At 63.5% G+C, this 57,671-nt stretch carries 32 protein-coding genes and 1 pseudogene (2 of these 33 running past the window's edge); 14 read left to right on the top strand and 19 right to left on the bottom strand.

The genetic code is table 11. From position 1 onward, the window contains the following. The 18 genes from KOR34_RS18585 to KOR34_RS18505 all read right to left on the bottom strand — a co-directional run. A protein-coding gene (locus tag KOR34_RS18585; protein ID WP_197531573.1) for a reverse transcriptase family protein crosses the window boundary here: on the bottom strand, positions 1-866 show its 5' portion. 571 nt of this gene lie to the left of the window's left edge; the window shows 866 of its 1,437 coding nt (coding positions 1-866); its start codon is at positions 864-866; the stop codon falls past the left edge of the window. Between the two features lie 443 nt (positions 867-1,309). Beyond that, positions 1,310-3,016 carry a metal-binding protein gene (locus tag KOR34_RS18580; protein ID WP_197531572.1) on the bottom strand — a complete coding sequence of 569 codons (1,707 nt, stop codon included), beginning with the start codon at positions 3,014-3,016 and terminating at the stop codon, positions 1,310-1,312. Then, a complete protein-coding gene (locus KOR34_RS18575; RefSeq protein WP_146566952.1) occupies positions 3,013-4,791 on the bottom strand; it encodes a hypothetical protein in 1,779 nt (592 codons plus the stop codon). Before KOR34_RS18575 ends, KOR34_RS18580 begins: the two co-directional genes overlap by 4 nt. Positions 4,792-4,855: 64 nt before the next feature. Then, positions 4,856-7,651, bottom strand: a complete 2,796-nt coding sequence (locus tag KOR34_RS18570) for a hypothetical protein (protein ID WP_146566950.1) — start codon at positions 7,649-7,651, stop codon at positions 4,856-4,858. Continuing rightward, positions 7,638-10,445, bottom strand: coding sequence for a hypothetical protein (locus KOR34_RS18565; RefSeq protein WP_146566948.1), 2,808 nt, complete (start codon positions 10,443-10,445; stop codon positions 7,638-7,640). The genes KOR34_RS18570 and KOR34_RS18565 overlap by 14 nt, the downstream gene beginning before the upstream one ends. Then, a complete protein-coding gene (locus tag KOR34_RS18560; protein ID WP_146566946.1) occupies positions 10,432-11,175 on the bottom strand; it encodes a hypothetical protein in 744 nt (247 codons plus the stop codon). The genes KOR34_RS18565 and KOR34_RS18560 overlap by 14 nt, the downstream gene beginning before the upstream one ends. Further along, positions 11,148-12,317, bottom strand: coding sequence for an AAA family ATPase (locus tag KOR34_RS18555; protein ID WP_197531571.1), 1,170 nt, complete (start codon positions 12,315-12,317; stop codon positions 11,148-11,150). The genes KOR34_RS18560 and KOR34_RS18555 overlap by 28 nt, the downstream gene beginning before the upstream one ends. Next, positions 12,310-12,972, bottom strand: coding sequence for a hypothetical protein (locus tag KOR34_RS26835; RefSeq protein ID WP_197531570.1), 663 nt, complete (start codon positions 12,970-12,972; stop codon positions 12,310-12,312). The genes KOR34_RS18555 and KOR34_RS26835 overlap by 8 nt, the downstream gene beginning before the upstream one ends. Positions 12,973-13,150: 178 nt before the next feature. Beyond that, complete coding sequence (locus KOR34_RS18550; protein WP_146566942.1) at positions 13,151-14,146, bottom strand: hypothetical protein; 996 nt, start codon at positions 14,144-14,146, stop codon at positions 13,151-13,153. A 1-nt stretch (position 14,147) separates the two neighbouring features. Continuing rightward, positions 14,148-16,508, bottom strand: a complete 2,361-nt coding sequence (locus KOR34_RS18545) for a glutamine amidotransferase (RefSeq protein WP_146566940.1) — start codon at positions 16,506-16,508, stop codon at positions 14,148-14,150. Then, complete coding sequence (locus tag KOR34_RS18540; protein WP_146566939.1) at positions 16,505-20,263, bottom strand: DUF4175 family protein; 3,759 nt, start codon at positions 20,261-20,263, stop codon at positions 16,505-16,507. Before KOR34_RS18540 ends, KOR34_RS18545 begins: the two co-directional genes overlap by 4 nt. A 21-nt stretch (positions 20,264-20,284) precedes the next feature. Continuing rightward, positions 20,285-22,387 (bottom strand): BatA domain-containing protein, encoded by a 2,103-nt coding sequence (locus tag KOR34_RS18535; RefSeq protein ID WP_146566937.1) that lies wholly within the window; start codon positions 22,385-22,387, stop codon positions 20,285-20,287. Further along, on the bottom strand, positions 22,384-23,280 hold the full coding sequence (locus KOR34_RS18530; protein WP_228714695.1) for a DUF58 domain-containing protein: 897 nt from the start codon (positions 23,278-23,280) through the stop codon (positions 22,384-22,386). Before KOR34_RS18530 ends, KOR34_RS18535 begins: the two co-directional genes overlap by 4 nt. A gap of 163 nt (positions 23,281-23,443) precedes the next feature. Next, positions 23,444-24,457 carry an AAA family ATPase gene (locus tag KOR34_RS18525; protein ID WP_146566935.1) on the bottom strand — a complete coding sequence of 338 codons (1,014 nt, stop codon included), beginning with the start codon at positions 24,455-24,457 and terminating at the stop codon, positions 23,444-23,446. A gap of 81 nt (positions 24,458-24,538) precedes the next feature. Then, complete coding sequence (locus tag KOR34_RS18520; protein WP_146566932.1) at positions 24,539-25,399, bottom strand: DUF4159 domain-containing protein; 861 nt, start codon at positions 25,397-25,399, stop codon at positions 24,539-24,541. After that, positions 25,396-28,014, bottom strand: a complete 2,619-nt coding sequence (locus KOR34_RS18515; RefSeq protein WP_146566930.1) for a peptidase MA family metallohydrolase — start codon at positions 28,012-28,014, stop codon at positions 25,396-25,398. The genes KOR34_RS18520 and KOR34_RS18515 overlap by 4 nt, the downstream gene beginning before the upstream one ends. A 448-nt stretch (positions 28,015-28,462) precedes the next feature. Beyond that, positions 28,463-31,153, bottom strand: a complete 2,691-nt coding sequence (locus tag KOR34_RS18510) for a FecR family protein (RefSeq protein ID WP_146566928.1) — start codon at positions 31,151-31,153, stop codon at positions 28,463-28,465. Between the two features lie 39 nt (positions 31,154-31,192). Further along, entirely contained in the window at positions 31,193-31,735 is a 543-nt protein-coding gene (locus tag KOR34_RS18505) for a sigma-70 family RNA polymerase sigma factor (protein ID WP_146566926.1), read from the bottom strand. Between the two features lie 582 nt (positions 31,736-32,317). Here KOR34_RS18505 and KOR34_RS18500 point away from each other — a divergent pair. The 3 genes from KOR34_RS18500 (at position 32,318) to KOR34_RS18490 (ending at position 39,885) form a co-directional block, all read left to right on the top strand. Further along, positions 32,318-35,026 (top strand): PEP-CTERM sorting domain-containing protein, encoded by a 2,709-nt coding sequence (locus KOR34_RS18500; protein WP_197531569.1) that lies wholly within the window; start codon positions 32,318-32,320, stop codon positions 35,024-35,026. 120 nt (positions 35,027-35,146) lie between these two features. Next, the gene (locus tag KOR34_RS18495; RefSeq protein ID WP_197531595.1) at positions 35,147-36,202 is read left to right on the top strand and encodes a DUF1559 domain-containing protein; all 1,056 of its coding nucleotides are present in this window, start codon (positions 35,147-35,149) and stop codon (positions 36,200-36,202) included. Between the two features lie 113 nt (positions 36,203-36,315). Further along, positions 36,316-39,885: a PQQ-dependent sugar dehydrogenase gene (locus KOR34_RS18490; protein WP_146566922.1), complete on the top strand. Its 3,570-nt coding sequence runs from the start codon at positions 36,316-36,318 to the stop codon at positions 39,883-39,885. A gap of 751 nt (positions 39,886-40,636) precedes the next feature. Here KOR34_RS18490 and KOR34_RS18485 read toward each other — a convergent pair. Continuing rightward, positions 40,637-45,310 (bottom strand): DEAD/DEAH box helicase, encoded by a 4,674-nt coding sequence (locus KOR34_RS18485; RefSeq protein WP_146566920.1) that lies wholly within the window; start codon positions 45,308-45,310, stop codon positions 40,637-40,639. A 314-nt stretch (positions 45,311-45,624) separates the two neighbouring features. On the opposite strand from KOR34_RS18485, the gene hsdR reads away from it, so the two are divergent. The 11 genes and pseudogenes from hsdR to KOR34_RS18435 all read left to right on the top strand — a co-directional run. After that, on the top strand, positions 45,625-48,045 hold the full coding sequence (hsdR, locus tag KOR34_RS18480; RefSeq protein WP_197531568.1) for an EcoAI/FtnUII family type I restriction enzme subunit R: 2,421 nt from the start codon (positions 45,625-45,627) through the stop codon (positions 48,043-48,045). A gap of 493 nt (positions 48,046-48,538) precedes the next feature. Beyond that, positions 48,539-49,126, top strand: coding sequence for a hypothetical protein (locus KOR34_RS18475; protein WP_146566918.1), 588 nt, complete (start codon positions 48,539-48,541; stop codon positions 49,124-49,126). 3 nt (positions 49,127-49,129) lie between these two features. Then, positions 49,130-50,176 carry a hypothetical protein gene (locus tag KOR34_RS18470; RefSeq protein WP_146566916.1) on the top strand — a complete coding sequence of 349 codons (1,047 nt, stop codon included), beginning with the start codon at positions 49,130-49,132 and terminating at the stop codon, positions 50,174-50,176. An 8-nt stretch (positions 50,177-50,184) separates the two neighbouring features. After that, positions 50,185-51,675 carry a type I restriction-modification system subunit M gene (locus tag KOR34_RS18465; RefSeq protein ID WP_146566914.1) on the top strand — a complete coding sequence of 497 codons (1,491 nt, stop codon included), beginning with the start codon at positions 50,185-50,187 and terminating at the stop codon, positions 51,673-51,675. Then, positions 51,672-53,426 carry a restriction endonuclease subunit S gene (locus tag KOR34_RS18460; protein ID WP_146566912.1) on the top strand — a complete coding sequence of 585 codons (1,755 nt, stop codon included), beginning with the start codon at positions 51,672-51,674 and terminating at the stop codon, positions 53,424-53,426. The genes KOR34_RS18465 and KOR34_RS18460 overlap by 4 nt, the downstream gene beginning before the upstream one ends. Next, on the top strand, positions 53,423-54,253 hold the full coding sequence (locus KOR34_RS18455) for a DUF3800 domain-containing protein (RefSeq protein WP_146566910.1): 831 nt from the start codon (positions 53,423-53,425) through the stop codon (positions 54,251-54,253). Before KOR34_RS18460 ends, KOR34_RS18455 begins: the two co-directional genes overlap by 4 nt. Positions 54,254-54,491: 238 nt before the next feature. Then, entirely contained in the window at positions 54,492-55,538 is a 1,047-nt protein-coding gene (locus tag KOR34_RS18450) for a PD-(D/E)XK nuclease family protein (RefSeq protein WP_197531567.1), read from the top strand. Next, a complete protein-coding gene (locus tag KOR34_RS18445) occupies positions 55,535-56,065 on the top strand; it encodes a hypothetical protein (protein ID WP_146566906.1) in 531 nt (176 codons plus the stop codon). Before KOR34_RS18450 ends, KOR34_RS18445 begins: the two co-directional genes overlap by 4 nt. Positions 56,066-56,179: 114 nt before the next feature. Then, positions 56,180-56,386 (top strand): annotated as a pseudogene (locus tag KOR34_RS27640) (DUF7669 domain-containing protein); the annotation flags it as partial. Positions 56,387-56,436: 50 nt separating this feature from the next. After that, the gene (locus tag KOR34_RS18440; protein WP_146566904.1) at positions 56,437-56,919 is read left to right on the top strand and encodes an endonuclease NucS domain-containing protein; all 483 of its coding nucleotides are present in this window, start codon (positions 56,437-56,439) and stop codon (positions 56,917-56,919) included. A 33-nt stretch (positions 56,920-56,952) separates the two neighbouring features. Further along, positions 56,953-57,671, top strand: the 5' portion of a protein-coding gene (locus KOR34_RS18435; RefSeq protein ID WP_146566902.1) for an endonuclease NucS domain-containing protein. 361 nt of this gene lie beyond the right edge of the window; the window shows 719 of its 1,080 coding nt (coding positions 1-719); the start codon lies at positions 56,953-56,955; its stop codon lies off the right edge, out of view.

Here is a 57,671-nt window from a genome sequence, read left to right as displayed (position 1 = left end):
ACGGCGCCCGAGTAGCCTAGTCGGCGGAAGAAACCCTCCACGCGGTAAAAGGTGATCGATGGGAAGAAGTCCTTCAGGTCAGCATTCACCACCACCTGCTGACCGACGTGGGGCGTCGCGTTGCTGACCGTGCTGCGGCCGGCGACGAAGCCGTGCGCGGCGTCATCTACCCGGATCTTCGCGATGATGTTCTCCAGCACCCAACCCTGGGCGCGGCGGAGCTTCTGGTGCGGGGAGGCCAGTACGCGTACGCCGCCGCTCTTCTTGCGCGTGGTGAACTGCACGTAGTGGGTCCGCGTGGCCGCTTCAGTGTGGAACGCAAGCCAGCGCAGTTCGGCGATGTCCAGGAACCCCATCGCTTTAACCACGTCGGCGGGCGTGGCCATGACCGGCAGGCCGAACGAGCCGAGCAGGTCGGGGTAGGACTGGCGATCGGCCAGCCCGCGGGACACGCCCCTACCCAAGAACACGATGTCCGAGCGGCGGCGTTCCGCGATCTGTTCGGCACGCTCACGCTTGCGTTCGGCGGCGGCCGCTTTCTTCTCCGCCTTGCGTTGTTCGCGTTCCTGGCGGCTGCTGGCGGCCGCCTGCTCGGCGGCCTTGGCGCCGGCGCGGTGCGCGGCGTCGTAGTCGGGCCGCAGCCGGTCCATCTCGGCGCCGACGCGGTGGATGTCCGCCAGCTCCTCGGGCGTGACCAGCCCCTCGGCGACCATCATGCGGTCGATCAGCAGCGTGCGGGCGTCGTTGGCCGGGGGGATCCGGTCGGTCCGGTTTCCCCACACGAGTCGGCCGAACGAGCGGCTGAGCCGCTTGGCCTGCCCACGGGCGTCGTCGATCTCGAGCGGGGCGAACTGGCTGGCGTCCAACCCCTCGAGCCGCTTTGGGCCGCTCTGCCTCGGACGCGGTTGTTGTTCGGGCGCCGAGGATCTGACGGGCGGCGGGGCTGGGCTGGCGGCGCCGGCGGCGGGCGCGGTGGGTCGTCCCGACGATGCCCGGCCGAAGAGACCCGATAGCCAGTCGAACATGCCCATAGATGCAAGGCGCCCCTACGGGCGTTGACGATGAAAGTGGCGGGGCGGCCGGCTTCCCAACTTCACGGCTGCGGACCAAGGTCGTTCACTCAGGCCGGCAACGTTACCCCGTTCGCCGGTGAGCTGTGGCTCGTCTTGGCCGGCGCACGGGGTAACGTTGCCGGCTAACGAACAACGGCCTTGGGGAAGCAATGGTTACCAATCTCACCCGCGGCGTATCGCCGCAGAAAAGTCTTGGAAAGCCGGTCGCGCCCCACCGTTTGGATTGAATGTGCTGTTTAGTTGTCTGACCAGTTGACTAGGCGGTTGTACCATTGTGTCGTTGAGGCATCTTCTGACGAGTGCCTCGTCATCGCTAGGCTACGCAATGCTAGCAGGTGACGGCATGGCCCGCGACGGACCCCGCCGCGATGGTGGTGGCTGCACGAGCACTTGCCCCGTCGTACCACGCCGTCGCGATCGATGACCAGCTCCAACTCGGTTCGACGGTGCTTGCCGATCAGCACCTCCGCCCCGTCTTGACTCGGAGTACGGCTGACCAGCTCAACCTCTCCTGCACGTAGCAAGAGTTTCGACTCGGTCGCCTCTTGTGATGCCTCGCCTAGCTCCGCTGCGCCGAGCGGCATGTCCATCACCTGCCGCCAGCGGAACACGCCGGCCTGCAGGTCGTGGATCACCTGGCCCGCGAGGGCAAGCTGATTGAGCGTCGCGGCGCAGTCGCCCGGGTCGCAGAGCATGGCGGCCCGCAGCGCGTCGAACGACAACGCCCGCTCCCGCTGCAAGGCGGACACAGCCGACTCCAGCCGGTGTTGCTTCGCCTCCCCAGGGGGGGCGAGCAGGTCGAGCGACGACCCCCCGCTCCACTCGTTGGCGGTCCAGCCGCTCAGGCCAAGCGTCAGCCGCATCTCGCCCATCCGCGCGACCCAGAAGCTCGGCAGCCCGGTCCCCAGGAGGTAGACGTCAAACGCCTCGGCCAGCGGCAGCACCCGCGCCAGCGACAGCAATCGCCGCACGCCCCAGATGCGGACTGGTTCGGTTGCGCGTCCCTCGTAGGGGCCCGCGTGCGAGGTGATCCGCTCTTCCCAGGGCTCCAATGCAATGACTGGCGGGCGGCCCGGCGAGAGCTCGAACCGCATCGCTCGGGGGCTCGTCCGCGCCTTGTGGCGCCGCAGCCAGGCGAGCAGCGAGTAGACCGCGTCACGGGACAACGTGACCCGCCGCATCGGCAGCGTCATCGCCGCCTGGACCTGCATAAAGCCACGCAGCCATCCGTCGGGGAGGTCGATCTTCTCTTCCCGCCGCTCGCCGCCGCCCGCGGTCGTGGATTCGAAGCCCTCCGGGTCGACCTTCAACCGCGTCTCGCGGTAGCTGCGGAGTGTCTGAAAGTGGTCGTACAGGGCCCACGAATAGTCGACGTTGGTCGTGCCGAGTTGCGTTTGGGCGCTGGCGCCGAGCGCGTCGTCGCGGTCGAGCGTCAGGCAGCCGTAGCTGCTCTGATCCGCCGAGAAGCACTCGAAGAACGCCACGTCCGGGGCGACCGTCACCACGGGGTCGAGCGGCATCAGCATCCGCCACATCTCGCGATCGCGGGTCATCAGACGTTGGGTGAATTGTGTCCGCGCCCGCCAGTAGCGGCTCCGCTTCTGGTTGAACTCGGCCTCGAATTCGGGCGACAGGCTGTTGTTGGCGGCGAGCGCTTCCTGACGGGCCTGCTGGAAGGCGGTGGCCCTGACCTGCATCTCGCGTCGGCGCTGCTCCCGCCGCCAGGCTTCGTAGGCCTCGCGGTCTCGCGGCTTGTAGCGGAGGTCGTTGATGACGATGTCGTGCAGGGCGGAAACGGCTTCGCGGAACCTAATGGGGTGACGCAGCGCTGCGTCGAACGCAACCGCCTCGCGGTTGAGGTTGGGCGCCAGGCGGAGCGCCTGCGCGCCGCCGGCCGGGCGGCTCAGGACGCTGCGTCCGTGGTAGGCGACGGCGATGCTCATGCGGTCGCCTCCGCGGGGACGATCCGCAGTTCGGGGAGTAGTCGCTGGACCGCGTCCGCCAGAGCCGGTTCGGCGAGCGTCGAGCCTACCACCGCCGCGAGGGCGGCGCGCGACTCCGGCTTGCGGATGGACCGCGCCGCAACCGCCAGCACCGGCACAAGGTCGTCCGCCCGCTGGGGCGACTGCCTTAGGGCCGCCGCGAGCTGACGGACGGCGGCGAGTTTCTGGCGGCCACCGCGGTGGACGCCCAGCAGCACGGCGGTCCACACCGCGGTCAACCCGCCGCGGGCCTCGCCCGGCAGGTTCCGCTGCTCGAGCAGGTCGATCACCCGCAGCTTCAGCTCGTCGTACGGCGTTTCCAGCAGGCGGCAGAACAGCACCGGGTCGTCGCGCCCGGGGCAGTCGTCGGATTCGAGCCACGCCCACGCGCTGCGCCGAGCTGCGGGCCTGAGGCTGTCGAAGAACCTTGAGACGTGGTCGCGGTCGTACTCTTGCCGCGACCCGACGTAGCTTAATGCCCAGTCGGCTGCTTCCCCCGCCAAGGCGTCGCACGCGGTGTCCGCGAGGCGCGCGACCTGGTCGAGTTCGTATTCCGAGGCCGGGATTCTGGTCTTGAGTTCATTGAGGCCAAGCCTGGCGGCGGCGGACGGCTCGCGCACCGCCAGATCGACGCACTCTGAGAGGTTGAGGTCGCGGGTCGTTCCGCGTTCGCTCATCGCTGTACAGATGGCGGGCAAGGCGTTGGGGCCCGCCTCGTCGATCAGCCGCAGCCAGGTTTCGATGGGCAGCCGATCGATAGCCGGGTTGTCTTCGAGCAGCGTCTCGGCGAACCGCTGGACGTCGGGGTCCTCGCTGAGAATGAGCTCCAGCAGCACTTCGACTGGCAGGTTCGCGACACGCTCGGCGTGGTGTCGCTCGGTGAGCTGCATCGCCCAGACACGCACCAGTCGGCTACGCGAGCGCCGGGCTAGGTCTATGAGCACGTCGAACGCGGCCGGTGCCTGCCAGTGCTCTGGGCGCCGGGGCGCCGCGGTCAACTGCGACAGGCTGCCGCCTTCGGCGAGCGTGACGCGGTCGCGTCCAAACCGCAGCGCGGGGTGCTCGCCGAACGCGGCTTGCAGCAGCGTGCGGCTGTCGAGTATCCGCGGGCCGGTGTCGAGGTCGTCGTCGGTGTAGGCGAGGAGCAGCTCACGGCAGGCGGTGAGGTAACGCTCGGCGCCCTGCCTTGCGAGCCGCTTGTAGTAACGCCACGCCCGCCGCTGCAGGTAGTAGCGGGTTGCGTACGAGAAGTAGATCGCGTCCACGGGTGGCGGGGGGAGGTGGAAGGTCACCGGCTGGCCGGTAAACGGGTTGATCCCCTCTCTTGTCCGGGCCGCGGTGTTGGGGAGCTTGCCGCACTCGGCCTCGAGGTACTCCTCGGTCCAGAATGCACGGCTCCGCCAGTCGTAGCAGTTGCGCGTGCTCACTCGGTGACGCACCAACCGATCGAACAGCGACGCGGCGGCGGCCAGCACTTGGTCGTCGCCATCCTCTTCGGCCTGTTTGAACAGGCGTTTGACGATTGGCTGGTGCCCCACGCGGTCGGGATCAAGGCGGAAAAATAGCAGCTTCTGTTCGTGAGCCCAGGGTCGTGGGTCGACCTTCCACGCGTCGGCAAGCGGGGCAATCAGCTCGGCGTCCGTCACGTCGCGGAGCGCGTTCAGGAATCGATCGTCCTCCGCAGAGAAGTACTCTTCCGCCAGCTGCAGAGCTTGTTGGGGATCGCCGGACGCCACTGCCGTTCCTTGGTCGAAGAGTTTCGAGCGACGCCGCCGAGTATCAAGCCCTGCGCAGTAGGTGTCAAGTATTTACTTCGAAGTGGGACACGACGCCGCTTTCCGAGACGACAGCGAACTGATCCGTGGCGGGCAGCGCAAGGAGGGCGGCTGGCCGCCCGTGCTGGTAACGCTGATCGCCCAGCGGGGCGAGCCAACGTCGCTCGTCCTGCCGCCCGCGTGGCTGCCACACCGCGACGCGGCTGTCGTCGGCGGCGACCACGAACCCGCCTCGGATGATCAGCGTCAGCGGGTGGTCCATGCCCTCGGCGAACGAAGTTACGTGACCGGCGAAACCTACCCTCACAAGAGCGGCGCCCGACTCCAGCGACACGCACACCTGTTGGGCCGCGTAGGGCCCGCCGCCGGCCATGGCGGTGATGCGAGTAGGAAACTCCTCGATCGTGTCTACCTGGCCGCCCTGCACGCTTGCCAGACTGGCGCCAATGCCCAGGACCAACCGCCTGCTGGTGGCGCACATCGGGACCGGAGTGGCGACCTCGTCCCAAGGCAGGTCGGCCGACTGCAGCAGTGACTGGGACGAAACGACGACCCCGTCGCGGTCGACACAGACCACCACCGGGTCATCACGATCCTCAATGGTCCAGGTTTGACCAAGCGTGCCCGCGGCCGATCCCCACACTAGGCCGACGCCTCGCGGAGTCCCGACGTCGGCGACGACGCGACCGTTATCGTTGAACTCAATCGCCGGCACGGGCGTCAGCGGCGGCTCACCAACCGCAATGAGGTGCACTTGGTGGTCGGATCCATGCAGGAGCAGCAACGCATCCGAGCGTGTGGGGACTCCGCTCCACGGACGGGTGGTCCTCGCGTTGCGTCCGTCGAGGTCGCTCTGCGATAGCACGATCCGTCCGTCGGCGACCCCGGCCACGATGAGTTGGTCGCCAGCGATCGTCGCGGCGCGCCAGGAGGCATCGCACGGCAGCTCGAACTGGCTGAGGAGTGTTAGCTTGTTGTCGCGAGGGCGAGGCCGCTGTGGTGGCTGGGCCGGCGCCGCCGCCGGAGGCACCTGACCGTGGAATCGTTGAACGTCCCGTGGCAGGAGTGTGTCTTCCGGGTGCAGCCGCGTGTAGACCCGGGTCAGCCGGCGGGCCTCATCGGCGCCGGAGAACTGTAATCGAGTGACTACGATGGCCCCTGCACGGCCCATGGCATGCTGTTGCACGGCTGCTTCTGGGTATTGGGTGCAGGCGTCGGCCAGCAATTCAGCGACCTCGGCGTGCCTACCCAGGGCGGACGCCTGCTCGAACAGGAAGTCGATCCGCGACGCGGACTCCTCGTGGCGGCCAAGCCGCGCACGGATGCCGAAGCCGGCCTTAACGCACCGAGCGGAATGGCTGGTGTGGGGCCAGCCGTCGTCGAGCACGCTGAGGGCCAGGTCGGCGTCGCACAGTTTCTCGACGTACAGCCGCGCTGCCCCGACCAGGTCGTGCTTGTCACGCAACTCGTCCGCCGCCGCGTGGTAGGCCTGGCGGGCCTCCTCCAACCGATCGATGTGCGCGAGCAGGTCGCCAACCTTCTCGTGGTGGCCCAGCTCTCGGTAGGCCTCGATTGCTTCGTTCCACAGCTCACCGCGTTCCAGGCACTCTGCTGCAGCCTTTGGGTTGCGCAGCTGTTCGCTGTAGAGCACAGCCGCCTCGCGGAAGTGTTTGCCCCGCTCTAGTGCTGAGGCGGCGGAGCGGAAGTCGCCTAGCAGCTGCGCGAAGATGTAGGCGGCACGCCGGAAACGTCCCAGACGCATCTCTCGGTCGGCCAGATCGCGGTACCGCTGGATGAGCTGCTGCTGGTGCTCGTAGGAGAGCTCCCACACGTCCGCGGGGCCGCCTCCACCCAGCCCGCCGAGACTGAAGTTGACGTCTCGCCTGCCAAGGCTGCCGCCGGCGGCGCCGATACCCCGGTGGGCGTCGCCGCCGAAGGGGATGGCGTACCGGAGTCCCTCATCGGGGTTGTCTTGCAGCATGTTCAGCAGGCGTGATACCTCACGGTTTCTAGTCGCCTGCAAGGATCGCGACACCCCCTGCATCATCTTCTGCGCTAAGTCCCCCAGGGCGCCGAGCGAACCACCGCCGGCCGATCCAGCGGCGCCGCCTGCGCCGGTAGTTGGCAGAGCCGCCTTCAATGCCGAGAGGGCTTTCGCCATTCCCAGTAGGGGTAGTGCCGCCGCAACGATCGCTGCCCGTTGCACCGCCCCCGCCGCCCCGGACAGCGGCTCGTTTGGCGTTTTGGGGAGGTTGGCGATCTGGTCCGAATCCTGCCCGATGTCGTCGCGGCCGACGTCGAGGATGCTCTGAGCGGAGGGAGGGTTGAGCGGCAGCAGTTCGGCGATCCGGCTCGGGAACGCGAAACCCGGTTCGGCGAAGGTCCAGTTGGCGTCGTCAACGTGGAGCGGCGCGATCAGGTCGGGCAGTGTCAGCACCCTCCCAGGCTCCACCTCGGTCAGACCCCGCCCCGGCACAAACACAAACAGGCCTTCGGAGGGGAACAGATTCTGAAGCTCGCTATCGGTTGGCGGCGGCGCCAGCTCAGCGTCGACCGGCAGGTAGACGCCTTCTCCGATTCTGCCGAAAGGAACGCAGTTTGCGCTCGCCGCGAACCCGCCGTCCGCAGGGATGACGAGCACCCCGTCGGCGGCCGTCGGAGACTCGCCGGCGATGGGCACAACACGCACCTTGGCCTGGTCGACCGGCCACCGCGTGATCTCCGCGAGCCAGTCGCTGGCGTCGCCGCCCGGGAGGTACCAGGCGGAGGTCGGGAGGGGGCGGGACCCGCGGCGGCGGATGGTGATCTCAAGTTGCGGCACGGATCCCCTCGGCGAACGGGGTGATCGCTTCGCGCATGACCTGTCGGCTCGACGCGCGGGGGACCATCGGATCGTCGTCGGCAGGCAGGAAGTAGTTCTTGCCGAACACGCCAGCCGCTGTGCTGCCGGCCTGCGCGTTGCACCACCCGGTCAGCTCGCCCTCGGCGAGCACCAGCGACACCTCGGGCAGCGAGGCGTCGCCCGGCATCAGGTGCAGCAGGCCGCGGGAGTCTAGTACCGCTCGGCTGCCGTCGGGCCAGCGGGCCTCAGACAAGCGGAACCGGAACGGGGCGCCGTCGAGTTGGGTGAACGCTGCCGCATCGCCGAAGTCGTCTTCGAGCCGCTCGGTGACGAACAAGGGGCTGTTATTGCGCACCGACACAATGAAGCCCCGGCTTTTTGTGTCCAGCAAGGTCAGCCGGCCCCGACGATCAACCCCGATCGAGACAAACCGGTTGCGGCACGTGTGCACCTGGGCGATCCGGTCGACCCGGCCGTCGGTCCCGTCGGGGTTGTCTTCTTCGACCCTCTTGGTCTCAAGGTCGACGCGGTAGCGGCGTGTGACGCCATTGCTGGTGCTCCACACGCCCACGCACTCACCGTCGGGCGAGGTCCAGCGGAGCTTCCATTCGGCGCGACTCGACTGGCGCTGGATGTGAGCAGGCGCGTGGCGAGTGCACCGCACGAGGATCTCTCCGTCGAGGACCCGAAAGACAACGCCGGATGAGTTCAGGGCGACAGGGCCGTCGACGCCTACCACATCCCACAGATCGACGCGGTGGGTCGGAGCGCCTTCGAGTGTCTCGTGGACGGTCACCTTGTCGAGGGAGGGGGCGTCGCCCGTGTGGGACAACGCCATGTGGCCGGCGCTGCCTGGGATTCGGAAGTAGCGGCCGTGCGCGGAGTCCAGGTACCGTGGCAGCGTGGTCGACCCGGTGCTCTCACCGCTAGTCAGGCCGATGGCATGCACCTCACCTTCTCTAATCACCATCAACGCCCCGTTGTGCATAACGACCCCCGCCGCGTCCGCGGGGTGGATCCGTAAGCACCGGACCGAGCGGCGAACGAGATCGGCGTGCACCAGGTGCAGGTCGTGCTTGGTCCCGCAGACAAAGCTCGTCATCCCCTGCAGGCAGTTGGGGGAGGCCCACCAAAGGGCGCCACGCGGAACCTGGTCGCTCAGCTGCACGGCGCCGCGCCCACGCTCGGTCCAACGCATCAACCGTCCGTCCTTGGTGACCGCCAAGGCCCCCCAGCCCGCGAGGAACCAGCTCCTCGCGGACTGAAGCTGGTGCGGCATCCGCAGCGGGAACGCGCCCTCGCGGAAGATCGCGGGCAGGTGGTCAGCATCCCGCGGGCGGTGCAGGGGGGGGCTGTCTTCGAGAAGCGTGTTGGGGTCGACCCGCACCAGTCGCACGGTGCGCTGGCCACGCAACCGGCGTTCGATCAGTCGAAACTCTCCCCCACGGCTGACGGTGGCAACGTAAACCCGGTCAGCCGACAACGCCCGCAGCGAGGCCTTCATTTGCTCGTCGCCCCACGACTCGGCGGGCATGATGAGGATTGCTTCAGTCGATTCTTGCGCCTTGTCGACCTTATCGCCGAACGCTGGGATCGACTCCGACAGGTTCGGCGCCGTACCTAAGGCGCCGAGGTGGGCGACCAGGCCGCTCGTCGTGGAAAGATCGACCTCGCGCAATTCGGTCCCCTCGCCCCGCCAGGCCTTCAGGCTGGCCGACTTGGGGGTGCTGGCGGCGAAGGCTAACGCGGCGGCGGCCGCCAGCACACGGGGGGTTCCCCATGCCCGGACGCCCGAGTCGATGAGCAATTCGCGCCGCACTCGCGGCGTGCTGGGCGGCGTCTCGCGGTGCAGGTACATCGCCTCGTTCATCGCCACCCGAACCGCTAGGGTGAGCCCGTCCTGGGCCAGCTCGCTGAGGAGCAGCCGGTCGGGGTCGCCGCGGTTGGTGATGTCGGAGAAGCCGCCGGTCTCCTGGTGGTGGGCGTCGGTCAGCCGTCGCGGGAGCGACGCGCTGGACAGCAACCGGCTCGCAACGCGGGACACGCCGGCGTACTCGGGGTGCTCGAGCAATTCAGCGATGACCCGGCGGGCCGCCTCGCAGGGGGGGACTTCCTCGACCGGCGCCTCGATGGGCGCGGGCGCAGGCAGGGCGTTGAGGCCGGTCTCCATGCGCAGCCGCACCGATTCAGGCGAAACCTGCCCGAGGCCCTTGGACAGCTCCGCCAAGTCAGCCATCAGCGAGAGCCCAAGCTCTTCGAGCGAGGCGGTGTCCTGCAGCGCTGCATCGAGCAAAGCTGTAAGCCCCGGCCGCACGGCGGACGCAACGGCCTGTGACTCTGGCTTCGCAACGGCCGGTGGGCCAGCGAAGACGATCTCCGCCAAGGCGGCCTTCGCCTCTGGGCTCGAGCGCAGCGACGAGTCCAGCGCCCGCACCTTGTGCAGTCCGGCGAGGGCGTCACTTAGCAGCGTTGTAGCCGAAGCGTTGCGTTGATCACTCTTTTGGAAGGCCGCGTCAACCACGCCTGCCAACAAGCCGGCCTCGCTGCCGTCGGTCGCCCAGTTCTTTCGCGTGGCGGCGAGGAGCAGCAGCAGTGAACCGAAGCGGGGGAGCCCGTGCGGCGCCAGGTGGTTCAGGGTGACCGTGGCCTCCTCGAGGAACGTGATGGTCTTCCCGTCGCCCCAGGCGATCACCTTGCCGTCGTCCTCCCACCGCCAGAACGACTCGCGCCCTGCCTGGAAGTACTCTCTTATGAACTGGTCATTCGCCGCCATGCGGGGCCCCCAGCTGCCTGACAGAGGACCTCGACGCGCCAACAAAGCAATCGCCTGCTACCAGCTGGTGCACGCCGCTAGGGCGTAGCAGCAGGTAGTCGCCTGGGTTGAGCTTCCAGGCTTCACACAAAACACGTGCGTCGAGCCTCGGCATCCAGTGGTAGCCGACCGGCGCCGCGACGCCGTGCTGCACATGAAAGAGCTCCGCGCGGAGCGGAGGAAGGGGCTTGCCAACGATCACGACTTGCGAGTCGCTGGCCGCGTAGGACAGGCGGTCAAGCCGGACCCGCGGCGCCGTTTCTACGTACTTCGCCCACGCGGCACGAGACGCCAGCGCCAAGCCTGCGGTTGTGACCTCCGACGATCGCGCAAGCGACACAGCCGCCACCGGCGTCGGCGCGGCGTACCTGCTGGCGGGTCGAGCGAGGGCGAGCCACGCGTCGAGCGGTCTCCACTCCCCGTCGCGAACGTGCCCGCGCGGCACTCCGGCGCCGACGGCTAGCAGCTGGTCGCCTGCATAGACTTGGTAGACCCGGCACCCGAGCACCTCTCGCAGGCGGCGCTCAACCATGGGCGTAAGCGCAGGGCCGCGCAGCCACAACCGGCGGTCGGACGCGGAGTTGACCTCAACGCCGGGGATGCCGCGGAGCGTGGCGAGCCGCGCCAGACCGCTCAGCGGCGCCTCGGCGCACCAGCCGGACGCTACGGTGCTGAGTCGAGCCTGGCCCATAGTTCATTCACCTGGTTCTCGATGAAGGTCCGTTGCTGCGCGTCGGGCACCCACTGGCAGCGGGCCGCCAGCAGCGTCAGCCGATCCCTCGCAACGCTACGTTCGACGCCGCCGGCGCGCTCGATCATCTCGGCGAGCACGGACAGGTCGGCGTGCAGTTGCTCGGGGTCGGGAGCCTCGCCGACCTGAGAGCGGGGGTGGCCAAGCGCCCGTTCTTCGTCGTCTGCTGCGTCGACCGCTTGGGAAACTAACGCCGCGAGCACCTCCTGCTCGTCCTCGGTGTCCCAGATGTACCGGAGCACCCACAGGTCGGTGCGGTTCGCGTCGAGCCTGCCGCACAGCAGGGCGCTAGCCGCGACCAGCCGCTGGAGCTTTACCGCCCGACGGTCCGAGACCCGGATGCCGGCGCCGCGGAGCTTGATCACCAGGTCGCAGTACGCGGGCAGGACCTGTTCGATGGACACCTGCGGCGTCAGCCGGTGCAGCCTCCGCAGATCGTCTGCTCGCAGCCCGCTGGTCGGCGCCTCCTGATTCGAAGATTGCGAGTCGAGGCGCCAACCGGCGTTCAGCACTTCCCGCAAGCTCTCATCGGGGACGTTGACGCAGTTCACGCGAATCAAGAACCGGTCGAACAAGGCCCCCAGCGCCTCGTCCTCGGGCAGGTGGTTGCTGGCGCCGACCACCATCAGGGTGGGCAGCGGCCGAGTCTCGCGGCCCCTGCGGAACACGCGCTCGTTGAGCACCAGCAACAGGCTGTTAAGGATCGCGCTGTTGGCGTTGAGCAGCTCGTCGAGGAACACGAAGTCCGCCTCGGGCAGCATGCCTTCGGTGTTGGTCTGCAGCTCGCCGTCGCGTAGCTTGCGGATGTCAAAGGGGCCGAAGATCTCGTTGGGCTCGGTGAAGCGGGTGAGGAGGTAGTCGAACACCCGCCCGTCGATCCGCGACGCCAACGCCTGCACCAGCGCGCTCTTCGCCGTTCCGGGCGGGCCGAGGAGGAACAGGTTTTCCCGCGCGGTCAGACAGAGGCCCAGCAGGTCAATGATCTCATCCTTGCCGACAAAGCTCTGCTTGAGCGGCTCGAGCACGTCGGCGCGGAGCGCGTGCCCGAGCCGGTGCGCGTCCGGCTCAATCGATTCACTCACTTGTCTGGGCCTCTTCGGGTTCGCGGGTAGGGGAGAGGTTGCTGGCGACCTTTGGGCAGAGCTCCAGATGGTCGCCCAGGGCGGCGGCGACCGCGTCCCGCACGGGGTCTTCGCGCAGCCGATCGACGTCCGCGGTAGCCAGGACGCGATCAACATAAACGGACGCTAACGCCGGGCAACCTAGCACGACACGCGAGTCGACCTCGCCCACCCCAGGGACTCCAACCGACGACAGCGGCCACTCTCGCGCCCACCGCATCAGCTGCCCTACTAGAGGATCGTCGCTGGCGGCCGAATTGGCAAGCTTGACCAACGCGGGGAGGAACCGAAACACCAGATCGACGGAATAGTGGTGTGACGGCTCACTCCGATCCGGCTCGCTTGGCAGCTCACCCTCTAGGGCGTCGGCCGTGAAGTCGCGGTGCAATGCCAGCGAGCAGGCCAAGTAGAACGCCGCCGCCGACCACCGCACGGCGGGCTCGTCAATTCGCGGTGCATTGCCGGGCGTCTCCAAACGGTACCCCTGCTCGAACTGCACCACCACGCGTGCGGCCTCGTCGATGTCGGAGTCAGACAACGGCGCAGGCTGGTCGACGCGAAGGGGATCGCCATCGAGCAAGGCGGATACGAAGGTGGAGAGCGGGGATGCAGGCATTGCCGCGTCGATTCCGGGGTGTGGCCTGCCGCTGATCCTACCGTACCTTGTCGACTGCGACGAACGCATTTGCCGAGATTATGCTTGGCGGTGGTCGTGGGGCAGCACCTAGTGCTCGCTACGGCACACATCCAGCAGAGCGATCAACCGGACGACAGGCACGAAGTGCATCGAAGCATTATTCGTCAACACTCTGGTCGACGGCCTCTTGCCTGCCGTGATAGAGTCTTGCAAGCTTCAGCATTAGTTCTTCTAGCTGGGCGAAGTACTCCGATTCGTCCATCGTAACCTTTTGCTCACGCAGAGTCGCCAATTGTCTTTCGAGGTTGTCCCGCTGATCACGCGAATTGCGGGGCATGTTGGCTTCGCGGCTGCTGGGTAGCAGGTGGACCTGGTGGGCGCGAGTTCCGTCGAGTTCAGCGCCGGACTCGGCACGCTGCGTTGCCCGTAGCCCGCGAAACCAGCTGGCCGGCGTCCCGAGCCCGTCGCCGTTGTCGTCCAGCAGCGCGTGCTCCGTGACGAGGCGGTCGTCGTTCTCGTAGTACTCGTTCACGCGGCGGCACGCGGTCAAGTACGCCTCGAGCAGTGAGACCTGGTCGTCCTTGTCGAGGTCGGCCGCAGGGTCGGTGATGGCGTCGGCCAAGAAGCCGCCGAACCGGGCGAAGTTCAGCTCGAAGCCGCTCTTGGCGGCGGATATGACGACGCGGTCTTCTGCCGCCAGGACGTTGACGAACGGCCCGCTCGATGATGCGCAGTTGATGATTACCGTGGGGGTGTCGAGTGGAGTAACCCAGTCGGACAGTTCGGCGGCCGTGACGTCGGGGCCTCTGAGATTGAACTTCGCCGCTGTGCCGTCGTAGGTTCCGTGCCCCAGCAGCACAATCCAAAGCAGTTCACAATCGGGGCGGCCGCCTGCCTCGAGCGTGTTTCTTAGCTGCTGGCGATCACTTGATTCTGCCTTGGACCTCCCGATCTGAACGATGTTGGCGCCGGCCCGCTCCGCGGCGTCGCGCCACTTGTCCGCCCAGGTGGTGAACATACTGCCGTACTCCTCGGCGCCGGCGGCGCCAACGACGAGTATCACATCCTGTCGACGCTCATTGGGCTCGGCGCCAGCGCTGAGGGCAGGAGTGGCCGCGAGCAGCCCGGCAATCAGTCGGAGGGTGACGCCCATGCTAGGCAAGCCCTTTCCAGCGGCGCAGCCCCCACTCGCCAACCAGGCATGTGACGGCCAGCAAGAAGAACATCGGTTGGTGCCAGAGCGGAGTGATCTGCGTTTCGGTAATCGGAACGCGGCGGTTGGGCAGTTCGTCGACAAAGGAGTTGAGGTCGCGAAGCTCCAGGACCTGACCATCCGTCCGGCTGGCGATCTGTTCGAGCAGCTCGCGGTTGGGACGCAGGCGCACGAACTCCTCGGCCAAGGGTTGGGCGACCCAGCCGGTCTGCCGCCGTGGCATCTCCGAGCCATCCGGCGCAAACACTGAAACTGTCGCCCGGTGGGGGCCCGCCGTGCTGCCGCGGTAGCGGGTCACGTACACGCCCGGTTCATCGTCGCTGGGCTCGGCGCGCAGCTCCAAACGCTTGCCGTCTGGTGAAGCAACATCGATTCGCACTTCGGCGTTGTCCAGCGGCAGGTACTCCGCATCATGGACCCGTACCTGGACGTCAACGCCGCTGGTGGAGTCGCTGGTTTGCGTGACCTCGACCTCAACGCGTCCGGGCACGTCGGCCACCAGCCAGCGGACCGTCTGACGCCACGACTTTTCCAGATCGTCGTTCTCGATATCCGACCGACGCAGCCCCCACCGCCAGATGTCGGCGATCAGCAAGGCGGCGGTTCGCCCCCTGCCAAACCGTTGGGCGACGAGAGCGGGAAGCTTCTCACCGTTAACGTCCGTCACGTAAGCCATCTCGGCCGCGCCTGGTTTGACTCGACCCGTTTGGGATACGGTCTTGTACTCCGGCATAGCGACCACCCGCTCGCGCTCTTCTTGCTCGGTCTTACGCAGGCGCACCCAGTCCTGCAGCCAACCCTCGCGAGTCAGATCCAGGCGGTACGAATCTTCAACCACAGCGGATCGGTCGTTCGAAGACGCATCAAGGTAGACCGGGAGCAGGTCGGCAACGGGCGTGCGCCGGTAACCGCCCTCGGCAAACGACTCCACGCCGGCGAGCATCAAGAGACCACCACCTCGGCGACTGACGAAACCCTCCAGCAGCGTGAGCTGATCCTGTGTGAAAAACTCGGCTTCTAGATCGTCGAGGATGATTGCGTCGTACTGGTATAGCTCGTCGGCCGTCTTGGGGAAGCCGTCCCGCAGTTCCTCATCGTCCCGCGTATTCAGACGCGTCAGCACGGGTTCGTCGTAGCGTTCGGAAGTCTCTTCGTCGTCGCGACGAAAACCGTCGAACAGCTGGTTCCCCGATCCACTCCCGCGGCGGCGGAAGGTGAACTTCGCTTCCCGCTTGGCGATCCGCACTAGCCCCACTAGTTCGAGCTGATCGTCGTCGTCGAGAGCGCGGCGGAGGAACTTGAAATCCCAGTTCGGGCGTCCCGCGACGTAGAGTACGCGGTACGGGCCTTTGCCGTTGTCCAGCACGACGCTCCGCTCGTTGTTGGACTGGGTCGCCTCCAGGCTCTCCGTTTCTCCCCCCGCGCTATCGGCCGTAGCATCTGCCGGCGAGGCGCGCACGGTGAGGAAGCCGACGCCCCTCTGTTCAGGCCGGATCTGGAAGCGCGCCGCACCGAGTTCTTGGTCGCCTGCGAACTCGATGGTTTGCTTCTCGATCACCTGGTTCGCGCCGTCAAGTGCCCGGACGTCGACCCTGCGCTGGTCGACGCAGCTGGAGCGGATATCGGCGTGGATCACAACGGGCGCCGACTCAAAATTGGTCTGCCGTACCGATACGCGCTCGACGCTGAGGTCTGGCAGGACATCGTCGGCGCCGATCACCACCGGGTAGACGGGCGGCAGGTTGGACAAGTCGATCGCGGGGTCTACCACATCAGTGGTGTTGCCATCAGTGAACAGCAGGACGCCGCCCAGGGGCAACCCGCGGAAGCGTTTTTCGATGGCCGCCAAGGCGGATCCCATGTTGGTCGATTCGCCTGTGAACTCTAGCGTTGCGAACTCCTTGACGCCGCGCAGCTGATCGTCAAATACAAGGCGACGCAAGTCGAAGTCCTGTCCGAGTCGCGTCTGCCAAGCCGAATCGGGCGTCAACGCCTGGTTCAGCTGTTCGCCCCGCGTCGCGCCGCCTCGCTTGTCGCGGATCTGTAGGCTTTGACTGCCATCTACGGCGATAGCGAACAGATTGGCCCCCGGTCGAGGACGCACCGCGGTCACCAGAGGCTCCACGAGGCACATCGCCAGGGCCGCCAAGCCGGTAGCCTTCAGCGTCGCCGCGAGGGTTCGCAGTCCCAGACCGGCCGGCGATCGGAAGTAGCTGTACAGCAGAGCGGCCGCGCCGATCGACAGCAGCAAAGCGGCGCCGGTTGCCCATTCGGGAGCGCCCCACAGACCCCAGTTGGTCATTCGCCGCTCCCCAGGCGTTCGTAGTACTCGCGCACGGTCTCGATGAAATCGACAGGCACCGGATCGCGGTCGATCGGGACGAGCGAGTCGGGCGACTCTTTTCGGCGTATCTCTTGTTGTATCCGCTGACGGACCTCCGCTAGCGGATTCGCCACCCCTTCGATTAACTTCTGCCAATCGGGCTCCTTCGAGTGCCGCTTGAACTCGGCACGGGCCTCCTCAGCTCTGTCACGGATGCGGGCGACCTCTGCGCGGAGCTCCGGGTCGTCAACAAGATCCTGGACGTCGCGCATGCGGTCGTTCCACTCGCGAAAGTCCTCGCCGGTGATCGGCCCGCCGGGCGTGTTCAGGCTGTTGAACAAGTCATTCAAGTCCCATCCGCGGCCGCCCTGACCCCCGCCACGCTGCTGCTGGTTTTCCTCCGGTTGCGCACGCTGGCCGGAACCACCTTGTTGCTGACCGGTCGGGCGATCACCGCCCTGACCACGCTGCTGCGATTGGTCTGATCGCTGGTCTGAGGCTTGCTCGCCGGCTGGCCCAGGCAGCCGCGGCAGTTCTAACGGCTCTGGGGCGTCGTCCGATGATTGCTCGCCCGGCCCAGTCTGCCCCGTCGCGCTGGGGCGCGAGTCCGCGTTCTGGCTGCTTCGTTGACCTTCGCTAGGCGGCGCCCCTCTTTGCTGGGTGCTACGCCCTTCTGTCGCGCGCTCGTCTGAAGGTCCCGCTTCGCCCTGCGCCTGCTCGATCTCTTGATCGAGTTGCTCCTGCAAGTCTTGTAGCTCGCGCTCCGCGCGACGCAACGCTTCGGTCCCGTCACCCAGCACGCTCTCGGCCGCGCGATCGACGCTCTGCCGCAGTCGATCAATCCCACCGTTCGCCGCCCGCATCGCTTCGGCGGCCTCGGGGGCGACTCCGGCATCAAGAAGCTGCCGGGTAATGTCGAGCGCCTGGTCTACCTGATCGTCGTTGGCCTGTCGGACGGCGTCGAAGAGCTCCCTCGCCAGCAGGGGTTCGGGCTCTTCGGCTTCCTGGACCGTTTGCTGCATCCGCTCAATGAGTTCCTCATAGTTGCGCTGCTGATCTGCGAGACCCTCCAGGATGTCCTCTCGAGCAACACTGTCCCGGAGCGACCGGCTCTGCTGCCGCTCTTGCTCATCAAGGCGGTCCGACAGTTGCTCTTGCTGGGAGTCGAGGTCTTGAGCCGCTCTGCGGAGGTCTTGCATCTCCTCCGAGAACCGGTCGGCGGCGCGTCGGCGGAACTCGTCGCGCAGCTGGTTGAGCTGGCTGCCTGCGCGGGTCCCTTCGGTGACCGCCTCGCTAAGCCGCCCTTCCTCGAGCGCTTCGGACGCCTGCTGGACACGCGAACGTGTCGCCTCGAGTTGCTCCTGAGCGTCGCGGGTTTGCTCTGGGGTCTCGGAGCCCTCCAAGTCGTTCTGCAGTTCTTCTGTGTCGCGGAGGATCTCGCGCTGCTGGTCGCGGAGTCGTTTCAGCTCGCGTTCTAGCTGATCCTGCTCCTCTTCACTCTCGGCCGCTTCGAGCTCCGATTGAAGCTGCCGCACACGGTCGTTCAGGTCCTCCTGCCTGCGGGCGAGCTCACGGAGTCGGTCTAGCACCTCCCTGGCCTGGTTGGTTCCCGTCTGGGCTTGTTCCTGCTGGCTCCGCGCGCGGCTCTGCGTCTCGTAGCGGTTCTCGCTGGACGACAACTCAAGCTCGTTGAGCTGCTGCTGCGAGCGGCTGCCAGCGCCGGACGCGCTGCCCGATGGCGAGCCCTGTTGTTGCTGAGCACTGGCTTGGATGACGTCGAACTCCCGCGCCCGCAACTTCAGCAGTGCTTGGTAGGCCGATTGCTCAGACGACATCGCTGGGCGGAGGCCGCTGTGGGCGGCGTCCGTCGCCGCTTCCGACAGTCGCCTGAAGGCTTCCTCCATCTGCTCGCGTGCGGTCTGGGCGTGCCCGGCAGATTCACCATCGGAAACCTCTGCTGCGAGTTCTTCCAGTTGCTGGATGGCGTTCTGCTGCGATTCGGCGATCACCCCCACATCCGTGGCGAATTCGGCGGACGGCTCAGCCGCGACTTCGCGACGGACAAGCGTCCACGTGGCGCTGATGATCTGTTTCTGGAGTTCGGCAAGCTCGGCCGCCTGCTGTGCGGCGCCCTGCGTCTGGCTCTGCTGTTGTTGCTGCTGCTCCCGCTGCTGCTGTTCAGTGGGTTGTTCGCCCTGGCGGAAAACCTCCTCGAAGTGGCGAACCTCGGCGAAGTACATGTCGCTCAGAGTCCGCCGGGCCTTGCCGTTGGGTCCGTAGTCTTCCGCCCAGACATAGTATGAAAGCAGCTGATCAGGGGCTGCGTGGAGTTCCTCAAAGTCGATCGAGTGTGCAATCGAGTGTTTCTTGAGAGTATCGGGCGGGCTTTCTAAGTCGCTATCGAACAGCAGCACGTCGGTGGGCTCCCCGCCGCCGATCGAGTAGCTGACGCCAACGCTAAGCAGCCCAAAGTCGTCCGTCGCCTCACCGGCGATATCCATCTCTTCGATTGGCGACACCCGCAAATCGCGCGCAGGTCGGGCAATCTTGAGCTTTGGCATCCGGTTGGGGGTGACGTTCACCACCAGTTCAGGCGGCAGTTTGTTCGCGCGCCCCGCTGCGTCCTCTAGGTGTAGCTTGAAACGCCTTGAGCGTTCGAGTGTGAAGGTCGCCCTGTAGTGTGGCGAGTCGCCATCTACGCGAGCGAGCGGAACCTCTCCCCCATCCCTGTCGACGAGCCGAGCGACGTCCACCGGCTTGTTCAGCCGGCACTCGATCATCAGCTCGGCCCCTTCGACGGCCGTCACGCGTCGGACGTCCTCGATACGTTTGGGCTGAAGGGAAGTGTAGTCCGGGTAGTGGATCTCGACGTCGGCTCGTTCGAGTCTGGGATAGTCGAACACGGAGATCCGATACGCTTCGGTCTGCCGGCTGCCAAATCCGACGCGGTACGTGAAGTCGTGGTTCACTGACGGGATGCGGCCGACGAACTTTGGGTCTTCGAAGCTGCGGGTCATCGAAAGCGTCTCGGCGGCGCCGGCTTCACGGGAGGCCGCCTCATTCAGAATCGTCAGGGTTGCCTCCGGCGGCACGACGCCGCCGAACTGCGCAACGATGAGCAACGGCGTCCCACGTTCAATCTCAGCATCTCCCGGCTCAACAAGGACATCGTCGACCAGGAGCAGGATGCGGTCCGCATCTCCGCCGGCAGCGGGCGAAGCATGGGCGATGGAATCGGGGCGATTGAACAGCACGACACACGACGCCACGAGCAAACCAAACGCGCCGAGATTGGCAAGGCGAGCGGCGCCGAGTTGCACGACAGAAACATCCCGCGTCCAGTTGTGGCTGCGCCCGTGGGTCACTGCCTCGCGAACAACGGACGATTGCAGGTAGCCTAGCCGACGATCCTGCGGCGACGGCGCTTGCTCGAGGGCTGCGAGCAGGCCGGCGCCCAGTTCGGGGTGCTTGTCTTCAATGCGGTGCGCGACCCAACGAGGGTCGGCGGTGGAGCGGTTGACCAGCACCCGGCAGAGGATGTCGGTAGCAACGGCGGCAACGGCGATGGCAACCGCCAGCTGGCGCCCCGAATAGCCCCAGGCGTCACCCCACTGCCAGGCCGCACCCGCGGCGATAGCCCACGCCAGCCAGCAAACGGCGAGCGACCATCCCCGCCGCACGCCGCGTAACCGGTCGCGGACCCGCGAGAGCATTTCGTGCAATTCGTAGATCATTGCCGAGTTCTCACGATTTCCTTAGGCGGGGGCGGGCTGCGGCGCCGTGGGTCGCGACAGCTTGCCCGCCAGCAGGGTTTCGACAATCAGCAACAGCAGCGCGACAGCAACGAGGTACTTCCAGACCTTCTGCTGCCCCTCCAGTTCAATGTCCCGCATCTGACGCAACTCGGCGTTGGCTGTTGCGGGGTCGAACTCCCCCGCGAGCCGGCACCCGAGCTGCTCGAACGCCTCTTGGGGCAGCGGCGCGGTTTCGCTCTCGAGCGGATCGACGTGCACACTGAACATGGCTGGCCTCTCGGTCGTGCTGACCGCGTAAACGCCGGGTGAGTCGGTATCTTCAACGGCGGAAACGCCGCTTTGGATGAGTATCCTGGTTCCATCCGGTTTGGTCAAAAATGCGTCTTGGGGCAGGTCGATGCCGTTGGGTAGCGGCGCCTGCTCGCCAATCAGGTAGCTGCCGGAGAACGCGCTGTCGCCGCGACCCTGATTAATCAATGCCGACAGCATGAGCAGGAACTTCCACGAGCGGGCCAGCTGGCTGTCGGCCGGCCGCCAGCTGCTCGTAAAAACAATCAGCTTCCCCCGCCCGATCCGTTGCTCGATGATCGCCGGTGCGCCGGAATCAAACCGGGCGAGAACCGCCGCGTCCGAGAGATCTGCTCTGTCGACCTGGCGGTGCTTCCAAAAGTGGATCTGTGTGAAGTTATTGAATTGGGGACCCGCCATCGGAGCGAACAGCGGGTGCCTGAAATCTATCTCGCCCAGCAACGCGTAATCATCCACATCGGCTTCGGTGACTTCGATTGCGTCGCCGCCCACAAGAGCGCCGAGTGCTGCGTCGTCGCCTTCCTGGACGACGTACAGCGTAGTGCCCCCCGCTCGCATGTAGTCACGGAGAGCAGTACACTGCGCCTTTGTTGGCTGAGCGGTCACTACTACGAGCTCAGGGGGCGCGTTTGTGAGCAGGGCGCTGTCGGGCTGGGCCTGTTCGAGTACCGCCGCCCCCAACGGGACGCTCTCTACGGCGCGGGCCACGTAGTAGGCCATCCCGTCCGCGTCCCCTACGTCGTCGACGCCCGAGTAGATGACACGAGCCTGATCGACCTCGGGGCGGACGTAGTGTACCGTGTTATCAAAGTCAAAGTCGTCCCCGGTGAGCGATAGCTGCATGTACTCGTCACGGGTAGCCGGTAGGCTGACGCGGGCGACGCGACTCTCGCCCGGGGGAACATAGACGTCGGTTGCGTCATCGAGTGGGTCACCCGAAGCGTTCCGCCACTCCAGCCGGAAGCTATCGCTGATTGAGTCGGTCGAGTTAATCACTCGGACACGTAGCTTCTCCTCTGTCGGCTCTTCGCTCTCATTCGATCGCTGACCGAGCAGCGCCAGCCCCGCGTTGGTTGATGCGCCGGTCGTCACCGGAACGAGTTCCAGCACCGCATCGTCGGGCCATTCATACTGGCTGAAGTCGCTCAGCCGGCCGCCTTGCTGAAGGTCGCTTACGATCACAACACGGCGTTGCCCAACCATCTTTTGAGCGTCGGGTTCGCCTTCGCCCTCGAGGCTAGCCAGCGCGTCGCCCATCGCTTGGCCGATGCTCGTGGCCGCCCAGGTCGGTGAGAACTCTCGGAGGCGCGCCAGGGCAGTTGCGCGGCGCTGGGCTGAGGGAACTTGGGCCAAGTCTTGTCGGCTCACGATCGGACGGAGTGATAGATCAAAGGCATACAGCGAATACTGGTCCTGCGGCCGGTAACGCTTGAGAGTCTCGTCGACGGCGGCGACGGCCTGCCGCCACAGGTCGCCGCGCCTCATGCTCGCGCTGGCGTCTACCAACACGGCGACACGCTCCCCCATGGCGTCACTTGGCGATGTCCTGGCCGATTGGCGGAAGAATGGTCGTGCGAACGCAACTGCCAGCAGCGTGATGGCCAGAGCCCGCAGGAGCAGCAGGAGCAGATTGTCCAGACGGCTGCGTCGCGTGATTCTCGGAGGCGACGGCTCCAGGAACATCAACGAGCTGAACTGCGTCTCGCGGCGCGGCGTCCGCCGGATCAGGTGGAACACCAGCGGCAGTGAGATGGCCGCCAGGCCGAGCAGGTAGAGTGGGGCCAGCACGCTCATCGGGCCCTCCTAGCGATCCGGTCGTTGCGGGCCGGTGTGCGGCCGCGTTCGAGCCGCGTACGCAGCAGGTCGAAGAGCGACAGCTCAAGCGGCCGATCGGTTGGGCACACAACCAGCTCGACTCCAAGCTCTTTGCAGTCCTGGCTCAGCGTCGCCGCGTGCGACTGGAACGCGTCGAGGTACTTGCGCTTCGCTACGTCGGGATCAATGTAGAGCTTCTTGCCGGACTCGAGGTCGTGGAAGATTCTCGCATCGTCAAACGAGAACGCCAATTCGGCTGGGTCGAGTACGCGCAGGATGATCATTTCATGCCCACGAGAGCGCAGGTAGGCCACCTGACGCTTCAGCAGGTCGGTCGGCGCGATCAGGTCAGAGATCAACACCACTAGACCGCGCTTCTTGACCGACCGGGCTACCTGCTCCAGCGGCTCGGCGACATTGGTTCCCATGCCGTCGGGTTGCCGCTGCAAGGCGGCCATCAAATGGCGGAGGTGGCCCGCGCGGCGCCGCGGGGGAAGGTACTCGCGAATCACTTCGTCGAATACGGCCAGTCCGACGGCGTCCCGCTGCAGGTAGAGGAAGTAGCCCATCGTAGCCGCCAGCGTGCGGGCGTACTCATGTTTGCTGACGCCGCCCGCCTGAAACGCCATTGAACGGCTTGTGTCAACGAGCAGGTAGCACAGCAGGTTAGTCTCGTCCTCGAAACGCTTGACGTAGTGGCGGTCGGTCCGGGCCAGCAGCCGCCAGTCGAGGTAGCGCAGGTCATCGCCTGGCGAGTACTGGCGGTACTCGCTGAACTCGACCGAGAATCCGTGGTAGGGGCTGCGGTGGATTCCGGCGTAGAAGCCCTCTACGATCACTTTCGCCCGCATCTGGAGGTTCTTGATGCGCATCAGGGCGGGCGGGTCAATGAAGCTCAAGCCCCGTTGAGCCGAGGGCGCCGTTCGCTGGTTCTCAGTCGCCATCGCCACCCGATTAAATCCCCTGTGTGACTGTGTGGGTCGACAAATCTCCGCCACGCCCGGAAGCGGTGGTGTGGGCGGCTCCGCACAGGTCCTACCGGTCGATGCCGCGGACATGCTTAAGCAAACGGTCAATAACATCGTCGACGGTCACGCCCTCGGCCTCCGCCCGGTACCCAATCAGCGTGCGGTGGCGGAGCGTTGCGTGGGCGAGCGCCCGGATGTCCTCCGGCGATACGTGTGACCGGCCCTGCAGAAGTGCGCGGGCCTTGGCGCCCAGCACCAGGTACTGCCCCGCCCGGATGCCCGCCCCCCAGCTTACCCACTCGTTGACGAAGTCGGGCGTGTCCGGCTGGCCGGGACGCGAGGCCGCCGCCAGCCGCACGGCGTAGCGGACGACTTCCTGCGCTACCGGAACCCTCCGCACCATCTCGTGGAATCGGAGCACATCGTCGCTCGAGAAAATCGGTTCGATGTCAGCGGGCCTCGACGACGTTGTTTGGGTTACGACTTGCACCTCATCGTCTTCGGGCAGGTAGTCGATGACCACGTTGAACATGAAGCGGTCGAGCTGTGCCTCGGGAAGCGGGTAGGTTCCCTCCATCTCGATTGGGTTCTGCGTCGCGAGGACGAAGAACGGCTCATCGAGCGGGTAACGCACCCCGCCCGCGGTCACCTGGTGCTCCTGCATTGCTTCGAGCAGGGCGGCCTGGGTTTTTGGCGGCGTGCGGTTGATTTCGTCGGCAAGGATCACGTTGGCGAATATCGGGCCTTTGACAAACTGCAGCCTTCGCTGCCCGTCCGGCGACTCCTCCAGGATCTCCGTTCCGGTAATGTCGGCGGGCATCAGGTCGGGGGTGAACTGGATACGCTGGAACCGGAGGTGGAACACCTGGGCGATCGATCGCACCAGCAGCGTTTTCGCCAGTCCCGGAGCCCCCGTCAGCAGGCAGTGTCCGCCGGCGAATAGCGTGATCAGCAGCTGCTCGACCACCTCTTTCTGGCCGACAATCACCTTCGACAGCTCGCCGCGGATCCGCTCGCTTCCCTCGCGGATCTGCTGCACGACTTGCTCTTCTTGTTCGTAGTTTTCGATGTCGATGCTCATAGGGTAGGGCAGGTCGCAGGTATCGGTGAACAAAGCGTGAACTAACTCGCCTGGACTTCCGGGGGAAGGCGGCGCACCAAATTAGTGTGTCATCGCGTAGAAGATAATGTTGATAGCCATGGGGTAGGCCTTGTTCTCAGCGAACTCGTTGAAGTACCACTCCGAAACGCCCTCTTCCTCCCAGCCGTCGCCCAGGTCGGTGTTGTGGCAGATGATAGCCATCATACGGCCGTCGTCGTCGAACAGGCCCTTGTAGTGAACGGTGCGGCAGTCGCCCCCGTGTCCGTCCTCCCAGGTGACGCCCCACGGACGCCCCTGCACGGCCGCGCGGAGGCCACAAACCTGCGGCTTCTCCTTAAGGCGGTAGACGCAGCTAAAGACGTCATGGTCTAGCGGCAGCTCGCTTGGCTCCCGGTCGGGGAATACCCGCTTAATCTGCTGGTAGAAGTTTTTCCACTCATAATCTCCCCAGAAGTCGTCAACCATCAAGAAGCCGCCGCTGAGGAGATACCGCCGCAGGGCCTGCACCTCGTCCTCACTAAAGACCAGCCGCCCTGGCTCGATAATGTAGATGAATGGGTAGTCGAACAATCGGTCGTCCGTCAGCCGCATGTAGATAGGACGGGGCTCGACCTTGAGAGAGGTGAGCTGCTGCAGGCGGAAAGACAGGTTGAGGTCGCTGTCGGGGTAGTCGGTCCGCCACGCCCCGCCGCGGCCGCCTCTGCCACGGAAACCAAAGCCGCCGCGGCCGCCGGAGCTGTACTGGATGCGGACAAAAGTGAACACATCGTCCTGGAACCGCTTGTTGTTCTCCCAGTCGGGAACGCCACCCCGATCCATGTTGTCGTCGTCCTGCCAATCCATCCACTGCGCACCGCCCACGCCGGCGACGAGCAGCATCGCCGCGGAGAACACAATCCGCTTAAAGTAGCGACTCTTCATGGTTCCTCGGATGCGGTTTCGGCATCGCCAGCGGTTTGCCCTTCGGACTCGCGCTCGCCATGCTCGGCCGACGGCGCGTCGGTTGAAGGTGCTTCGTCGTTCATGTCGACGAGTTCTAACAGCAGCTTGTGCGCATCGAGAAAACGCGGCGCGTCCTCCAACGCAAGCAGCACCTCGCGCCGTGCCTCGTCGCGGCGGCCTTCGTCCTGCAGAAGCGTTGCTAGCCGGTAGTGCGCATTAACAGGATCGCTGGTCTCGAACTCCAGCAGCGCACGGTAGGCGGCAATCGCGCTTGTTGGCTGCTCTAGAGCGTCGGCAGCGCGTGCCAGGTAGCGGTGTGGGATTGGGGTGAGGGGATCGACTGCCAGCAGCCGCTCGGCGTTCTGCAACACGGCGCCCCAGTCCTGGTTCTGCTCCGCCATCTCAGCCAGACGGAAAAACGCGCCGGTCGCCTCACTGTCGCGTGCCGCCAGCGCCTCCAGAGCTTCGCGTTCGGACGCCTCATCGTTCAGTTCATGGTAGGATTGCGAAAGCAAAGTGTAAGCATTGCCCGCGCCGGTGTACTCCGGGTAGAGCTCGCGGAGTCGGCTGGCCGGGTCGATTGCGGCCTGCCAGTCTCCGGACCTCTGCAGCGTCTGGGCGTGGCGGATGAGGCCGTAGAAGTTGTCGGGGTGGCCTTCGAGCCACTCGGCGACAGCGTCCGCTTCGGCCGCTGGTGGAAGATCGAACTCGTCCCAATTCAGTTTGGGCGCCAGGCCCTCTGCCTCACTCGTAAGGTACTCTTGGAACCCGGAATTCAACTTGCCCAGCGGATCGGCATGACGCACCAGCGCCTCGTTGATCGAAACACCGGCCGCCAGGTCGTCGAGGATGATTTTGATAGTCTCGAAGCCATAGTTCTCGATTAGGTAGCGGACCGCCATTGACGATTCGTAGTAGGCGAACTGCAAGTGCAGCGGGCTCTTGGGGGCCAGGAACATCGAGCTGAGCTCGCTCAAGGGCGCCATCTCTCCGTCGAGGACCATCTGGCGGTAGGTGGGGGTCATCCGCTGCCCCCACGTTTCGTCCTGCTCCAGCTCCTCGTAGACTGAGATCCCCTCGCTGAGCCAACGCGGCATCTTGTTCGCCGACTTCTTGAGGGTGACTACGTGACAGAACTCGTGCCACAGCACGGCCTGCCAGTTGGCCTTGGTGTCTCCCAGGGCAGCCGGGCTGTTGGCGGTGATCACGTTGCCGAAGCAGACCCCCAGAAAGCCATCCGCTCCAGGGATTCCGAACGTCCGGACGGCAAAGTCGTTCTTGTTGGGGAAGATGTCGACCACCACAGGCTCTTCGATCGAAACGTCGTACTTCTCACAAATTGTCTGTTTTGCTTTGGAGAGTAGGTCCAGGACGCGTTCGCCATACACGGCGGCTTCGTGCTGTTCCATGCGCAAGTAAAACGCATCATCCGCCAGCACCTGGTGCTTCACCAGGCTGTCGTGGAGCGTTGCAAGGTTGTGGGCCACCACGTTGTAACCGTCGGTCGCTGACACCTCCTGAATCAACCGCCAGCCTTCCTCCTCTTCGCCCAAACGCAGAAGGTCTTGCGCCAGCTGCACCCGTGCAGGCAGGTAGCCGCTATCCATCTCCAGCGCGCGACGCTGGTAGTCGGCGCCTTCGCTAAAGCGGTACTTGTCGGACAGCTTGCGCCCGATGGTGTGATCCACTTCGGGGTTGCTCTTCCAGCTAGACAGGGCGGCGTTCCGCGCGGACGATTCGCCTTGCTCATCGCCCGCGATGTTGTGAAGCACGGATTGGTAGGCGTTGGCGACCGGATGCTTGGAGTTCACCTCCAAGACTTTAGCTAGCAGGCTCCGCGCATTGACGTATTGCTCGGCGTCGATCAGCCTCTCGACCTGCATCAGCAGACTTTCGGGGTGCCGCGGGTTGAGCTCTAACGCTTTGGCGAGGGCCGCACTCGCCCGCTTAGGGTCGCCGTCGGCGAACGCGCGGGCGAGCAAGTAGTGGTACCGCGGATCGGACTGGGCGGCCTCCGGCGCTGACTCGAGAGTTTGGGCCGCCAACGCGTGGTCGTACTTCTCGAGTGCGAGCTCGGCCGACGCCAAGTGCCCGATGATGAAGTCAGGGTGCTGCGCCGTGATCGGGTCGTAGCAGAGTTCGAGCACCCGCCGGGCGTCTTCGCCTTGCATGAGGAGATACCTGCCGAGAGTCAGCAGGTCGTTCGTTGACCAGTACCGGCGAGATCGCGTCTCGATGAGCTGGCCGACGCGGCCAAGGTGCATTGCGGCGAGCTCGTCGCGACCGTTGAAGCGGAACACCTGGTGAGCCAGCATCCGCATGCGGATGCTTTGCGGGTAGGACTCCAGGCCCTCCTCGACAGTGGCCATGGCATCCGCGTAGCGGCCAATCGCCAGCTCGGCTTCGGCCTTGACGTGCCTCCACTGTTCGAGGCGTATGCCTTCCTCAATTTCCGCCTCCGCCAACTCGATGCACTCTTCGTAGCTTCCCTTGAGGAGCAGCTTTTCCGCCTCGCTTACGGTCGCCGCTAGGCTTGGCGCAACGCTAGCGCCAATTACTGTTAGCAGGAGTACGTGAGCAGCAACCCTAGGCATGCCGTCTCCGGTACCGCAAAAAATCGTGGCGGACGGCGGCGTTGCCGCCACGCGGCCCACTGGCAGGCGAATATCGAGTTAACCCATATCGTTATACCCCAGTGGGAAACGTATGGGTCTCGGAAAAAACGGCAACAAAACGGCTTTCACCGCCCGGTTGCGTCCTGGTGTGCTCAGGTCTAGTGGAAGAGTGCAGAATCTCGCCGGGCTATTAGAGTTGGAGATCCCCCGTTTGGCGTCATTCGCCAAGGGGCAGAACAGTGCATTCGACGCCAACCAGCCTGGCGCCTGGACGACCGCGGTTGGCTCGGCCGAGGCGCCCACGAGGGCCCTAAGGGGCCGGGTGGCTCCGGCCGTGATGCACTCGCCCTGTTTGCGGCGGCGCGAGAGAGTTCCAGTTGCTGGGCTACTCAGGGCGAGAGGCCGTCGTGGGTCAGAGGCGATGTGCCTAATGGGCAGTCGTCGGGATCGCCGCAGTGGCGAGAGCTTCCTCCGCGGCTTCCAGCGACTGAAGTGACGCAGCAACAATCACCTCGTCGAAGGAGCAGCCCGCCGAGCGGTTTTCGCTGGCGACCTCGAATCGCAGTCGATCGAATTGGAACGTGTCGAAGTCAAACGAGGCGTGGGGTGGCGTTGAGGCCAGTTGCGCTGCTTCGACGTCGCACCAAGCCTTTGCGGTGGCTTGCCCCGACGCTCGTATTTCAACGCAGGCGACCAGGGTGTGCGGCAGGGAATCCCTCGGCAGCGGTTGGACGCCGGGGGTAGAGGGATCGATGTCCAGCTCGATGCGTGACTCGCTCGAGTTCTTGCGGATGTTGGAGTGGATTCCAAACGAGGTGAGGCTCGCCGGTTCGCCCATGAACAGCGGCTCCTGTTTGTTGCGTTCGTCGCCGAACATCAAGGACATGCCTGCCCACAAGAGCTGCTCGTCGGCAGGCACGTCGCACCTTGACCTCCACGATATCCAGACCTCTCCATTCCGCTGCCCGACCTTCCCGTCCGGACCAAGCAGGCCCGCCTGGGCAAGCCGAGAACCATCGGCCACGTCGAGGTCAAGATAAACCGCCCGGCGATCCCTGATGGAGAGCGAGTCGAAGAGACCGAACGCGGCGCCGTTCTTCGCCAGCTTCGGGCCGAAGGCGAACGAGCCCTGGGGTCGGATGCCTGGTTGGGCCAACCCGATCGTGTAGGACTCTCCGTTCGTCGCGTTGTGGAAGCCCTGGTAGGCGAGCAGGCCATCGATGCGGAGTAGCTCGTAGAACGCCACCATCTCTGCCGCATCATCGGAACCGTCGACAGCTTGCTGCCGCAGTTGCAACTCATCCGGGCGCACGAAGCCGCGGTCGTGCGGCAGGGGAACTACCTTTCCTCCTGCAACGGCGTCAGTCGAAACGGCCGTCTGGAATCCGGCGGACACGCTTACGGCCGGCGGTCGCAGGCCGGCGTCGCTTTCCTTCGCCGCTTTCAGTTCGACGGCGCCTTCGTAAACGGCGACCAGGGTCGATGCGTCCGCGTCGACGCTAACGCCGAACTCCGTGCCGAGGTCGTAGACCGACGTCGTTGGCGTCCGCACGACGAGGGCCGTTTCGTGCCCTGCGTTACGGCCAACAATCCGACCGGTCTCCAGATAGATCTGGTTCTCGCCTTCGATCACGGCCGCAACCGGCGCCTCGAGGACCCACACGCCGCCGGAGGTTGTGCCCAACTGTACGAACCCATGGTCGAGTGTAATCCTATCGTGCTTGCGGATAGGCTCACCCTTGATGAGCGGAGCGCGCTCGTCAGCCGAAAGCCCCAACGCCACCGATACTACCCCCACCACGGGTGGCGGGGCCACCTCAGGGGCGGGAGGGGGCACGGGTTCGTCCGGTGTAGCGGACGGCGTGTGGGTTGGAACTGGGGGCGGCGACGGCGTTTCGGTACGGGCAACCTCGGCCCGGCCGTTCCAGAAGTAGAGTGTTAACGCGAGGAGCAGGGTGGCCGCCGTGGCAGCGCCCCAGCCGATCGCGGCGACCGATGGAACTCCCTTGCGTGTCTGCGACCGTCCGTGCGATGCGACTCTGGAGCGGGCTTCGAACTCATCGACGGCCGTTTCAACGACTCTTCGGAATGCGGCGTCCTTGCGTTCGCTAAGCTCATCAAACAGCACGCCAAGCGAGAGCTGCCGGTACAGCGACTCGTGGAGCATGCAGAACGTTCGGAAGCACTGCCGATTCTGAGGGCCGGCCTGCAGCCAGCGAGCTAGGCGTCGGGCGGGCGGGTGCGACGTCTGCGGGCGGTCGAACAGACCATTGGCCAACGAGAGGTACGCTTCGGCGTCGTCGGGCATCGCTTGATCTAGCTGCTGGACGCACAGGTTCCAGACAAACATCCTTGAGCGGGCGAGCCTGTCGTAGGTCGCCTGCGGTGCAAGTCCAAGCGACTCGGCGATCTTCTCGCAGGGCGCTTCGAGCAGGTATCGGAGCGAGAGCATCTGGAGCACATCAGCCGGGACGTGATGCGGCACGAACGACTCGATCGACTCGTAGACCGGGGCGGGGTCGCACGGCTCGTCCGCCTGCATCAGCACGTCGACAAGCTGCAAGCAAGTCCGGGCTTCGGACCCAGACCTGCTTCGGAGCTGTTGTGCGAGCGTCTGCCGGGTGACCTTGGCGGCGGTGACATCCAGCCCGGTCTCAGGACGCTGACGGCCCTGGTTGACCCTCTTGCAGATCTCGCCGACCACACCCTCAGCGGCGTCGTAGTCCTCGATGCAAAGGAAGACACTCGCGCGGATGCGTGGGTAGACCTGCATCCAGGCGTGCACCGATTGCTCTTGCCCTTGCAGTTGGCCGAACACCGCTTGGAAGCCCGGGTCGCCCCAGATCGCGAGCTGGTCCTCGGTGAGGCTCGCCAGGGGGTGGGCGACGCCGTCATCGGCGATCGAAAGCAGCGTGTTCACCTCCGGCTGCGCGGAGTACCGCCAGAACAGTTCCGCGTCGATCTGCATGGCGTTGAGGAAGACGTCGCGCGCCGAACGGCTCTCGCGCAGCATGCCGCTCAGGCGGGACATCTCGTCTGCGGAGATGTCGCCATCCAGCCACGCCTGGATCAAGCGTTGCAGCGTGCCGAACGATTTAGGGTCGTCTGCCGGGGGCATGTGGCCGTGCGTGATTGTGCCTAGTGGTTGGGGTGGAAGCTACTGAGGAACCGCCGCGGAGATGCAGCGTTGGAGCGCCCTCCGGGCCCGCGCAAGCTTGCGGTGGATGCTGCGCATCGAGGTTCCCGCCTTCTCCGCAACGTTGGAGATCGACATGCCTTCTCTGTAGTAGTGCTCCACAACGGTCCGCTCGTCGGCCGCGAGCTTCTGGATGCACTTGTCGAGCGCCTCGCGTCGCAAATCGAACAGATCGACCCGGTCGAGCATCTGCGAAGCGAGTAGCTGAAGCAGCTCGTCGTCGAACCAGAGCCGGTCGGTCGCCGACTTTCGACGGTGGCGGAGCACCTGGATATTGGCGAATCCACAGGCCCATTTGAAGAAGTCACGGCTCTGATCGAACTGCTCCCACTTCTCCCACAGCACCAAGCTGGTGTCCTGCATGATGTCGTCGGCATCGCCAGTGGTTGGCGTCAATGAACGTATGAACGCGTAGATCTTGCGCTGGTGCTTCGACAGCAGTTGTACGAACAACGCTCTGGACGCGTTCAGGTCGTCGGCACAGCTTGAAGTTAGTTCGCTCACGCGTCACGCCTGCGGCGGGGGATGAGAACCGGGCCTGCATCGGCCGTGGTCGATATCCGGAGAGGCAGCCGCACGCTACGCGGCGGCAAGGGATCTAACTCATGTTACTGGCTGCCGGCCATGCGTCTACAGCCGTTTTCCCGCGTTCGCCGGTAGCAAGCAACGGGCGTGCAACCAGGTTGGGGCGGCGGTAGCAGCCGGGTTTCAGGCACGCGTCGAACTTTCCAAGTAACTTTTGTTTTTTTCTTGTCACAGTTGCGTCGGGAATCGCGGATACCTCGTGGCGGACCTACAGCCGTGGACACGCAGCGCGATGTCTCGTCGGGCCGGGAGAGCTCCCGTCCGTCGCGGTGAGCGCTGGTGTGCTTCGCATGCTTTTCCGTCTGTTGCGGTCGCAATGTTCCTTTTCGGCAGCAGTCGCCCCGGTGGCGTCGTCTGACGAGTAACTCGGCTCTGCCAGGGGTGCGTCACCGTCACGCAGTGTGCTCGTGGCATGGCGGCATGGACCGGGGCTCTGTAGGTCCGGCCGGCCCCCATACACCGTCTTTGTATCGAACAAGAGTTGCATCACGGAGATTCTCGATGCCTAGTCAAGGTTGCCCAGTTCCTCGGTTCTCCCTTCTGATCGCCGTGCTGGCGGTCGCTGCGACGATGGCGGCGCTGCCCGGAGCGGCGAGCGCGGTTGTTCTGGCTTCGGAGGATTTTGAGGCGGAGGGAGGCGGCGTAGGTTTTCTCGCGGGAGACACCTGGGGCAACCTCGCCAACGGCATGAGCGACACCTCGGTAGCGACGCCGGCGTTTCGGGCGTTCAACTCACCGCTGAACGCGCCGGGTCTGGCGTCCGGTTCGGTCTACTTCGCGTTCGACTTCTACACCAGCAGCGCCGCGGCCTGGGGAGGGGTGGCGTTGTTCGAGGGGGTCGACGGCGGTGACGAGACCGTTTTCATCGGCAAGGCGAACGGTTTCCCCAACTACTCGATCGACCTCAAGGGTCAGGGCGTCCTCGACTCGGGGGTTCCGGTAGACGACCAGGTTCACCGGATCATCGCCGAGCTCGAGTTCGGGACCAACGACATCTACCGCATGTGGGTCGACAACCGCAACCAGGCGGTGCCGAACGAAGAAGTCACGCTCGAGGGCTTCATCGTTGATGACCCGTGGCAGTCACTCCGTGTGGCTTCCGGCGCCCCAGACAACATCATCCGGGTCGACAACCTGGTGATCGCCGACTCACCGGCGGACGTTGGGCTTCAGACCTCGTTCGACGCCACCGTCACCATCGACCGATCGACCGGGGAGGTCACGCTGTCGAGTGCCGGGGGAGTGTCGGGCGTCGTGGGATACAGTCTGCGGTCGAACGCCGGGAGTTTTAGCCAGTCTGGTTGGCTGACCATCGACGGCCGAGACGCCGATGGGGACGCGTCGGTCGACGCCAATGACGACTGGACGGTTCTCACCGATCCCGGCAGCACGCAGGACTTGAGCGAGTTCACCTTCGACGTGACCGGCGACGGCCTCGCGCTGGGGGCGACCCCAATCTCGCTTGGGACGGCCTGGACGTCGACTCCGCTTGAGGACGTCTTCGCGACGATCACCGTGGATGATAACGGCCAAGAGGTCCCGCTGGCGGTTGAGGTCGTCTACACCGGCGCCGCCGCTGTGAGTGGCGACCTGGATGGCGACAACGACATCGACCTCGACGACTGGTCGCTCTTCAAGGCGGGGCAGGGCGCCGTCAACAATACACTGACCGCCGTTCAGGCCTACCAGCTCGGGGACCTCGACGGGAACTTCCAACGCAACCTGGCCGACTACGATCTGTTCGCCGAGGCCTTCGACCTGGCGAACGGCGCCGGCGCGTTCCAGGCCGCCATCAGCGGCGTTCCCGAACCGGCTTCGATCGTGATGTTGCTGGCCGGGGCCGCCGTGGTGGTGGCGCGCGGCCGCAGGGCAGTGGCTATGATCCCCGTGTTAATGCTGGCCGGGTTCCTGTTCGGTGCCGCGCCACGGGCCGAAGCCACCATCTTCGTCCAGGACGACTTCAGCGCCGCAGACTCTGGGACCGGGTGGGCCGCGGGCGACGTGTGGGAGGGCTGGGACAGCAGCGGCGTCGTGGCCACGCACCCAGAGGGCGGCGCCGCCGTGGCGAGCGGGCGGCAGTTTGCCTCGCCGATCGACGCCACCAACCAGCTTACCTACATCCGGTTTGACTACCGTCAGCAAGAGGGCACGGGCGCCGCGTGGGGCGGGTTCGCGTTCTTCGAGGGACCCGATATCAATGGGGACGAGTCGTTCTTCGGCGGCGCCAACTCGGGGGCGGACGACGTCAACTCGTACAGCTTCGATCTCAAGAACGGCATGGACCTGGACTCGGGGGTCGCGTTCGACGCCCAGTTCCACACCATTATCGGCGCGATCGACACCACGGGCGACGACACCATCTACAGCATCTGGGTCGATAGTTTCGACGTCGGCGCCCCCACCGCTACTACGACAATCACCGGCCAGGGGCCAATCGACGCCCCTTGGCAGTCGCTCCGCTTCCAGTCCGGCGGCAACCACGAGTTCGGCGACAACCTGCTAATCACCGACGGGGCCGAAGAGGCTCTCGTCTTCACCGCGCCGACCCCAGAGACCCTGGGGCTGCAGGTCAACAAGTCGACCGGCGCGGTGAGCATCACCAACGGAACGGGCGCCAACATCAACATCAACGCCTACTCGATCTCGAGCGCCAGCGGCGCGCTGGGCGTCGGCGGATCAGGGGGAGACTTCAATGCGGATGGCAGCGTGGACGCGGCGGACTACACCGTCTGGCGTGACAACCTGGGCGAAGACGCCGGCGTGCTGAACGGGAACGGCTCCGGCGCCGCAACAGTTACGCAGGCCGACTACGACCTTTGGAGGGCCAACTACGGCGGAGAGTCCGGTGGCTCGGGTGAGTGGAACAGCATTGCAGGACGCGACACGCCTGTGGCCGGCTTTCCTCAGGGGAGCGGCGATGGCCTGGGATGGGAGGAGGGTGGCAACCCCAACTCGTTCCAGATCGAGGAGTACTACCTGCTGGGCGAGTCGGCGGTCACCGACTCGTCGATCGCGTTAGGCAACATCTACGGCGGAGGCGCCGACGGCCCCCAGGATCTCGCCTTCGAGTACCGGTCTGGCGAAGAGGTCGTGCTCGGCAAGGTCACCTATGTCTCGGGGGCGCCCTCGGCGGCCGCGTCGGCGCCGGAACCAGCGGCCCTCCTGCTACTAGTTCTTGGCGCTTCGGGCGTGTTGGCCAAGCGGCGTTGATACCCACGGCCCAGCCCCTGTGGCTACGCACGGGGCAGATGCGTAGCCACTTGGGGCTTCGGCCCTCAGCTCGGAACAGGTTGTCGAATGCTCAACAGACGGATTGAGGTTGGAGTGGTTATGCAGCCCCTTAGGACTCGGCGGGCCGGCAACCGAATCGGCTTCACCCTGGTCGAGTTGCTCGTGGTCATCGCGATCATCGGGATCCTGGTTGCGCTCCTGCTGCCGGCGGTCCAGTCCGCTCGCGAGGCCGCAAGGCGAGTCGAGTGCAAGAACAAACTGAAACAGTTGGGCTTGGCTGCCATCAACCACCACGATGTCCACCGCCACTTCCCAACCGGCGGTTGGGGATGGCGCTGGTCTGGCGACCCCGATCGGGGCTACGGCAGCGACCAGTGCGGTGGCTGGTACTTTAATGTACTTGGCTACACAGAGAACGCCGCCGTCCGGGACCTCGGTCAGGATGGCGACCCCGCCCGGGTAACGCCGGAGCAGAAGCAGCAGAGCAAGCTGCGCATCGAAACCTCAGTAAACCTGTTTATCTGCCCATCGAGGGTCGGCGGCGGCTACTACCCCTACACGCACACCGAGGTCTACTTCAACGCCGACCGTCCCGAGATCCTCGGACGCAACGACTACGCGGCCAACTCGGGGAGCCTGTTCCCGGGCGGGATTTGGGAGGGGCCGCCGGGCGTGTCGACCCGCAACCCGGTCATGCCCGATCCCTGGGACTACGACAACTACACCCTCTACTCCACCACCAAAGGGGGGCAGGCGAGGGCCGGAAACGGTGTCGTGCTGGCCCTCAGCGAGCGGCGCATGGCGTCGATTACCGACGGGACTTCGCAGACGATCTTGTTTGGCGAGAAGCACATCCCAGTAGGCGAGTACGACACGGCCGACGCCCCGGGCAACGACCAGGGGTGGGACCTTGGTTTTGACGTCGACGTCAACCGTTGGACCAAACACCCTCCGATGCCGGACTCGCAGAATTTCCCGCCCGCGATCCGTGGCGATGACGTCTGGTCGGTGTTTGGCAGCGCGCACCCAGCCGGGTGCCAGATGGTCTACTGCGACGGTTCGGTCCACACCGTCCACTACGATGTCGATCCGGCCGCCTTCCAGGCGTTGGGCACGATCGCCGGCGAGGAAGTTGTCCCCGGCGACGGCGTCTGATCAGCCCACCGCGCGACCGCATCACAACAGGCTCCTAGTGGGCCGGCGGCCGGCTGGCCGCTGCGCGATCACGGGAGCGGTCTCTCCACGCCTACGCAGCGATAATTGCACCAATGAATCGTCCTCAGCGCGCCGGCAGTCTGCGAGCCCGGCAACCCCGCCGGCTTACGTACGAGCAACTAGAGGTTAGGCAACTGCTCACGGCGGACGTCTTCCTGGTCAACTTCCAGCCGGAGGCTTCCTTCGCTCCTACCCGTCACCTGATAGATTCGGGCGAGACCTTCAGCGCGCAAGACGGGAACCTGCGGTACGGCTGGAACCTAGACCACACGGACGCCGCTGCCGAACGCAACGCCAGCCCAGACCAGCGGCTGGACACGCTGATCGAGTTCAGGCCGGGCGGCGTGTGGGAGCTGCAGCTCCCCAACGGCGAGTACGAGGTGACCGTAAGCGTCGGCGATCCGAACGCTGACGCGGTGCACTACCTCCTCGCCGAGGGGCAGAGCCTCTTGGCGGGGGAGGCTACCGCCGCCGGTCAGTTCGTTCAGGCGGGCGGAACCATCTCGGTCACCGATGGGCGGCTAACGCTGCAATCGCCATCAGCCGCAGACAACAGCACGTGCGTCAACTACGTGTATGTGGTGGGCGCGGCCGATGCCTCGAACCAGGCGCCATCCGCTCCCGTCATCCAGGAGCCGTCGTTTCCGGGGCAGGTTGTTAATCCTAGCGACGTGCACATGGAAGCGGTGGGCTACGCCGACCCCGACGGCAATCTGCACGCCAATTCAGATTGGGAGATCTGGACGACCGACAGCGCCGGAGCGCCGCTGGAGCTGGCTTGGACCACCATCGGGATCGGCGGCGTCGAGCGGCTGCACACCCACCTTGGAGATGGCGTATTCGTCAACTCCCACAGTGGCCGCGGTGATCTCATGTTCGGCGCCGGCTACCTGATGAGGGTCCGCTTCCGCGACGACGGCGGCGCCGTCAGCCCGTGGGGCGAGCGGGTGTTCCTGACAGGCTCCGCCACCGAGGCGTTCCCGTTGGAGCTAGAGGGGGTCGCCGCCGACCCGCCGCCCCACTGGCTCGACGGGCTGGGTCGCGAGGTCGACTTGTCGCCAGCGCTGCAGTCGCCGTACCTGCTGCTTGAGTCGGCCGGCGGCGAGACACTGATCGCGATCAACGCCTCGGGAGCGCCCGGCAACTCGGTGACAACGCAGCCGATGCTCGATGGTCACGTCGATGTCAGACTGACGCTCTTTGGTGGCTCCGGCGGTCTCACGCTGGGGGAGACAGACCTCCACTTTGTCGGCGCCGATGGCGTCGAGCACGAGGTCTACCTCCCGGCGGTCGACTTGCCGGCGGGTGAGACGCTCTACCTGTGGGTGGCGTCGAACGGCTCCACGTTCTTCGGGTCCCAAGGTCAGCAGAATCCCGACTTCTCTAGCCTGGCGCGTGCATCGATCCTCGGTTTTGTCGCCTTGGAGCCGGGGTACCGGGTGGAGGTGGCGGCCGAAGGCCTGCGGTTGCCGGTGAACATCGCGTTTGTTCCAAACCCCGGTCCCGACCCAGACGACCCGCAGTTCTACGTCACCGAACTCTACGGCAGCGTCAAAGTGGTGCTGAACAACGGCGAGGTCCGTGAGTACGCCAGCGACCTCCTCAACTACAACCCGACCGGCAACTTCCCCGGGTCGGGCGAGCAGGGCGTCGCCGGCATTGTCGTCGACCCCGCATCGGGCGATGTCTTCATAACGCGCGCTACCGACGCGGACGGAATCGAAGGAGGCCCGCACCACGGACAGGTGGTCCGCCTGCACAGCACGGACGAGGGCCGGTCTTCCTCGGGCGAGACCGTCATCCTCGACATGGTCGGCGAGACGCAGGGCCAGTCCCACCAGATCTCCGACATCTCGATCGGCCCCGACGGAAACCTCTACGTCCACAACGGCGACGGGTTCGACGCGACCACCGCGCTAGACCTCGACTCGTTCCGCGGCAAGATCCTCAGCCTGGACCTTGACGGGGCGCCGGCCGCCACAAACCCCTTCTACGACCCAGCGGATGGGCTGACCGCCCGCGACTTCGTATTCGCGTATGGCTTCCGCAACCCGTTCGGCGGCGCCTGGCGCGCCGAGGACGGCATGCTCTACGAGGTGGAGAACGGCCCCGGCAACAACGACCGGCTCGCCCGCGTCGAGAGCGGCGAAGGCTACGGCTGGAACGGTTCCGGCGCCTCGATGACACAGAACGCCATCTACAACTGGACGCGCCCCCACGCGCCGGTCGATATCGCGTTCGTCCAGCCGGAGACCTTCAACGGCAGCGCGTTCCCCGCCGTTGTGCAGGACACGGCCTTCGTCACCGAGTCGGGCCCCACCTGGGCGGCCGGGCCTCAGGAGAACGGCAAGCGGATCGTTAGGTTCGAGATCGACGCCAACGGCGATCTAGCAGACGGGCCAATCCCCTTTGTGGAGTATCAGGGGCAGGGCAGGGCGAGCGTGGCCGGCATCGCCGCGGGGCCGGATGGTCTGTACTTCTCTGACCTGTACGCCGACCTGGACATGCAGAACCCGACGGCTGTCGGCGCCCGCATCCTGCGGGTCCGGTACGTCGGATTGGCGACCGGGTCCGCCGATTTCATTTCTGATGTCCGGGCGGGGGATGGCGACCTCACGGTGCAGTTCACCGACACCTCGACGGTGGTCGGGGCCACGCAATGGGAGTGGGACTTCGGCGATGGTTCGACCAGCAGCGACCAGAACCCTGCCCATACCTACGCGACTCAGGGCGTGTTCGATGTCCGACTGACCGTGACCAGCGAGCAAGGAGAACGCTCGAAGACACAGACGGACTACATCGTCGCAGGCTACGCGCTCGCGGACACCAACCAGGATGGCGTGGTGGACCACACGACGGACGTCGCCAACTTTGTGTCTGGATGGCTGACCACCACGACCGGCCTGACCACGCAACAGGCGTTGGAGGCCGGCGACAACAACCTCGACGGGATCGTCGACTCGTCCGACGCCTTCCGGCTACGGAGGGCGCTCTTCGAAGCCGCCGGCAGCGGCGGTCTAGGCGGGGAAGCGATGAGTCCGCTGCAGGGCGACTACAACCTCGACCAGGTCGTCGACCAGGACGACTACAGCGTGTGGAGAGAGGAATACGGCCGGGCGGCGGGCAGCCAGACCGCCCTCCGCGCCGACGGCAACGGCGACGGGCGCGTCGACGCCGCCGATTACAGTGTTTGGCGGGACAACCTGGGGGCGACGCTCACCTCGGAGCAGATCTCTTCATCCTTCACGGAGGTCGAGTCTTCCGAACCTCGGCCCGGCATGGCGGTTCAGCAGCCCGAGAGCCGAAGCCACCGCCCTAGGTGGGCTCTTGCGGCGAGCCTCTCAGGCAGTTCATTCATGGCCGCCCGCCAGGAACCCGTAGAAGTTGTCGTGGCGCCGGAGTCGACCCAATGGAATCGCTCGAGGGCCGCTCATGAGGAGGGAGCGCCCGATCGAGCGAGAGCAAGCCTAGACCGCACTTGGAACGACACTATCGTGGATGTCGGGCCGCTGTCGGCCGGCCAAAGGTCAGTGCAATACACCGCCATGATGCACCGCACGGTTGCGGAGTCGCTGTCGAGCGATGTTCAGGCGTCGATCACTTCTGTTCGCCGCGGTGAATGAACAAGGCCGCAGCCTTCTTAACCCGGCGGAAGCATTGCGTTGTCCGAGTACGGCGCTAGACCGTTCCACGTGGGGAGCAGCGCGTCACGAGGCCCACGAGCAGCAATCCTGTAGATTGCGTAGCCTGTGTCGACAAAGAGCTTAAGAGAGCGGAGGGCATGGGACTCGAACCCACAACCCCTTGCGGGGCGCCTGATTTCGAATCTGTTTCGCGGGAGCGGAGTGACGACGCCGCAACCTCAAGTGGCGATTCAACTTCCGGGGCAAAATCCGTCATGCTTGCTGAGTCGAGCTGCGCTCAGGCTGCGCTAGCCGTGTCTGCCATTGGCAGGAATCGGCCACCAGCGCAGCAGCCCGGTGACGAACTCGCCGCGGCGCTCGAGGCGCTGCATCGCGTCTGCGATCGCCTGTCGCCCCCCTCCCGCGAGCTCGCAGCAAGTGTGCTCGAGAAGGCGCGAGCGATGCTCGACGCGTTAGGCAACGGCTGAGCAATCGAGAGCCGAATGCAGGAGCCAAGGGCGAAACACCTACGTTTTCAGCGGGCGTAGGCCCGTTTGGCGCTACGTTACCAGTGCGCGAGGCCCCCCAGGGGCCTTGGGGTCCTTTGCTGGGGACCCCGGGGCGAGCGGCTCCGCCCGCGACCGACGCGGATTTCTTCGCGAATAGGGCCGGGGTTGGAGTAAGTAAGCGCCGCCGCCGTAAGGCCTGGTATTAGATGCGTTCGCGGCGAAAGCTCCGGACTTTGAAACTCCTATCGTCGGTGGGCAGCTTGGTCTCGTGGCGATGGCATAGGGCTAGCCGCTATGGACTTCTCGACGAACGCTTCATGCTTCTGGACTCTAAGAATCGCTACATTTCCTACGACTTGTCGACCTTCCCTTGTCTTCACCATGAACACTGCGATTCTTGGCGAGAGTTTGAATAGTTTCTGAATGTCGCAGCAGAATGCGGCTAGGGCACCATTAGGGGAGCTCACAAACCTGACGGACGTTAATCCCCTGAGTGCCCCTCCTACCTGTTGTTCCAGCCAGGGGGCCAAGTGAGCACCCCCCTCCCCGTAGTCGGGGTTCGCCAGCAGGCTTTCAATTGCAGACAGCCTGCTGTATTGCCCACGATAGGCATTGTAGAAGGTCAGGCCAGTCCATTGACATTCAAAGGCTTCTGTTGCCAGCACCGGTTCGCCGATCCATGAGCAGCGGGTGGACTCGTCCGGATGGCATATGACTCCATTCGGGTAAGTTGTGATGGCGTGTCTCTTTATCAGCCACCGTCCCGAAACGGCACTAGTCACCATGTCGCTGCGGATTGCTGACTTTGCAGAGAAACTGCATTCCTCCAGCAGTTCGGCGACCACCCGATGACTGCTTACTTCGCATCGTGCAAGCTCACTCGGTAGTGCTATCCGACCGGTCAAGTCGCATCGGGAAAGACGCGACGCCAACGCAGAACGCCCGGAAACTTCGCTTTTGGCGAGAAGCCTTGCATCGACGAGTTTACCCGTGACCTCACACTGCTCCCTTTCGATTGGCAGAATACTCTTCCCACTCATCTCGCACTTGACGAGCTCCTCAGGTAAGGCGAGCTTTCCCGATACTTCAGATGGAATCAACATTCGACGGTCGACATATCGATCACTGACGGCAGACTGAGACACCTCATCCAAGAGCAAAGTCTTTCCTGTCACTGCACACCTCACGACCTCATCCTTCGCCGCACATCCGAGCCGTCCACTAAGGTCAGATGCGGTAAGAAGGGAGCGAATCGATAGCGATCCACTTATAGCAGATTGCCCCATCTCGTCGCGTAGCGCAAGCTGGCCGGACTGCGAGCAGCGCTCCAATTCTGAGATATGAGCAACCTTGCCAGTAACGCTACACGAGGACGCCTGGTCCTTCCGGAACTTGAGCCCCGAAACCTCGCTTAGAGCGAGTTCGGTATGGAGCACACGTGTTTCGGTGATGGCACATAGGCAAGATTCATCCTCGAGGCACAAGGCATTCGACAAGTCCGATTTGAAGAGCAGGGGCCCCCAGGCTCGCTTCCCGGAGACCGACGACAACTGGGTTTCTGATGGGAGTAGACGGTGGCCTGAAACCTCGCAATAAACCATCTCCTCTTCCAACGCCATTCCATCGCTCTTGTCGCTCTGTACCAGTAGGCTGCGATCTACAACTCTGCCCGAAACTACCGAACAAGCAACCTCGTCCAGTAGGAGTTTTCTTCCCGTTACTGAACAGGTCGTCAACTCTGCCTGAAGTCCCTTGCGGTGAGGTGGCCTTCCGGATGCCACAAGAAGATCGCGGCGCACCCGCTTAGCACTGAAGTCGCTAAGCAATGTCTCTTCGGTCAAGAGAAGCTGGCCGGTCTCTTCGCACTTCGCAAACTCCGTTAGGTGCCCCGTCACACCAGAAATCGATGAGCTGACCTGCTGGTCGGAGCGGTATGATCTCCCCGAGATCTCGCTCGCAATCAGTTCATCAGGAAGTGCAAGGGTCCCTGTGATTTCGCACCTTAGAAGCTTGGAAGCGATTGCCAACTTTCCAGTCACCTCTGACGCAGCAAGCAGATGCTTGGCGACCTGTTTGCCAGACAGGGCACATTGGCCGAGTTCTTCGCGGAACACCGTTGTGCCTGACTCTTCGCAAATGGCCGCGAGCGATTTCAGGCCTCGTCGCCCGGAGGCGTCGGATCTAATGAGCAGATGTGGTAGAACTCGCTTCTGGGAGACCTCGCACAGCGAGAGGCATGCTTCAGGTACTAGGGCGCCGGTCTCTTCGCATCTCGCTGGAGCGGGGGAGGAGACCACCTGCCCAAGCGTCGGGCACACCCGTAGGACGGCGCTGTAGCCAGAGTGACCATCGATCGCGAGATCCAGAACCACGTTGCCAATTGGAATGGCTTCGCCTGCGAAGGCGACAATTGACGCCTCCACGGTGGGCTTCAGGTCGATCTCGATCTGCTTTGAAGAACCGCTTATTGCCCCAACGCGTTGTCTTTCCTGTCGAAGTCGTTGTTCGTAGAAATCGCAAAACGCGTTAATGTCGCTGTCTTGCTCAACTTGATGAACCACAAGTCCTTCTGTGCCGATGTGAACGGTGTCCAGAGAGATTCGGTCGGAGGCTTCTTCAATATCCGACAGGTTTGCGTCAGGAGCGGTCACGTCTACGGAGGGAATTGGCACTTCGAGAAGCTTTTCGTAGCCATCCACCCCAGTAGAGGCGGTGACACGAGCAATCGCGTGACCCTCTATGGCGATCCCAATCAAGTGGAAGTCAACGCTCTCTGCGTCTAGCGTGGGAAACCTCGTCAACCACGAAGAAGCGACCTTGCTCGCTAGCTTCGGCCAGGAATCTCGCTCGTACCGAATTTTCGCGGCGCCGTTCTGGGACCAATGCGATACAAGGTTCTCAAACGCTGGCTTTCCGCTCCGATAGAGCTTCGGAGGGGGGGCGACCATGAACTCAGAGCGTTCCAGTTCCTTCCAGTGTCGCTCATCGAATATAGCCCGTTCATTCGGTTGACCTGGCCTCTCGACGATCCACTGGCCGTTGCCAATGTCACATAGCTCGCCACCCTCAGTTGCGACCGCAGCACGGACGAACTCGAAAGCTGTTAGTCGCGGGGTTGGCTTGGGAAGTTGAGGAGGGAAAGGCCCAGATGTGTGGAGTTCATCGAGCCGCCCTAGATGCTCATCGATCTGCTTTTCATTCTCCAGCATCAGGTCTTTCGCCTTCTCGATGCTATCTTCTGCGAGGCGGGCTGCAAGCTCGGTGTCTTGGCCTTCGAGCGATTTGATTACCAAATCAAGGAGTTGTTCGCTGAAAGATCTATGTGCATCGTCCTGGAAGGCAGATTGAAGAATAGAGTCGATGTCGCCGACTGTTGCGAAGATGGTTTGCAGCTTCTCAATTAGTCGTCCGACAATATGTTCTTCCGGGCTATTCGCAATGCAGAGATTGAAGACCGTTACATGCTTGTGTGGGGAGGCGAGTCGCTGTACGCGTCCGATGCGTTGCTCCACGACCATGGGATTCCACGGCAGGTCGTAGTTGACCAAGACATTGCACGCCTGAAGGTTGACGCCTTGTCCCCCTGCGTCTGTGGACACCAGGACATTTATCGAAGGTAGGGTAGAGGAGAACGCCGCAATGTTCTGAGCGTTTTGGGCTGGCTGACTCCCGGCGATAAACCCGTAAGCCACCCCTATGGCGCTGAGTAGCCTTCCGATCGCCCCCTGCGTTTCCCTTCGACTTGTGAACACTAGAAGGCGCCAATCTTCGGGACGCTGTGAGCGAAGTTGCTCAACGATCTGCAAGAGTCCGGCTTGCTTGCTGTAGGTGGTCGTATGGCTGCCCACGACGGCCTTCACCTCCGCGAGCATCTTTGCTGCAACCGGGGTGAGTTTCGCCATGTTCTTAAGTTGAGCTTCGAAAGCCTGCGGGCTACTCATGAGGGCGACCGCGAGTGACGATTGCTGGAATCCTCCGAGCATCCGGATGTTCTCAGCTAGAATCCTCAGTAACTGGACTTCCAGAGAAGTCGCCTGCACGCGGAACATCTCTACGTGCCGCGTTGGGAAGGCGAGGTTGGCATCTGCACGTCGAGTGCGCGCAAGATACTTTCGTAGGTGCTCGCGGAATTCCGTTTCAGCTTCTGGGCGAAGTCGCCGAGCAACTGGGTTGTCTGCGATGTACTTTGCCTGAAATTCATCGGGCGTGCCAAGTGGGTTGGGGGATCCTTTCGCGACGGTAAGGCAGTCAACGAGCGAGTACAGATCCCAGATCCGGTTGTGGATCGGGGTGGCAGTTAGCATTAGCGAAAATGTAAACAATCTCGCGGCTAATACGCGACGAACTTCTGAAGCGATGATCGGTGGTTTTGGAACGCCATAGAGGTTCCTGATCGTGTGGGCTTCGTCGAGGATCAAGAAGTCGAAGGCGTCCGGTGGAAGCCGTTTTAACCGACTGCGGGCAGATTGGTAGGTCGTGATGACGACTGGAGAACTGCCCCGAAACTCTCTGTCAAGTTCATCGCCCTTGGCGACCGTCCCTTCCACGCCAACCTTTGCCGCCAGCTCTTCGCGCCACTGGTCTGTGAGGATGTTCGGGCAGAGTATCAAGGTCCTTGAGACTCGACGCCGCTTCATCAGTTCCGCGATAATGATCGCGGCAGTGATTGTCTTTCCGAGACCGACATCATCGGCGACGAGGGTCACTGGCAGGCACCGGCAGAAAGTGATCAGGTTCTGCACCTGATGGCGAAACGGTTGGAAGTCGTCGCTCCACTGCGCGCGAGACTGCACATCGTCCACGCTACTTATTACGATAGGGTCGGCGAGACTCCACTCCACTGCGGCGCAGTGAACCTCGTACTCCTCTTCTGACTTTGCAATTGGCAGAAGCGTCTTCTTGTACCGTACTTCCATCGCCGCTCTTTGGTGGTGTCAGCTGTGGTGCATGCTCAGTTCGAGGCGAGGTGATTCTTAGAGAGTTCTGGGATCGCGTTCTGTCGGAGTCTTCATCAGAGGCAAGGTTGGGGAAGAGGTCATAGAAGCTCGCGGTTGACCCAGGACGCACTGGATTTGCGACCGCGCTTGCTCTTGCCAGCCTGACGAAGGGAGGCCACCTCCCCATGGCAATCGGTTGGCGTTGATTTGCTTGATTATTGGCTCCGAGCTCTACATACTGTAAGCCGTAAATTGACTGATTGCACCTCCTTTACTGACCGTGTCCGCCAACGATGCCAATCGACAAAAGGTCGTTGTCGGAACGCGATATCTGCACTCAGTTCATCACGCCGGCGCTTCAGAGGGCTGGTTGGGAGTTGGCCACCCAGGTCCGCGAGGAGGTCTCGTTCACGGCCGGCCAGATCTTAGTCAAAGGCCGGGTAGTTAGGCGGGGTAAGGCAAAGCGTGCCGATTACGTGCTCTACTACCGACCGAACCTGCCGATCGCGGTGATTGAGGCGAAGGACAACAACCACGCCGTCGGCGCAGGGATGCAGCAGGCGCTAGCCTACGCAGATGATAGCGACGCACTCGCATTGCCGTTCGCATTCAGCAGCAATGGGGATGCGTTTCTCTTTCACGACAAGACACGCAGCGGTGACGCCACCGAGAGCGAGATACCCCTTGGTCGATTTCCGTCGCCCGACGAGCTCTGGCGGCGCTACTGCGAATGGAAGCAGCTCACCGAGACCGCCGAGCGAGCGGTAACCCAGGAGTTCTACTCTGACGGCAGCGGCAAGTCCCCTCGCTACTACCAAGCCAACGCCATTAACCGCACGGTCGAAGCAGTGGCCAAGGGCGACGACCGCGCTCTTCTGGTTATGGCCACCGGTACTGGTAAGACCTACACGGCCTTCCAGATTATCTGGCGGCTTTGGAAGGCGGGTTTGAAGAAACGGATTCTGTTCCTGGCAGATCGGAACATTCTGGTCGACCAGACTAAGGTCAATGACTTCAAGCCGTTCGGCGCGGCGATGACCAAGATCGAGAAACGCGTCGCCGACAAGTCGTTTGAGATCTTCCTCGCCCTCTACCAGGCAATTACCGGGACTGAAGAGGACAAGAAGACATTCAAGAAGTTCTCGCCGGATTTCTTCGACCTCATCGTCATCGACGAGTGTCACCGGGGGAGCGCGGCGGAGGATTCCCAGTGGCGCGAGATTCTCGAGTACTTTAGCTCGGCCTCCCAGATCGGCCTAACGGCAACGCCAAAAGAGACCACTTACGTTTCCAACATCAACTACTTCGGCGACCCCGTCTACACCTACTCGCTCAAGCAGGGTATTCAGGATGGTTTCCTCGCGCCCTACCGTGTCGTACGGATTGACTTCGACAAAGACCTTACCGGCTGGCGTCCGGAGGAAGGCAAGAAGGATCGCTACGGCATTGTCGTCGAGGACCGTATCTACAACCAGAAGGACTTCGACCGGTCGCTGGTGCTCGATCAGCGGACTATCGGCGTGGCCAAGAAGGTCACTGAATTCCTCAAGGGCACCGATCGGTATGACAAGACGATCGTGTTCTGCGAGGACATCGACCATGCCGAACGCATGCGTCAGGCGATCGTAAATGAGAACGCGGACCTGGTGGCCGAGAACCGCAAGTATGTCATGCGGATTACAGGCGATAACCCGGAAGGCAAGGCTGAGCTTGATAACTTTATTGATCCAGAGAGTCGCTACCCCGTCATCGTGACCACGTCCAAGCTGCTGACTACAGGCGTCGACGCCCAAACATGCAAGCTCGTTGTGCTGGACCGCCGCATTCAGTCGATGACCGAGTTCAAGCAGATTATCGGGAGGGGCACTCGCATCAAGGAAGACTACGGCAAGTACTTCTTCACAATCATGGACTTTAAGAAGGCGACCGAGCTGTTCGCCGACCCCGACTTCGACGGCCCGCCGATTTGCATCTACGAGCCAAAGCTCGATGACACGCCAGTCCCGCCAGATGATATCAACCAAAGCGAGCCGGACGACCTGGGTGGTCTCGGTGAGCTCGATGCGGACGAAGATCAGGACGCTAGGGTCATTTACGACCCACCACCCGTCGGCGGAATCGATATCGACACAACAGCGCCAAAGCCAAGAAAGTTCTACGTAGGAGATGTCCAAGTCTCGGTAGCAGCCGAACGTGTGCAGTACTTCGATCCGACTACGGGTAAGCTGATCACCGAGTCTCTCAAGGACTACACACGAACAAGGGTCAGCAGCCAGTACGCATCGCTTGAAGCGTTCATCCAGACCTGGACATCCGCTGAGCGAAAGCAAGCCATCATCGATGAGCTCGAAGAACAGGGCGTGCTGTTTGAGGCGCTAGCCGATGAGGTTGGCGCCGACCTCGACGCCTTCGATCTCATCTGCAAGGTAGCCTACGACCAGCCGCCTTTGACGAGGCGAGAGAGGGCCGACAAAGTCCGCAAACGTGACTACTTCACTAAGTACGGTGACGAGGCCCGCGCGGTGTTGGAGGCCCTGCTCCAGAAGTATTCGGACGGAGGTATACAAAGCCTCGAAGATCTGGATGTGCTCAAGGTTGAGCCGCTTCGGAGCTTCGGTACGCCTATCGAGATCGTCCGGAGGTTTGGCGGCAAGCAGGGGTATCTGAAGGCGCTCCTGGAGCTCGAGAACGCTCTGTACGCCGGAGCCGCGTGATTATCTTCTCTTTCAGAGGCTGTTTATGGCGAAGTACCGCATTAAGCGAGGTCCCCTGGGGCGGTCTGTACAGTACGAGTGTGAACGTTGTGGTGTTCCATTGACATCGAAGCTCGCCGACGCAGGATCGCAAGATTCTTGTCCGGAGTGCGGGCATGTGTTCATTGTGCCGGGCGAGGAGGAACGCAAGAAGAAGCCTCTGCCAATGCCGAAAGGCGAGAGCTCATCGAGTCCCAGGCCGCCACAGCCCGATGAACCGCCGTCGGCGAGTCCCGCGCCCGAGGGGGCTGGATTTGAGGATGCAGTCGAAGAGTTGCTAGGGGCAGCTCATTCAGCTGTGGAACATGCAGCGGAGCCTCCTCCGCCACCTCCTCCGCCCCAGCCCGCGGGATCTCCGCCGCCATCGTCAAAGCCGGCCAATGGCAGAGGCCGGCCTGCAGGTCGGCGACCGTTTAGTGAGCGGGTCCTCGATCGCGCCTTTAGAATAGCGAAGTTGTTCTCGGTCGCTACGATACTGATCCTTGCCGCCCTGATCGTCTGCTCGCTTTCCGCGTCGGGCCTCATTCTGTTGAAGCTACGCGCTGTTGAGGCTCCGGCCGTTGAGGCGCCTTCTGTTGCAGAGGTGAAGACCTTTCTGGAGAAAAGTGAAACATCGTACGATGGCAACGAAGCCGGACCAGATGCCTCATTCTCCGACGAGGGGCTAAGCCCGCTCGAGTCGCTCGTCAGAACGCACGGGCTTAGTCGGCTGGTGGCGCCGCTTATTGATCGGATCTCCGAGGATCTCACTGGCGATGAGTTCAACGCGATGCTCGCAGGCTTGGACGACTTGCTGCCAAGGATTCCTGCCGGTTCCCGCGACAAGGCGGCTGTCTACTTCTGCCAGCAGTTCTGCGACCGTTGCGAAGCCTACGATAACGATCTGGCCTCAGATTCGCTAAGCAACGCGGGCACCTACGCCCTCTCAATCACATTCTTAACCGCTACCCTCTACTTCTTCTTCGCTCTCATGGCGTTTATTGCTTTTCCACTACTCATCAAGATCGAACGCAACACCAAGCTGCTGGCGGAGGCCGCGTAACCAATGGCGATCTACCAAATCCGCGGCGACTCGTTCGACGCGGTGCCACAAACGACCTTTCAAGCCGCCGGCATCCGCGAGCGGGACGACCTGCAGCGATTCCTCCGCGACCGGGTCGACGTTATCGCCCCGGGCTCGCTCGTGATCGCCGAGGAGTTTGGCTATTGGGAAGAAAGCCGCCGCCGGATCGACCTTCTGGCGGTAGACCGGCAGGGGAACCTGGTCGTGATCGAACTCAAACGCACCGAGGACGGCGGGCACATGGACCTGCAGGCCGTGCGCTACGCGGCGATGGTCTCCACGCTGACCTTCGCCCGAGCGGTGGAGATCTTCGCCGCCTACCTGACGGCCCGGCAAGACGGCCGCGATGCGGAGCGGACCCTGCTCGACTTCCTCGAATGGGACGAAGCCCGGGAGGACGATTTCGCAAACGAGGTCCGCATCGTGCTGGCTTCCGCCGAGTTCTCCAAGGAGCTAACCTCTACGGTGCTCTGGCTCGCCGAACACGGCCTCGACATCAGTTGCGTCCGCATCCGTCCCTACGCGGACGCTGACCGGGTGCTGCTCGATGTTCAGCAGGTGATACCTTTGCCGGAGGCCGAAGACTACCAGATCCGTGTCAGGGAGAAGAAACAGGAAGAACGCAGCGTTCGTCGGTCCAACCGGGACTACACCCGCTTCAATGTCACCGTCGGTGATCAGGTGCACGAGAACCTGCCGAAGCGGCGAGCGATCCACACGGTTGTCCACGAGCTTTGCCGCTCCGGCGTTTCGCCCGAGCAGATTGGCGAGGTGATCGACTGGCGCACTAACCTGTTCGTTGCAGTCGACTCGGAGGTCGACTCCGCCGCATTCATCGCCGCGGCTAGCGCGGAATACTCCGGAAAGTTCGACCCGACCCGCTGGTTCATCGAAGACAACGAGCTGATCCATCATGTGGGCAGAACCTATGCCCTCTCTAATCAGTGGGGCAACCGCACCAGGACCGCGATGCTCAAGCTCCTCGAGACCTTCAAACCCCAGCACATCACCTTCGAGAAAGCCACCTAGCAGACACGATGTCTCTATCGACCACGATCAAGTCCATTCAGGACATCATGCGCAAGGACCGGGGCATCAACGGCGATGCCCAGCGAATCGAGCAGCTCGTCTGGATGCTGTTCCTCAAGGTGCTGGACGACCGCGAGCAGGAGCAGGAACTGCTCGACGACGACTTCAAGTCGCCGCTGCCGCAGTACCTCCGCTGGCAGAACTGGGCCGCCGACCCCGAGGGCATCACCGGCGACGAACTGCTCGAGTTCGTCAACGGCAAGCTGTTCCCCAAGCTCAAGGAGCTGCGGGTCAACGGCAATCCCCAGGCGTACGTGATCCGCGGCGTGTTCAACGACGCCATCAACTACATGAAGTCGGGGCAGCTGCTCCGCCAGGTGATTAACAAGCTGGTCGAGGGGCTCGACTTCAACCGCTCCGAGGACCGCCACCTGTTCGGCGACATCTACGAGCAGATCCTCCGCGATCTCCAGTCGGCCGGCAACGCGGGCGAGTTCTACACGCCCCGGGCGGTCACGCAGTTCATGGTCGACCAGGTCGCGCCGCAGCTTGGCGAGAAGGTGCTCGACCCCGCCTGCGGCACCGGCGGCTTCCTGACCTGCGCCATCGAGCACGTGCGGGCCAACCACGTCAAGACGCCCGACGACCGCGATGTGCTGCAGGAGTCGATCCACGGCATCGAGAAGAAGCAGCTGCCGCACCTCTTGTGCGTGACCAACATGCTGCTGCACGGCATCGACACGCCGTCGAACATCCTGCACCAGAACACGCTCTCCCGCCCGCTCACCGATTACGGCCCCAAGGACCGGGTCGACGTGATCGTCACCAACCCGCCGTTCGGCGGCATGGAGGAGGACGGCATCGAGGCCAACTTCCCCCAGGCGTTCCGCACCCGCGAGACGGCCGACCTGTTCCTGGTGCTAATCATGCGGCTGCTGAAGCCCGGTGGCCGCGCGGCGATTGTCCTGCCCGACGGCACGCTGTTCGGCGAGGGGGTCAAGACCCGCATCAAGGAGAAGCTGCTCGACGAGTGCAACCTGCACACCATCGTGCGGCTGCCCAACGGGGTGTTCAGCCCGTACACCGGCATCAAGACCAACCTGCTGTTCTTTACCAAGGGCCAGAAGGACCAGACCGGCTGCACCAAGGAGGTCTGGTACTACGAGCACCCCTACCCGCCCGGCGCCAAGAGCTACAACAAGACCAAGCCGATCCGGATCGAGGAGTTCGCGGCCGAGAAGAAGTGGTGGGGCAAGCCCGACACCCGCGGCGGTTTCAAGGGCCGCAAGGAAAGCGAGTTCGCGTGGAAGGTCTCGGCTGACCAGATCCGTGAGAACGGCTTCAATCTAGACGTTAAGAATCCGCACAGCTCTGACGACGGACCGGGCGATCCAGACAAGCTGCTCGCCGAGCTGGAGAAGGTGCGCGGCGCGAGTCGTCACACGCTGCAAGGGCTACGCGATGAACTCGCCGCAGCATTGAGCAAGGTGAGTAAATGACTGCCGCCGGAATGCTTCCAAGGTTTCTCGACAACCTCGACGCATTCGTTGCCGCTCCGGGCGCGGTGGCGAAGCTGAGAGAAATGATTCTCGACTTGGCCGTGCGTGGGAAGCTGGTTGAGCAGCACCAAGGTGATGCTCCCGCAGCGGAACTCTTGGAGCAGGTCAGCTTAGAACGGATGCGTCTAGTTGAGAATGGCAAGCTGCGAAAGCGTAGAGTGCCCCCGCCGCCAGGCAATGAAGAAGTCCCGCACGAGCTACCGATCGGTTGGGAGTGGACTCGTTTCAGCATTCTTGGTGAGGTGGGACCACGGAACAGCATTGACGACTCGTCGGAGGTATCGTTCTTGCCGATGGCAACTATTTCCGATGGGTATGCGGGAACGATCTCGCCTGAAGTCCGGAGTTGGGGAGATGTTAAAAAGGGTTTCACGCACGTTGCTGACGGTGATATAGCAATGGCGAAAATCACACCGTGCTTCCAAAATCGCAAGTCCGCTGTGATTCTAGGGCTCAAGAATGGCGTTGGCGCAGGCACGACCGAGTTGCACGTCCTTCGCCCGATTGGCGATGCCGTTCTCCCAGAGTACGCACTATTGCACCTCAAGTCGTTGTCGTACCTAGAAGTCGGAGTATCGAAGATGACCGGCTCGGCCGGCCAGAAGCGGGTCCCCACGGCGTACTTTTCGGAAACGCCATTCCCACTTCCCCCCCTCGCCGAGCAGCTCCGCATAGTCGCCAAAGTCGACAGCCTGATGTCGATGTGCGACGAGCTCGAGGCTCAGCAGCAGCGGGAGGTCGACCTGCGGCAGCGGGCGAGCCAGGCCTCGCTGCACGCCCTCACCGCGGCGACGGACCGCAGCGAGATCCAGTCCGCCTGGCGCCGCCTGAACGACCACTTCGAAACCCTCTACGACACGCCCGAAACCATCGACGACCTGCGGCAGACGATCCTGCAGCTGGCGGTGCAGGGGAAGCTGGTGGAGCAGGACCCGAAAGATGAGCCTTCGTCTAAGCTGCTAGACCGCACCTACGTACTTCCGAAAGACTACAAACGCGGCCGAAAGCTGGTGAAGAAGACGCCGGTGAACGTGCCGAGTGGTCTGTTCGCTGAACTTCCTGAGTCGTGGGAGTATGCCGTCATCCAAGATTTGTACGACCGCAACATCATTGTAGATTTCGCGGACGGAAATCACGGTTCGCTCTATCCTCGCAAGAATGAGTTTGCCAATAGCGGTGTGATATTCGTCTCAGCCAAAGACCTCGTTGATGGACGCGTGCAATGGAGCACATGCAGCAAGCTCAATAGAGATAAAGCAAACCAACTGGTTAAAGGGTGGTCGCAGGGTGGGGATGTCTTGCTCACGCATAACGCGACAGTTGGCCGTGTCGCGCGTGTCGAAGGAGAAGTTGCACCGTTCCTGCTTGGAACGTCGGTTACATTCTATCGACTTAACGATGCAGCAATAGACCGCAACTACTTCTACATCGTTTTGAGGAGCCAAGTTTGGCAAGAGCAGATGGCTGCAATCATGTCGCAGACTACGCGGAATCAGGTAAGCATTCAGAAGCAGGCTTTTTTTCAGATCCCGGTACCCCCGTTGAATGAGCAGCAGCGGATTGTTGACAAGGTTGATCAGATGCTGGCTAGTTGCGACGCACTACGGGCGCAGCATGAGAAGAGGGTCGCTATCACCGAGAAGATGCTAGCCGCCATGGTGCACCGGTTGCTTGAGGAAGATGCGGCATGACGGAGGCAGGCCAGCGGTCGCCCGTGGTGCGACACTACTTCGTTGATGAGGCCGGTGATCCCACGCTGTTTAACCGCAAGGGACGTGTCATCGTCGGTACGCCGGGGTGCTCTTCGTACTTCTTCGTCGGCAAGGTTGACGTGGTGGACCCAATAGCACTCAGCGGGGAGCTCGAGCAACTTAGGGAGAGCCTGCTGGCCGACGACTACTTCAAGGGCGTGCCATCGATGCAGGTAGAGAAACGCAAGACTGCACTGGCGTTTCACGCGAAGGACGATGTTCCGGAGGTGCGCCGCGAAGTGTTTCGGCTGCTCTTGGGCCATGACATCCGCTTCTATGCGGTGGTTCACGACAAGCAAGTTATCGCTCGGAAGGTGATCGCCAAAAACGAGAGCAATCCAGAGTACCGGTACCATCCGAATCAACTCTACGACCGATGCGTAAGCAAGCTCTTCAAGGAGCGACTACACAAGGATGATGGCTACAGAATCTGTTTTGCCGTTCGCGGCAGCTCGGACCGGACCGAGGCCTTCAGCGACGCCTTGCAAGCCGCCAAACAAGCCTTTCGGTCCAAATGGGGTATCGAAAGCGAGGCCTCAATAGAAATCATCGCGAGCGAGCCACGCCAGACGGCTTGCCTGCAGGTTGTTGATTACTTCCTGTGGGCGTTGCAACGATTCTATGAACGCGACGAGGATCGCTTTCTGAACCTGATCTGGGCACAGGCCGGCCTGGTGCATGATGTCGACGACACCCGCGAGCGAGGCTACGGGGTCTACTACACCCAGGCGAACCCGTTAACGCACGAGGCCCGCGCAAAAAAATAGCCGGCGGATATAGGGGCCTCCAAGGAAGCCCACACGGCATGGAGCCGAATTTTGTCCACCAGCTGTACGCAATTCTAGTACTCGGATGGGGTGGCTGCAACTCAGAAGCAAAACCAGCAATTTCCGAGGCACTTCTGGCCCATCGGGCCATCCGCCGGACTGCGTCAAATCCTCTCAACGCCACTAGGGGGCTCTCATCGCCAACTCTGATCCAGCACCGAACCTACTTCGCCACCTTGTGGCAAATGAGACCGGGGCCAGTGCGCTGCTGGCCACTCTCCTCGATCCAGCATTCGATAACGCGCTCAAGACTGCGTTCGTCAGTCAATTCCGGCGAGCTATCGAGGAAGACGGTGTGGACTCTTTGCACGGCGGACCAAGTCACGTGGTGTGCGAACAGGACTTGCTCGACCTGCTGTTGGCTTGGGGCGATTGGCTGATTGTGGTAGAGAACAAGGTCGCTGCGGGCGCCATCACCCGCGAACAGTTGAACAAGTACTACCGTCGGCTAGTACGGAAGTCGCAAAGGCAAGAAGTCTTGGGCGTTCCCGCCGGCCAGGCACGAATCGCCGTTGTGTACCTGACGCCTACTAGCGGTGTCGGCGGGACAGAGTTCGCCTCTCTTGCGCTGGACCCAGCCCGCCGAGACGCCAAAGTTCATCTTGCTTGGCCCGATCTTCTGGGTTGGCTCGAAGAGCAGGAGACCGGCGATTGCAAAGACCTATACGCATCCTTGATCGCCTGTGGAGCCGAGCGAGTACGGACAATCATTGCGAGCCGTTCGACGCCGAAGACTGTCGACGATGAGAACCAACGTGGCATCGTCGCCTTGGTTGACCAAGTCCGAGGCAATATCAACTCGCTGGTCGGCGATGCAAGGCCACTCAAGTTGAAAGTATGGCCTTCGCCGGAAGCGCGATGGCTCTACACCGACTTGGCGGAAGGTGACGCCAACGTGAACCTGCGAGTGCTCGCTGCTGGGTCGGATTGCACGAATGCTGAGCAGCTGGACTTGGCGGTCGAGCTGGATTTCAAGGTAGCCGATAAGGCGCCGCAGGCAGTGAAAGAATGGTTTGCCAGAGCTGACTACCCAGCGTGGGCGGCATTGCTTGGGCTGGCGATGAAGTCCGTCGAGGTAGAAGGCAAGAGGATGTCGTTCACGAACTACCGGCAATTGCAGGGAGTGCAGTCAGAGGTAGCCGTGACCTTGGCTGCCAGCTTTATGCGGTTCGTCTGTGTGTTCGAATACCTGCTGTCCCAGAGTAGGAGCGTGGACGCTCAATGAACGAGATCGTCTTCAAGCATCTGCTGATCCGCACAGCCAATGTCGCCATCGGTCCGTCGACGCTGCGGAACCAAGGGGATGCTGGCGTGGTGCAGGCCGCCCGTGACGCGTTGAAGCTGCTTACGCTGGAGGACTACAGCGCTGCCGTGCGGGAGGGGGTCGGCGAGCTGCTAGACGCCCACACCGAGTTTGTGCGGCGTCGTCTCCCCCGAGCCGCGAGGAACTGGGGCGCCGCTCGCAAGGCGCTCAACATCTTCCTTCGCGATGTCCTCTACAGCCGCTACCTGTGCCGGGAGTACGGGCTGGCAAAGCTGGAGTCATTGCTCGAGGTGCCTCTCGATCGAGACATTGCCACACGGCTGCTCGCGGAGCCAGAGGGCGAGGGCCTGCCCAAGTGGGGCACCATCAAGCGGCTGACGCCCGAGGCGAGCGAGCAGTACCAGGCAGTCGCCCGGCGCGTGGCAAAGCGGATGGGTACGCACCCGGTGCACCTGGATGTCTTGTACTGGGGGCGGAGTCAGGCATAGGGGCGGCTCAGCGTGAGGCGGTAACCAGCGGCAGTCTGCGCGTACTTGGCGGCGGACGAAGTTCGAAGCAACAGGGAGTGAATCTTGTCTGACGCTAAGCCAACAGTCCGCCAGATGGTGCGGGAGGCAATCGAGGTCCTGGGAGGCGCGGCCTCGAATGTCGACGTGACCAGCTGGGTTATGGGCAAGTACCCAGGGACCAACAAGACCACGATTCAGTGCCAGATGATCGCCGGCACGGTCAACCATCCTTCGCGGGTGCACTACGGGGTCGATGTCCGGTCGCGTGTCTGCGACAACCCGTTGTTTGACCTCTTCTTTCGTCCGGAGTCGGGGCGGGTCGAGCTCTACGCACCCGAGCGGCACGGGATGTGGGAACTCTTCGAAACCACGGAGGGCGGTTCTCGGTCCGCCAGTGCGGCGACGAGGTCCAGCCTAGCGCGGATGACGACGCCGGTCATGCATTCGCGGCCGAGACTCACCTTCGAGACTACCTTGCCCAGCATCTGGAAGAGATCGAGCCGGGGCTGCAGCTCTACGTTACCGCCGACGAGACGGTTGGGGTCGAATTCATTACCGAGGTCGGGCGAATCGATATCCTGGCCGTGGACGAGCAGGGCGGCTTCGTGGTGATCGAGCTGAAGGTCGCACGTGGTCCTGACTCGGTCGCTGGTCAGATCCTGCGCTACAAGAATTGGGTCAAGCGGCATCTGGCCAACGGTCAATCGGTGCGGGGGATCATCATCGCCCAACAGATAACGGACAAGATCCGGTACGCGATCGCTGATGATCCGGAGGTGACCGCGAAGGAGTACGAGATCAGAATCGCGCTGCGCAATGTGGACAAGATCTAGGTAGGTTTTCAAGAAGCAAGCTTGGGAGGAGTGATGCCGATCGAGGTAGGAATCTGGCGGCTCGGCAATACGCTCAGCCGGATCGAGTTTGAGCCGATCGAGTCGGAGTCGAAACTCGAGGACACCATCGCGGCGGACCTGTCAGTCTTGTCGCCGGGGCTGATGCTGCTGGGGCGACAGATTCCAACCGCGCACGGCAAGTTCATCGACCTGCTGGCGATGGACCGCGACGGCAACCTGGTCGTGATCGAGCTGAAGCGTAACAAGACGCCGCGCGAGGTGGTCGCGCAGGCTCTCGACTATGCGTCGTGGGTGGAGGGGCTTTCCTACGACGACATCGGCGATCTGTATGCCGCCAAGAACGATGGTAAGGAGTTGGAAGTCGGGTTCGACGAGACCTTCTCCCACAGCCTTCCCGAGGACATGAACGAATCGCACCGGATGATCATCGTCGCGTCCGAGCTGGACCCCAGCACCGAGCGGATCATTACCTACCTCAGCGGCAGGTATGGGGTGCCAATTAATACGGTCTTCTTCCGTTATTTCAGAGACAATGGCAGCGAGTACCTCACGCGGTCGTGGCTGATCGACCCGCAGGACGCCGAGGTGCAGACCAGCAAGTCTTCGGCCAAGAAGCGGCGAGAGCCCTGGAATGGCCGCGATTTCTACGTGTCGCTGGGAGAAGGCCCGCACCAGAACTGGGATGACTGCCGAAAGTACGGTTTCATCTGCGGAAGCGGCGGCAAGTGGTA

Origin of the sequence: Posidoniimonas corsicana, from assembly GCF_007859765.1 — a bacterium.
In the GTDB taxonomy this organism is placed as follows: domain Bacteria; phylum Planctomycetota; class Planctomycetia; order Pirellulales; family Lacipirellulaceae; genus Posidoniimonas; species Posidoniimonas corsicana.
Note: the sequence above shows the minus strand (reverse complement) of the source record. Positions and strands in the feature narration are given on the sequence as shown.

Excerpts from the sequence above, each read along its gene's own strand:
- KOR34_RS18500 (WP_197531569.1), top strand. The coding sequence starts at position 32,318 with ATGCCTAGTCAAGGTTGCCCAGTTCCTCGGTTCTCCCTTCTGATCGCC.
- KOR34_RS18490 (WP_146566922.1), top strand. The coding sequence starts at position 36,316 with ATGAATCGTCCTCAGCGCGCCGGCAGTCTGCGAGCCCGGCAACCCCGC.
- KOR34_RS18525 (WP_146566935.1), bottom strand. The coding sequence starts at position 24,457 with ATGAGCATCGACATCGAAAACTACGAACAAGAAGAGCAAGTCGTGCAG.
- KOR34_RS18530 (WP_228714695.1), bottom strand. The coding sequence starts at position 23,280 with ATGCGCATCAAGAACCTCCAGATGCGGGCGAAAGTGATCGTAGAGGGC.
- KOR34_RS18535 (WP_146566937.1), bottom strand. The coding sequence starts at position 22,387 with ATGAGCGTGCTGGCCCCACTCTACCTGCTCGGCCTGGCGGCCATCTCA.
- KOR34_RS18460 (WP_146566912.1), top strand. The coding sequence starts at position 51,672 with ATGACTGCCGCCGGAATGCTTCCAAGGTTTCTCGACAACCTCGACGCA.
- KOR34_RS18495 (WP_197531595.1), top strand. The coding sequence starts at position 35,147 with ATGCAGCCCCTTAGGACTCGGCGGGCCGGCAACCGAATCGGCTTCACC.
- KOR34_RS18565 (WP_146566948.1), bottom strand. The coding sequence starts at position 10,445 with ATGGCGGCGAATGACCAGTTCATAAGAGAGTACTTCCAGGCAGGGCGC.
- KOR34_RS26835 (WP_197531570.1), bottom strand. The coding sequence starts at position 12,972 with ATGCCTGCATCCCCGCTCTCCACCTTCGTATCCGCCTTGCTCGATGGC.
- KOR34_RS18580 (WP_197531572.1), bottom strand. The coding sequence starts at position 3,016 with ATGAGCATCGCCGTCGCCTACCACGGACGCAGCGTCCTGAGCCGCCCG.
- KOR34_RS18540 (WP_146566939.1), bottom strand. The coding sequence starts at position 20,263 with ATGATCTACGAATTGCACGAAATGCTCTCGCGGGTCCGCGACCGGTTA.
- hsdR (WP_197531568.1), top strand. The coding sequence starts at position 45,625 with ATGCCAATCGACAAAAGGTCGTTGTCGGAACGCGATATCTGCACTCAG.
- KOR34_RS18550 (WP_146566942.1), bottom strand. The coding sequence starts at position 14,146 with ATGGGCGTCACCCTCCGACTGATTGCCGGGCTGCTCGCGGCCACTCCT.
- KOR34_RS18510 (WP_146566928.1), bottom strand. The coding sequence starts at position 31,153 with ATGCCCCCGGCAGACGACCCTAAATCGTTCGGCACGCTGCAACGCTTG.
- KOR34_RS18560 (WP_146566946.1), bottom strand. The coding sequence starts at position 11,175 with ATGGGCCAGGCTCGACTCAGCACCGTAGCGTCCGGCTGGTGCGCCGAG.
- KOR34_RS18455 (WP_146566910.1), top strand. The coding sequence starts at position 53,423 with ATGACGGAGGCAGGCCAGCGGTCGCCCGTGGTGCGACACTACTTCGTT.
- KOR34_RS18470 (WP_146566916.1), top strand. The coding sequence starts at position 49,130 with ATGGCGATCTACCAAATCCGCGGCGACTCGTTCGACGCGGTGCCACAA.
- KOR34_RS18485 (WP_146566920.1), bottom strand. The coding sequence starts at position 45,310 with ATGGAAGTACGGTACAAGAAGACGCTTCTGCCAATTGCAAAGTCAGAA.
- KOR34_RS18515 (WP_146566930.1), bottom strand. The coding sequence starts at position 28,014 with ATGCCTAGGGTTGCTGCTCACGTACTCCTGCTAACAGTAATTGGCGCT.
- KOR34_RS18445 (WP_146566906.1), top strand. The coding sequence starts at position 55,535 with ATGAACGAGATCGTCTTCAAGCATCTGCTGATCCGCACAGCCAATGTC.
- KOR34_RS18465 (WP_146566914.1), top strand. The coding sequence starts at position 50,185 with ATGTCTCTATCGACCACGATCAAGTCCATTCAGGACATCATGCGCAAG.
- KOR34_RS18545 (WP_146566940.1), bottom strand. The coding sequence starts at position 16,508 with ATGACCAACTGGGGTCTGTGGGGCGCTCCCGAATGGGCAACCGGCGCC.
- KOR34_RS18520 (WP_146566932.1), bottom strand. The coding sequence starts at position 25,399 with ATGAAGAGTCGCTACTTTAAGCGGATTGTGTTCTCCGCGGCGATGCTG.